This window comes from Cognataquiflexum nitidum (assembly GCF_022538055.1).
Lineage (GTDB): Bacteria > Bacteroidota > Bacteroidia > Cytophagales > Cyclobacteriaceae > Cognataquiflexum > Cognataquiflexum nitidum.
This window is the reverse complement of record NZ_JAKZAM010000033.1, coordinates 1-57,671: the sequence shown is the minus strand read 5'-3', so window position 1 is coordinate 57,671 and position 57,671 is coordinate 1. Positions and strand designations below refer to the sequence as shown.

At 40.3% G+C, this 57,671-nt stretch carries 32 protein-coding genes (1 of these 32 running past the window's edge); 8 read left to right on the top strand and 24 right to left on the bottom strand.

Annotation, left to right across the window (positions count from 1 at the left end; all coding sequences use genetic code 11):
* Positions 1 to 417 carry the start of a M14 family zinc carboxypeptidase gene (locus MMU07_RS18465; RefSeq protein WP_241128084.1) on the bottom strand. 2,340 nt of this gene lie to the left of the window's left edge, so only the first 417 of its 2,757 coding nucleotides appear in the window; it begins with the start codon at positions 415 to 417; its stop codon lies beyond the left edge, outside the window.
* 290 nt (positions 418 to 707) lie between these two features.
* Here MMU07_RS18465 and MMU07_RS18460 point away from each other — a divergent pair, with 290 nt between their 5' ends.
* Positions 708 to 4,544, top strand: a complete 3,837-nt coding sequence (locus MMU07_RS18460) for a PVC-type heme-binding CxxCH protein (protein WP_241128083.1) — start codon at positions 708 to 710, stop codon at positions 4,542 to 4,544.
* Between the two features lie 192 nt (positions 4,545 to 4,736).
* Here the strand turns inward: MMU07_RS18460 and MMU07_RS18455 are convergent, their stop codons facing one another.
* From MMU07_RS18455 to MMU07_RS18370, 18 genes are all read right to left on the bottom strand, one after another.
* Positions 4,737 to 5,378 carry a hypothetical protein gene (locus MMU07_RS18455; protein WP_241128082.1) on the bottom strand — a complete coding sequence of 214 codons (642 nt, stop codon included), beginning with the start codon at positions 5,376 to 5,378 and terminating at the stop codon, positions 4,737 to 4,739.
* 111 nt (positions 5,379 to 5,489) lie between these two features.
* A complete protein-coding gene (locus MMU07_RS18450) occupies positions 5,490 to 5,900 on the bottom strand; it encodes a rhodanese-like domain-containing protein (protein WP_241128081.1) in 411 nt (136 codons plus the stop codon).
* 114 nt (positions 5,901 to 6,014) lie between these two features.
* Positions 6,015 to 7,160, bottom strand: a complete 1,146-nt coding sequence (locus tag MMU07_RS18445) for an aminotransferase class V-fold PLP-dependent enzyme (protein ID WP_241128080.1) — start codon at positions 7,158 to 7,160, stop codon at positions 6,015 to 6,017.
* Positions 7,161 to 7,483: 323 nt separating this feature from the next.
* On the bottom strand, positions 7,484 to 8,677 hold the full coding sequence (locus MMU07_RS18440; protein ID WP_241128079.1) for an alpha/beta hydrolase family protein: 1,194 nt from the start codon (positions 8,675 to 8,677) through the stop codon (positions 7,484 to 7,486).
* A gap of 6 nt (positions 8,678 to 8,683) precedes the next feature.
* Positions 8,684 to 10,330: a sulfatase-like hydrolase/transferase gene (locus tag MMU07_RS18435; RefSeq protein ID WP_241128078.1), complete on the bottom strand. Its 1,647-nt coding sequence runs from the start codon at positions 10,328 to 10,330 to the stop codon at positions 8,684 to 8,686.
* Between the two features lie 425 nt (positions 10,331 to 10,755).
* The gene (bglX, locus tag MMU07_RS18430) at positions 10,756 to 13,056 is read right to left on the bottom strand and encodes a beta-glucosidase BglX (RefSeq protein WP_241128077.1); all 2,301 of its coding nucleotides are present in this window, start codon (positions 13,054 to 13,056) and stop codon (positions 10,756 to 10,758) included.
* A gap of 113 nt (positions 13,057 to 13,169) precedes the next feature.
* Entirely contained in the window at positions 13,170 to 15,140 is a 1,971-nt protein-coding gene (locus MMU07_RS18425; RefSeq protein WP_241128076.1) for a glucoamylase family protein, read from the bottom strand.
* Positions 15,141 to 15,176: 36 nt separating this feature from the next.
* Positions 15,177 to 16,844: an FAD-dependent oxidoreductase gene (locus MMU07_RS18420; protein ID WP_241128075.1), complete on the bottom strand. Its 1,668-nt coding sequence runs from the start codon at positions 16,842 to 16,844 to the stop codon at positions 15,177 to 15,179.
* Positions 16,845 to 16,960: 116 nt separating this feature from the next.
* Positions 16,961 to 17,764: a 3-keto-disaccharide hydrolase gene (locus MMU07_RS18415; RefSeq protein ID WP_241128074.1), complete on the bottom strand. Its 804-nt coding sequence runs from the start codon at positions 17,762 to 17,764 to the stop codon at positions 16,961 to 16,963.
* A gap of 609 nt (positions 17,765 to 18,373) precedes the next feature.
* Entirely contained in the window at positions 18,374 to 20,407 is a 2,034-nt protein-coding gene (locus tag MMU07_RS18410) for an FAD-dependent oxidoreductase (protein ID WP_241128073.1), read from the bottom strand.
* Between the two features lie 495 nt (positions 20,408 to 20,902).
* On the bottom strand, positions 20,903 to 22,948 hold the full coding sequence (locus tag MMU07_RS18405) for an FAD-dependent oxidoreductase (protein WP_241128072.1): 2,046 nt from the start codon (positions 22,946 to 22,948) through the stop codon (positions 20,903 to 20,905).
* 130 nt (positions 22,949 to 23,078) lie between these two features.
* Positions 23,079 to 24,788 (bottom strand): FAD-dependent oxidoreductase, encoded by a 1,710-nt coding sequence (locus MMU07_RS18400; protein ID WP_241128071.1) that lies wholly within the window; start codon positions 24,786 to 24,788, stop codon positions 23,079 to 23,081.
* 135 nt (positions 24,789 to 24,923) lie between these two features.
* Positions 24,924 to 26,387 (bottom strand): RagB/SusD family nutrient uptake outer membrane protein, encoded by a 1,464-nt coding sequence (locus MMU07_RS18395; RefSeq protein ID WP_241128070.1) that lies wholly within the window; start codon positions 26,385 to 26,387, stop codon positions 24,924 to 24,926.
* A 19-nt stretch (positions 26,388 to 26,406) separates the two neighbouring features.
* Entirely contained in the window at positions 26,407 to 29,715 is a 3,309-nt protein-coding gene (locus MMU07_RS18390; RefSeq protein WP_241128069.1) for a SusC/RagA family TonB-linked outer membrane protein, read from the bottom strand.
* A 155-nt stretch (positions 29,716 to 29,870) separates the two neighbouring features.
* A complete protein-coding gene (locus MMU07_RS18385; RefSeq protein ID WP_241128068.1) occupies positions 29,871 to 30,905 on the bottom strand; it encodes a FecR family protein in 1,035 nt (344 codons plus the stop codon).
* Positions 30,906 to 30,950: 45 nt separating this feature from the next.
* Positions 30,951 to 31,577, bottom strand: coding sequence for an RNA polymerase sigma factor (locus MMU07_RS18380; RefSeq protein WP_241128067.1), 627 nt, complete (start codon positions 31,575 to 31,577; stop codon positions 30,951 to 30,953).
* A gap of 528 nt (positions 31,578 to 32,105) precedes the next feature.
* Positions 32,106 to 33,716, bottom strand: a complete 1,611-nt coding sequence (locus MMU07_RS18375; protein WP_241128086.1) for a sulfatase family protein — start codon at positions 33,714 to 33,716, stop codon at positions 32,106 to 32,108.
* Between the two features lie 81 nt (positions 33,717 to 33,797).
* Positions 33,798 to 35,531: an arylsulfatase gene (locus MMU07_RS18370; protein ID WP_241128066.1), complete on the bottom strand. Its 1,734-nt coding sequence runs from the start codon at positions 35,529 to 35,531 to the stop codon at positions 33,798 to 33,800.
* Positions 35,532 to 35,638: 107 nt separating this feature from the next.
* Here MMU07_RS18370 and MMU07_RS18365 point away from each other — a divergent pair, with 107 nt between their 5' ends.
* The gene (locus MMU07_RS18365; protein WP_241128065.1) at positions 35,639 to 36,733 is read left to right on the top strand and encodes a glycoside hydrolase family 43 protein; all 1,095 of its coding nucleotides are present in this window, start codon (positions 35,639 to 35,641) and stop codon (positions 36,731 to 36,733) included.
* A 1,319-nt stretch (positions 36,734 to 38,052) separates the two neighbouring features.
* On the opposite strand, the gene xylA is transcribed toward MMU07_RS18365, so the two are convergent.
* From xylA to MMU07_RS18350, 3 genes are all read right to left on the bottom strand, one after another.
* The gene (xylA, locus tag MMU07_RS18360; RefSeq protein WP_241128064.1) at positions 38,053 to 39,366 is read right to left on the bottom strand and encodes a xylose isomerase; all 1,314 of its coding nucleotides are present in this window, start codon (positions 39,364 to 39,366) and stop codon (positions 38,053 to 38,055) included.
* 135 nt (positions 39,367 to 39,501) lie between these two features.
* Positions 39,502 to 40,992, bottom strand: coding sequence for a xylulokinase (locus MMU07_RS18355; protein WP_241128063.1), 1,491 nt, complete (start codon positions 40,990 to 40,992; stop codon positions 39,502 to 39,504).
* A 12-nt stretch (positions 40,993 to 41,004) separates the two neighbouring features.
* Complete coding sequence (locus MMU07_RS18350) at positions 41,005 to 42,648, bottom strand: sodium/sugar symporter (protein WP_241128062.1); 1,644 nt, start codon at positions 42,646 to 42,648, stop codon at positions 41,005 to 41,007.
* A 690-nt stretch (positions 42,649 to 43,338) separates the two neighbouring features.
* Between MMU07_RS18350 and MMU07_RS18345 the strand changes: the two genes are divergently transcribed.
* From MMU07_RS18345 to MMU07_RS18320, 6 genes are all read left to right on the top strand, one after another.
* A complete protein-coding gene (locus MMU07_RS18345) occupies positions 43,339 to 48,477 on the top strand; it encodes a PAS domain S-box protein (RefSeq protein WP_241128061.1) in 5,139 nt (1,712 codons plus the stop codon).
* A 28-nt stretch (positions 48,478 to 48,505) separates the two neighbouring features.
* Positions 48,506 to 48,937 carry a response regulator gene (locus MMU07_RS18340; protein ID WP_241128060.1) on the top strand — a complete coding sequence of 144 codons (432 nt, stop codon included), beginning with the start codon at positions 48,506 to 48,508 and terminating at the stop codon, positions 48,935 to 48,937.
* Positions 48,938 to 48,944: 7 nt separating this feature from the next.
* On the top strand, positions 48,945 to 49,973 hold the full coding sequence (locus MMU07_RS18335; RefSeq protein WP_241128059.1) for a PAS domain S-box protein: 1,029 nt from the start codon (positions 48,945 to 48,947) through the stop codon (positions 49,971 to 49,973).
* 354 nt (positions 49,974 to 50,327) lie between these two features.
* A complete protein-coding gene (locus tag MMU07_RS18330; RefSeq protein WP_241128058.1) occupies positions 50,328 to 51,842 on the top strand; it encodes a phytoene desaturase family protein in 1,515 nt (504 codons plus the stop codon).
* A gap of 118 nt (positions 51,843 to 51,960) precedes the next feature.
* The gene (locus MMU07_RS18325; protein ID WP_241128057.1) at positions 51,961 to 54,108 is read left to right on the top strand and encodes an alpha-glucuronidase family glycosyl hydrolase; all 2,148 of its coding nucleotides are present in this window, start codon (positions 51,961 to 51,963) and stop codon (positions 54,106 to 54,108) included.
* A gap of 11 nt (positions 54,109 to 54,119) precedes the next feature.
* A complete protein-coding gene (locus MMU07_RS18320) occupies positions 54,120 to 55,244 on the top strand; it encodes an endo-1,4-beta-xylanase (RefSeq protein WP_241128056.1) in 1,125 nt (374 codons plus the stop codon).
* A gap of 43 nt (positions 55,245 to 55,287) precedes the next feature.
* Here MMU07_RS18320 and MMU07_RS18315 read toward each other — a convergent pair whose 3' ends face one another.
* Together MMU07_RS18315 and MMU07_RS18310 are read right to left on the bottom strand one after the other, a co-directional pair.
* Entirely contained in the window at positions 55,288 to 56,976 is a 1,689-nt protein-coding gene (locus MMU07_RS18315; RefSeq protein ID WP_241128055.1) for a M56 family metallopeptidase, read from the bottom strand.
* Positions 56,973 to 57,344 (bottom strand): BlaI/MecI/CopY family transcriptional regulator, encoded by a 372-nt coding sequence (locus MMU07_RS18310; protein ID WP_241128054.1) that lies wholly within the window; start codon positions 57,342 to 57,344, stop codon positions 56,973 to 56,975. Before MMU07_RS18310 ends, MMU07_RS18315 begins: the two co-directional genes overlap by 4 nt.
* Positions 57,345 to 57,671: the final 327 nt, after the last annotated feature.

Sequence of the window (57,671 nt, the reverse complement as noted above, 5' to 3'; positions counted from 1 at the left end):
TTCAGGACTTGTTTTTCGGGAATCCGCTAATTTTGCCAACTGGCTTTTGTAATGGTCAAGGCGCTTGATTGCATCCTCATTGCCGATGACGATAAGGAAAAAAGGCCTACCCTCTTCGGTTTTCCCCATCTCCTGCATATGCACCAAAGGAGAAGTGTCCGCGAGTTTTTGGTAATACCCATAAATCTCAGAAGAGCGGTGAACCTGTCCTTCCGCACCGATGATATGTCCAAAATGTTTGAGCGGGGAAGGAATCGTAGGATGATCGACTACGTCCAAAAGGAATTCAGGAAGAAAGCGCTTGTCTGTGGTAAATTCCCGGATTTTTTGGTTGTAAACTTCATCGGTTTTTTGTGCCTGCAATGGCTGAATCAGCATTGCAAAAAGCAACACCAAAAGGCAGTAAATTCTATTCATTGTAGATGGTTTTAAATGGAATTTCAAGCTACAAAAAATAAGGATAAACTAAGACCGGAATTTATTTCAGTGGCTGAAACAGGAATTTCCTTATAGATTTTGATTTAATTCTAAAAAATGAAAATCGAAATACAACTTTGAGTTTGAATATTATGCTGATTGTCACCCATGCCATCCCTTCTTCAATTTTAAGATAAGGTTTTTCGGTAACAATCCTTATATTAAAGACTTGAAATTCATCCTATTGCAAATGCAGGATTTTCCTTCGAAATCAATAAAAATTACCCAACATGAAAACCCAATCCATCCAAAATCTGCTTGCTATTATTGTTTTACTTCTTTTCATTAGCTGCAAAAAAAATGCTACTGAAACATTCAATCTATCAGAATCTACCGAACCAACGACATTGAGGTTGGAGGAAGATCTTGAAAAAGGAACCATTTCTATTTTTCGACAAGGAGAAAACGAACCGATTTTGGTCCAAAATGCGAAGGATGATTTCAGACCATATATACATCCGATAGTTGCACCTGACAACAAAGGCCTCTTAACAGAATACAGCCCCGGACACCACAAACATCAAACAGGATTGTATTGGGGATTTACAAGAGTCAACGACCGGGATTATTTCCACAATCCGCAGGGGGATTATTGGAAGAAAGTCGCTTCCAACATTGTCGAAAAGGAAGGTACCGAAGTAAAATGGCAGACCGTTTACCACCTATTGGATGAAGCTGGAGAAACAGTTATGGAAGAAACCCAAAACTGGAGTATGAGAGAAGAGGGCGGAAAATACTTTTTGGATCTGGAATGGAAAGGAGAAGCGATCAAAGATATCGTGATCGGCAAATATGATTACGGGAGTTTATTTCTAAGAATGCCATGGAAGGAAGGCATCAAAGGTGAAATAGTGAATGCTGCACGCCAGAAAAATGAAAGTGCTGAAGGCCAACCTTCGATGTGGGTCAATGTGGCCATGCAGGTCGAAGGACGGGAGGACATGGCCAATGTTGCGATTTTTGACCATCCCGAAAACAGAGGATATCCAAACAAATGGCGGGTGGATGGTCAGTTGGGATTGGGTCCTGCATTTACCCGGGATGGAGATTGGGCTATTCCCAAGGGGAAAATTGAAACGCTCAAGCACCAGCTCGTCGTCTATACCGGCGAACTCAATGATGTGAAAATGACTGAAACTTGGGGACAATTCTCAGGAAAAGAAGGCATGTACAATACCACTGAGCTTTGGGCCTTGGCACAAAGGGAAGGAAGAGAGGCAAAGTTTCTCAGCCCTCAGGAGGCAGTGGAAGCGATGACTGTCAAAGCCGGATTTAAGGTGAATGTATGGGCATCCGAACCGATGATGACCCAACCCATGGCATTTTGCTGGGATGATCGGGGCAGGCTTTGGATTGCAGAAAACAAAGATTATGAATCCCGGGGATATGGTTTTTCCAGTTCGGGAGACAGCCGCATTCTGATTTTGGAGGATACTGACGGCGATGGTGTCGCGGACAGCAAAAAGGTTTTTATTGAAGGATTGGCCTTTCCTGCAGCCATTGCTGTGGGATTTGACGGCGTTTATGTAGGTGCTCCGCCCAACTTGCTATTTATCCCTGACAAAAATGGAGATGACAAAGCCGATACGGACAAAATTGAAATCCTGCTCACAGGTTGGGGAATACTCGATAGACACGAAACACTCAACAGTTTACATTGGGGACCGGATGGTTGGCTGTATGGCTTGCAGGGGTTTGCCACTCCTTCCAAAATCCGCAAACCTAACGGTGATGCAAAACTCTACTACCACAATGATGCCTTTCCTGAGGACCTACTGGAAAAAGAAGGCGTTGATATCAACGGTGGCGTGTGGCGTTACCATCCTGTCAAAGACCGATTCGAGGTTGTGGCACATGGATTTAGCAATCCTTGGGGCATAGACTACGATGCCAAAGGGCAGCTTTTGATGACCGCCTGCGTGATTCCTCACCTGTGGCACGTGATTCCCGGCGGGATTTACCACCGACAAGGAGGACAGCATTTCAATCCTTATGTCTATGAAGACATCAAAACCATCGCTGACCACAGCCACCGTTCAGCACATGGCGGAGCGCGGGTTTACCAGTCTGATGCCTTCCCAAAAGAAGAGCAGGGAAAGATTTTTATGGCCAATATCCATGAACATGCGGTACTTTCTGACATTTTGGTTCCCAAAGGATCAGGCTATCAGGGAAAGCACGGTGATGAATTTATGGTAGCTAACAATGCCCAATGGGTTGGATTCAGCATGGAAATCGGACCGGACGGAGCACTTTATGCCTTGGATTGGCACGATGCGGACATTTGCGGAAAGGAAGTTTTGAATGAAGAGACGGGCAGGATATTCAGGATTGCACCTGAAAAATCCCTAGCAAAAGACTTTGAAGGCAGGTATTCTGATTTGAATAAAATGAGCGATAAGCAATTGGTCAGCCTCCAAACCAATCCAAGTGACTGGCATGCGAGACGCGCCAGGGGAATCCTTCACAAAAGGAAAGTAAACGGAAAGCTCCAAGCCACTACCAATGCGGAATTGAAAGCCATTTTCGAAAAAGACAAAAACCCCGATTGGAGATTACGGGCAATGTGGTCTCTGCACCTGACAGGGGGATTTACCGAACAGCAACTGGTCCAAGCGCTCTCTGACAAAGACCCACATGTACGGGCTTGGGCCATCCAATTACTCTGCGAGAACATGAAGCCGTCTGCTGCGGCGGTTTCCAAGTTTAGGGTAATGGCAAAAGATGACCCCTCCCCTGTTGTCCGTTTGTATCTCGCATCTGCTATCCAAAGGATGTCAACAGCGGATAAATGGGAAATCGCTGGTAATCTTGTCCTACATGGGGAAGACGCCAATGACCACAACCTGCCTAAACTCATCTGGTATAGCATTGAACCCCTAATGGCGGAAAATCCTGACAGATTTTTGGCACTTTCCAATTTCTCAAAAATCCCATTGGTCACCCAATACATTGCCCGAAGGGCTGTGGATGAGGACGAATTGGAAAAATTGGTAGCACTGATCGGAAAAGGAGGATCAAACACAGAGCATCTTTTGACAGGCATGTTGGCGGGAATGGAAGGACGTACAGACTTGAAAATCCCACAAAACTGGAAAACCGTATCGGACAAACTCCAACAATCCAGTGGAAAATCGAAGATACTAGCTCAGGAAATATCCGGTCTATTTGGGGATACGGAGGCCACACAAAGGGCTTTTGCTTTGCTCAAAAACAAAAATGCTCCCATCGATCAAAGGAAAAAAGCCCTTCAAACGCTGACCGCGCAACAACAAAAAGAACTTCAGGCCGAGTTGCCAAAACTATTGCAGGAACCAGCAATGAAACTTGATGCAATCAAATCCATTGCAGCTTTTGACAATGAAGCATTGGGTAAATTACTGATCGACAATTTCTCCAAATTCAATCCCGAGGAAAAACTCGCAGCCATGCAGACGCTTTCTTCCAGGCAACGGTATGGCGGCATGTTGACCAAAGAAATCAAGGAAAAAAGGATTGCCAAAAGTGAAGTTCCGGCAGGTGTCGCGAGGCAATTACTCCGTGTAGTGGGAAGTGGTTTTATTGAAGTTTGGGGTCCAATCGAGCAGGTTGCAAGTGATGAAGCAGCTTATAAAAAATATAGGGCGATGATTAATCCATCCTCTCTTTCTTCTGCTGATTTGAAAGCCGGAAAGAAAATTTTCCAAAATACCTGTGGAAGTTGCCACAAGATGTTTGGTGAAGGAAGTGTGATTGGGCCGGATTTGACAGGTTCAAACCGCGCCGATACAGAATATATCCTACTGAATGTTTTGGAACCAAGTGCCGAGATCCAGGATGATTACAAAATGGTCGTGATCAATACCCGTGATGGTAGAACCTATTCAGGCAATGTGATCAATGAAACACAAAGGCAATTGACGCTGCGGGTGGTCGGTCAGGAACCTGTCATCATCAACAAATCCAGTATCCTATCCAAAGAAGTGACTCCTGTTTCCCTGATGCCTCCGGGCTTATTTTCCAACTTGACCGAAAAAGAAATCGTGGACCTGATGGCGTACCTGAAGACGAGTAAGAGGGTGGATTGAGGGTTGGTTATTGGTTATTGGGTTAGAGGTTATTTGGTTATTGGAAAAAAGTCAAAAGTTAGAGTTTTGCAAAACTAAAATCTATCCTATGATGATTATATTATTTTGAAAAAATAAATATATCAAATTACATTTTAAATAAATTCATGATTAAAAAATACACCTATTAATCAAATAGGTTTTGAAAAGCTATTATTTAAATTTCAATCCCTTTTCTATTTCCTCTTTTTCAATTGAATTGTAACTGTAAGATTCAATCTCAAATTCGTTAGAAACAGGAAACTTTCCATTGTATTTGGCTATAGACTTTGAATAATATTCAACTGTCTGATAAGTTTTTTGATTTACTTTAATTTCTTGTAATGTTTCTTTTATTCCTTCTATTGTCCATCCATTTTTCAAATAGAATGATGTATCTATTTGAAATTCAATTTGAGAGGCTAAAATTTGCTTCTGATCTTTACTTAAATAATATGTCACTTTTGAAGGTGATTCACATTCAAAATTACTTTCCGTTTCTCCGTAACCATTAAGGTTATATTGAATTATAGTAGAATCGTCAGGATACTCAAATTTTATCCAAGAAACCAAATAGCAAAGCCTATTAAAAACAGTGGAATTTTTCTCATAAAATTTAATTTCAATTACCCTACCATATCTATCTATCTCCTCACTTAAATGATGATTTGGCAGGTTATCTTTTGAAATATTCCATCTTACAATATCAAAATCTGATGCTGTCTGTTCATACTCATGATATACTCTCTTTGTCTGACCGAAACAACTTGTTACAAAAAGAAATAAACAGGCTATAAGTGTTGCATCTTTTTTCATATTGGATATTTACTGATTATTAGGAAAGTTTGTATTTCGATATTTCAGATTTTAAAAATTTTAAAAGTATTTCTGAAAGTAGTAAATTTTTAGCTTTCGTTTCACAACTTTCTAATCTGCCTTTACCGCTTCAAACCCATTTTTCTTCCAATCCACAATCCCGCCACTGAGGTTATAGACTTTCGTAAATCCATTGTTCAAAAGAATATCTGCGGCTTGACGGCTTCTGCCTCCCACTGCGCAATAGACATATACTTCCTTGTCTTTGGGTAAGCTTTGGAGTTTTTCTTCAAATCCACTTTGGTAGATATCGATCACGTAAGCATCAGGAATGATTCCCTGTGCCACTTCCTCAGGAGTTCTCACATCCAAAACAATCCCATTTCCAGAAGCCAAGAGGTTTTTGAAAGTAACCGCATCTACTTCTTCCACTTTACCTGAAACCTCGGAGTTCTCAGAAGTTTTTGAATTGCAGCTGCCCAAAAAAGTAAGGGCGAAAAGGAAAATGGCAAAGTATTTCATGGTGCTTGGGGTTTTGGGAAACAAAGATACTTCAAAAGCTATTTTTACTTTGCGGACAAAAGTCACAAAGACAGTTTCTCTTTAATCAAAACAAGGAATTTATTTTAACCAAACCTAAACCTCCCCCAAAGTCCTTATTAGCATGGCAATATCCTCTTCTGTATTGTACAAATGGGTAGAAAGGCGGATAGCTTTGCCGCGGACTGAGACATAGATTTTCTTTTCCTGCAGCTTTTGAAGCAGTGTCTCCTGAGAAATTGATTGTGGCAACAAAAACCCAAACAGGTGCTTTGCCCTGAACTTATCCTCTTCAACCCAATATCCATTTTCACTCAGGTAGGCTATCAAAGGCTGGGTAAGTTCATGGCAATAAGATTGGATATTGTCTGTTTTCCATTCCAAAATCTGCTCGATCGCTGCATTCATCATCGGCAGCAGGATAAAGTTGCCGTATTCGCCGACATTGTATCGCCCTGAACCTGGTGCATAATCATCCACATAATTGGTCAAGCCGGAGAAGTTTTGGGCATTGCTTCTGTTGACCCAAGTTTCCTCCAATGGAATCCCATTATTAAAATACTCCGAATAATACGCCAACCCGATCGAATAAGGGCCCATCAGCCATTTGTACCCCGCGCAGATCAGCGCATCAATCTGACATGCTTCCACATCGATCGGTAAAGCGCCAACAGACTGAGTTCCGTCCAGGATGAAGAAGGTGTCGTTTTCTTTGCACTTCCGGCCTATTTCGGCTAGGTCAAAAAGTGTCCCATCTGTCCAATGGATTGTCGACATGAGGACGACAGCCGTGTCTTCATTGATGTCTTCGAGGATTGCCTGATTCCATTTTTCACCTCTTTTCTCCAAAGTTTCCGGCGCTTTAATGGTTTGGAGAGATTTATGGTTGTCTCTGCACCATTTCTCTATCGCATAATAACCACTTGGAAATTCCTCAGACACCACCAATGCGGTGTTTCCGTTGTCTTTTGGAAGGTTGTTGACCGCTGTACTCAATCCATAGGAGGCAGCGGGGATGATGGCGACTTGCTTTGCCGGACAGTTTACCAACTTCCCAAAATTGCTTTTGAGGATCTCGGCATTCTCAAAAAAATCCTTGGGTTGGATGGAAGTGGGGTTTCTTTTTCGGATCAAGGCTTCTATGCCGATTTCTTCCACTGATCTGAGCAAAGGCGACATGTAAGCGCTGTTTAGGTAATGGATGTCCTCAGGGAACTGGAAAAGGTGTTTTTGATTTTTCATATTTTAAAGATCACGCAAAGACGCAGCGACGCAAAGTAAGAAAGTATATAAATCCCACAAAGACACTGAGGCACAAAGGAAAAAAAATTATTTCACGCTAAGGCGCAATGGCGCAAAAGGTAAAAAGCCCGCAAAGGTACGGAGCCACAAAGCAAAATATATTTCCCGCTAAGACCCTAAGTCGCAAAAGGAAAATCCAAGAAAAATTACTAAGGAAGGTTTCTCGCCATCCTGCTGCTCCAGAAGCTGGATTTGTCTCACGCTAAAGTGCAAAGACCCTGACGAACTATGGTCTATCGACTATGGTCTATGATCTATAAAACTCACTTTTCCCCCAAATTCAATTCCACAAAATCCATATAGCTTTTCCAGTCTTCCAGAGTGAGATCATGTTCGCCTTCTCGGATATGGTAACCTGCGAATGGTTGAATAACCGGCTCTTTCAACTCCTCAAAGTCTAAAGGAAAACCTACCTTTTTTCCATAAATCAAAGGAAATACCCTGCTACCCAATTTCATCGAAAGGTACTCTCCTTTGGGGTCTGCCCACCTGTCTTCCCTTGCACTGGAAAAATAAACCGCCCGTGGCGCGATCAGTGAAACCAACATGTGTTGGTCGAGCGGCAACAATTCTTCTTTCCCATTGAATGCTTTGAAATTATCATTGAACCAATGGGGAAATGCCGTATTGATGACTTGGACTGTTTCTCCAAATTTTCTCTTAGACAAAGCTGCACCGCCGCACCCTGATTCGTTGGGGATCGTCACCGCCCATCGGGGATCATTGGCACTTGCCCAAAGCGCTGCCTTTCCAGATCTTGAATGCCCCACCAATACCGCGCGGTTTGCATCGATCAACGATTCTTTTTCGAAGTAATCCATCGCCCGCATCGCTCCCCAACCCCAAGCTCCCAATGCCCGCATACCGTCTTTTTGGCCCAATTGTTCCGGATACAGGCTTTCAATTACCCCTTTTGAAAATCTATTTTTGTCATCGGGTGCCACCGTCTCCACGTGAAAGGAAGCAGTCGCATATCCCTTTTCTACCAATTCCTTTACCGCCCAAAACCCTTCCTCGACCAATTTTCCATCTGCGTATGGGGGTTGGTAATTGATCAGCAAAAAAACAGGAAAAGGTCCTTTGCCATTTTTGGGAATAAACACATTCAAGCGCATGGTGTGGGTTTTTCCTTCACGGGAAACCTTTAAATCAATCTCCTTTAGAATAGCAATACTTGGATAAGGATTTTGACTTTTTGTCACTTCTGAAAATGAAATATCATCAAAATCTTTTGGGATCTGTCCATATACATTTTCTTCAAAAAGCATCAAAATCTCAGGTCTGCGGATATTTTCCCAATCCTCAACAGTCAGTATCGGATTTCCTTTAAGGCTGACGAATGGATCGGGTAAGATCAGGTCAGGAACTTTGCTTTCGTCATAATTAGCCGGGATCTGTGCCATAAGGTTCATTGTTAAAGAGAGAAGCAAAAAGAGAAAAGTGATTTTTGATTTCATGTTGATTTATTTAAAATAGCTGATTTCCGAGGTTTTGTATCCGATTCTAACTGCCCTTGCGGCAATGTTTTTGGCTTCAGGAATAGGCTCGTGGTACAACCTCCACCGCTTCCCTCCTATTTCATTATCTACCTGATAGGCGATACTTGCTCCTTCGGTGACAGAAGATAAGGTCATTTTTCCTCCTGAACTTTCAAATTCAACCTTTGCTGTCTCAGGTTGCACCATGCCCGGCCACATCATATTGACCAAGTCAGATTCCGGAACAAATCCCAAATCCTTTACCTCCAATTGCCATTTGCTTAACGCAGTCCTCATTTCCATCAACTTTTCCTTGTATTCAGGCAATTGGGCAAGGTTATGGATTTCATAGGGATCATTGGCCAAATCATACAATTCTTCTTGAGGCTTGGTTTTCATGAAAATATAAGCCGCCCCTCCTGTCAACTTTCCGTCTTGGTCCATTTCTATCAACGCCTTGGTCATGTCAATCTGTTCCCGGTAGGCGTTTCGGTAAATCAGCGGCAATTCCGGCCGGAAGTTCCTGATATAAACAAATCTCCCGTCTATCGCTGACCGGCTCATGTCCACTGCTTCATCAAAACGGTCAGCAGAACCAAAGGCATATTGGTGTGAGTTTTTGCTTTTGTATTTTCCCAAAAAAGCCTTCCCATGCATGTACTCCGGCGGTTCAATTCCTGCCAATGACATTACGGTTGGACCCAAGTCCATCAATGAAACGATGTCTTCTACTTTTGTACCGGCCATTTGCCCATTTGGCAGGCGGACGATTAACGGGACATGCAGTCCTGAATTACCGACTGCCCGCTTTTGCCTCAGCAAAGGACCGCCATGATCCGACCAAAAAAAGATGATGGTCCTTTCCAACAATCCTGCATCCTCGAGTTCCTTCAGCAATGTCCCGACCTGCTGATCCAATTCCATGATATTGGAATAAACGCGCCCTACATCCTGTCTCACCACAGGCAAATCCGGGAAATAGGCAGGTATTTTGATATTCTGAATATCTGAAAGCATGGGATCGGCTTTCTTACCAAAAACCCGCGACTCATGTGTGATTTCATGGTTGAAAACTGCGAAGAATGGCTGACCGGGAGCCCGGTTTTTGTAATGTGCCTCCCTTCCGATTTCATCCCAAGCAGTCATCGGAGCGTTGAATTGGTAATCGGTCTTGGCGGCATTGGTGGTGAAATAACCTGCAGCCCGGAGGTATTCTGTAAAGACTTTGACAAATGGCGGGGGAACAGCCGCGTATTCAGGGACATTTTTACCGTTGATATCTTTCTGTTTGTAGTAGGTCTGGTATACCTCAGCCTCAGGTTCTCGATAAGCATAGTGTGGTCCAGTGCGCATATTATGCGTTCCGATGCTCACAGGGTACATCGCCGTAATGATGCTGCTCCGACTTGGTGCACAGACCCCTGCTGTAGCGAATGCATCGGTAAACACAATCCCTTCCTTGGCCAATCGGCTGATATTTGGTGTTTTGATGCTGTTGTCACCATACACATCCAACAGCGGACTGATATCCTCCACCGAAATCCAAAGGATATTGGGCTTTTCGGGAGATTGGGCAAATGATGTTATTGAAAAATGAAGAAAAAAGAAAAATAAAAACAGACGGATTTTCATGGTTTATTGGGTTTGTAAAGCAATAATATCCGCCTAAATCGCAATAAAAACAAGCTGTTTTTTAAATATCAATGTTCAACTATATACGATTTGATACTAATTGATATTGGATATTCATAGATATTGTTTAGAAAATTAGCTTTAATTATTGTTTCAGATCATTTTGAAGAAACACACCATCATCAAACATTAAAAATCCTGCCCAATATCCAAATGGATAAAAAGGCAGGATTCTAAATTCAATTTTTCTTTGGAACAGGGATTCAGTTTGTTCCTCTCGCTGAGACTCCTAACCCACCGCTAAGACTGTTTATTGAGAGTGACTTCATTCTTCCTAAATACCTTCGAGGTTCAAAAAAACCTCAAAGGTAATTGTTCTGCAAACTGCGACTGATCACTGAATACTGACCACTGAATACTGACCACTACTCCTTCCAATCCACTTTAGCCTTCTTCACATCCCGTGAGTTTCCTCCCACCATGATTTCAAATTCACCAGGCTCCCAGACAAAGTTCAGGTCAGAATTATAGAATTTGAGGTCTTCAGGTGTGATTTCGAAAGTTATGGTTTTGGTTTCTCCTGCTTTCAATAGCACTTTTTGAAAACCTTTCAATTCCTTGACAGGTCTGGTCACTGAACCCACGACATCCCTGATGTACAATTGGACTACTTCCTTACCATCATATTTGCCCGAGTTAGTGAGTTCTATACTTGCTTTTAAAGTCTGATTTCCTTTAAGCGAAGTCCCACTCAACTTCAGATCACCATATTTGAAATCAGTATAACTCAATCCAAATCCAAAAGGATAAAGCGGATCATTGGATACATCGAGGTAATTGGATCGGAATTTTTGGAACCACTGTCCTTCAGGAAGTGGTCGGCCGGTATTTTTATGGTTGTAATATATCGGTACCTGTCCTACATTTTGTGGGAAAGTTGCACTGAGTTTACCGGATGGATTGACATCTCCAAACAACACATCGGCGATGGCATCTCCAGCTTCACTTCCTGCAAACCATACATTCAGGATCGCAGGCACATTTTCTTCTTCCCAAGTCAAAGCCAATGGCCTTCCTGTAAATAAGACCATGACGACAGGCTTGCCTGTTTTGAGCAAAGCTTTTAGCAAATCCCTTTGGTTTTCCGGTAATTCGATATCGCTCATACTTGAAGCTTCACCTGTCATTTCAGCGGATTCACCCAATGCAGCTACGATGACATCAGCATTTTTTGCCGCTGCCAAAGCCTCTTGAATGAGCACATCCGCAGGACGGTTGTCACGGTAAGTTGGCTTTCCAAATATACTCACCCGAGATTCCAATAAGGAATCAGCAACCACATTTGCCCCTTTGGCATAGATGATATTGGCATTGTCTCCGACAGCTTTTTTCAATCCTTCAGAAAGAGAGATGGCTTGGTCAAATCTTCCTGCCACACTCCAGGTCCCTGCCATATTCTCCTTGTTGTCGGCAAGCGGCCCAATCAGGGCAATGGTTCCTTTCTTTTGGATAGGTAAAATATTGTCTTTGTTTTTGAGCAAAACGAAGGATTGGGCAGCAATTTCTCTTGCAACTTGACGGTTTTCCGCATTAAACACTTCCTTTTTCGCGCGCTCAGGATCGGCATATCTGTAGGGATCATCGAATAAACCCAACTTGAATTTTGCGATCAAGATCCTTCGGCAGGCGTCATCAATCTGCTTTTCTGTGATTTTACCTTCATCCAAGGATTTCTTTAAAGTGGTCAAAAAGCCCTCCCCGACCATGTCCATGTCTACTCCTGCTTTGAGAGAAAGTTCAGATACTTTTTGTAAATCCCCAATACCATGGTCAATCATTTCATTGATTGCGGTATAATCAGTCACCACAAAACCTTCGAAACCCCATTGAGTTCTCAATACATCAGTCATCAGCCATTTATTGGCAGAAGCCGGTATTCCCTCCACCTCATTAAATGATGTCATCACCGATCCAACCCCGGCATCGACCGCGGCTTTGTAAGGCAAAAAATACTCATTGTACATCCTGATGCGGCTCATATCGACAGTGTTGTAATCCCTACCGCCTTCCGGTGCGCCGTACAAGGCAAAGTGCTTGACACAAGCCATAATCGTATTATTGAGTTTCAAATCATCCCCTTGATAACCATTGACCATTGCTTTGGCAATCTGAGCCCCAAGGTATGGATCTTCACCGCTTCCTTCAGAAACCCTGCCCCATCTTGGGTCACGGGAAATATCCGTCATGGGCGAAAAAGTCCAGTTGATCCCATCTGCACTTGCTTCGATGGCAGCGATACGTGCCGATTTCTCTACCAATTCCATATCCCAAATACTGGACATGCCGATTGGAATCGGGAAAAGGGTTTCGTATCCGTGGATAACATCCATCCCAAAAATCAATGGGATTTTCAGCCGGCTTTCTTCGACCGCAATTTTCTGAACAGCCCTTATTTTTTCAGCAGTTTTGATATTGAACAATCCACCTACACTTCCTGCTTTGATCTTTTCTGCGATGTTAGAACTTGAAGCCAAACCGGTGGTAAAATCTCCGGAAGCAGGTAGATTCAGCTGCCCGATTTTTTCCTCAAAAGTCATGATGGAAATGATGGAATCTGCTTTGTAAGTATACAATTCTTCCAAGGACATATTTTCTTTGGAAGGGTTACAAGCCAAAACAAATGAAAGCAATACCACATAAACTAAAAACCAGTGTAATCTTTTCATATTGATATTTTTTGGGGTAGTCTTTGAATATTCCAGGTTTGAGAATAGCAAACTAATTTCGGAAATTATCCACAGTTTTTAGATGATTTGAAGAAATAAAAGATGGTTTGACTTTAGTATGTAAATCCTAACCTATCCAAACCTGCCTGAACTTCCCGGTCCTTTATAAATAAATTCCATAGCAATCCGGTTCTGTGATTTTCTATCATGACGATAATCGGACCTTGGTCTATGGCCAAATACGAATCGGCGTACCACTGTTCGGTGATGTTGAATGCATCATAAAATCCGTATTGTCCCCAAAGCTTTTCTCCCATCTTGTAATAGAAAAATTGGAGCGCCTTCATGGACTCGACCGGGGTGTAAGGAAAAGAGGACAAAGCTGCCGTGGGCGAAATCACCCCCAAATCATTGGTCGGAGAATGGGCGTTATATCCGAGATGGTTATCACTTGCCGTCAATCCCCAACTGGATTCTGAATACCCCGCAAACCCAAGTGGATTGCTGATGGCATGGGCTTGGTTGATTCGGGAATGGTTTATATTCTGGGTCCAATAATTGGCATATTGGTCAGAAAGGTTTCTCGGATCCAATCCGAGTAACGAATAATGGGCAAAAAAGAGAGGCCCGCCAAAATCATATCCCAATGGCAAAGGAATCTGATAAAACATTTTTCCATTTCTCATGGCCCCGTTGTTTGCCCAGCCTTTTTCATACACCGGAAGGTCAATGGGATGGGTCAGTGAAGCTGCTCCCAAAACATAGACAATAAGTGATTCATTGTATCCACGGATGGGTAGGTTCATGTCCCAACCAAATTCCGGTGACCAATGCCAATACAAAATATCCTGACCCCCACGGGTGTACCAATTCCATTCGACTCCACGCCATAGCACATCTATTTTTTCGGCCAAAGAATTTTCCGAAGGAATTCCAGGATTCAAATAGGCCTTGACAGTCAATAATCCCTGTACCAACAATCCGGTCTCCACCAAATCCCCTCCGTCGTCTTTGGCACTGAAAGGGATTACTTTTCCGGTATTCCCATCCATCCAATGCGCCCAAGCTCCATGAAAGCGGTCTGCCTGTCCTAGGAGGTCTATGATTTTGACAAACCTTTCAATGCCCTGTTGGCGGGTGATGAATCCTCTTTCAATGCCTACCAAAATAGCCATCAAACCAAATCCCGTGCCGCCGGAAGTCACCAAATTTCCGGAGGTGTTCCTTTCCCTTGCCATGCCGCTGTTGGGATGTCCAAAATCCCAAAAGTACTTGAATGTCTGTTCCTGAACTTTGGTGAGCAATTCCTCCTCCGAAATCACGGGAAAAGCATTGTCTGAGCGATGACTTGTGAAGAATTCTTTTTTTACTTCGGCAAATCCTTGACCTTCGGCACCTTTCAATGCATTGGATATTTCGTAAGTGAACTTGGTCAAATCATTCAATGGCGCTGAACTTGTAATAGAAATTTTTTTGTCATTATCGGAAAAAGCAAATTGAAGATTCGGTACAGAAGCACCAGTAATTTTGGTAGCTGAAATTAGAGATTGCCGATTAACCGGACTGGAAAAATCTATAATCAAAGAAAAATCCAAGGGAACATTGACTGTCCTACCTTTTTTGGTTTGTTCAGAATTCTCAAAAGTTAAAGAAAGTACTTGTAGCCCCGCATCAACAGTTTTGAATTTGATCTCTTTTGCAGAAAAAGTATTTTCATCGGCTCCTTTAAGACTATTTAAAATGGAAATTGTATAAATTGTATTTGGCTTCAATACACCTAAAGGAGAAATCAGAATGCTTTTATAATCGGAATTTAAGCTCAGAGAAATAGGGATTTCTAGGTCATTTTCCTTTAATAAAATCGAATTTGCGATTGTCGCCCTATTAATTGGCAAAGAAAACCCTAGGGTGATCTGGCTATAAAGAGGTAGGTTTTCAGAAATTTTGCCGTTGAGATTGATTTCAATATTTCCAACATCTATTTTTTCAAGGATCAATGAAGGCCATACAAACTCACTTTCCCTACATCCAAAAACTAATCCAATAAATAAAACGAAATGAGAAATTCTTGCTTTAACTCTCATTTCAAGAAAAGTTCAAGTTTGTATATCTCATCATTTTCATTCTTTTTTTAGTTCAGCAACATTCCCAAGTATTTGGCCATCCTGTTTCAACCTTTCGCTCAACCTGCCATATTTCAAATCCTGCACAGAGATATTCTCTTCTATTGCCATTACAGCAGCAGTGGCAGCTGATTGGCCCAAGATCATAAATACAGGCTCCATTCTGATCGATCCAAAGGCTGTATGGGAACTTGACACACAGACAGGAACCAAGAGATTTTCGCATTCCTGCTTTTTGGGTAAAATGGTTCCATAAGATATGCTGTAGGGATTTTCCGGATGCACACCGATATCTCCTTCATTTTGGACATACCCCTCTTCTGTCACAAACCGCTGCACATTGTGCGAATCCAAAGAATACGAGCCCATCCCAATGGATTGTGGCACTTCCCTTTTGCCCAAAACCTCATGTTCTGTCATCACATAATCCCCGATCATGCGTCGTGCCTCGCGGACATAGATCTGATGCGGCCAATTGCCATTGTCGGTAAATTCATCCTTGGCCAATCCCCATTTTGCCATTTCCATTCTGATAGAGTCTGGTACTCTTGAATCATTTGCCAAGAAATACATCAGCCCTTTTTGGTAATCCTCGTGTTCGCGGATCATAGTTTTCCGCTCTTCATAGCTAGCTTCAGGATAGGAATAATTCTTACCTATATAATCTGTGCTGAAAGGTCCGTGGTTATTCGTGTCCGTTTTGAGATTGGGGATGTCATCAAACTTGTCAAAAGTCTCATTCCAACCTGTTTCAAGAACCCTTGCAAGAAGTTCATACCTGTTGGGATCATAATTATCAGGTTTTGGAAATGGAACCCTGTTATCGGGATGCTGACTGAGTGCCATCCTGAAATTATAGGCCTGAAGTCTTTGATCTCCTTCCCCATTTTTGCCCGGAGGCAAATCAGAAATTTCCGGAAGAAGTCCGCCTGTCGAATCATCCGGAATAACGTATGGACTTATTGGTTCATAGAAATAATGCCTGTGCTGAAAAACCCCTACTTGAACACCATTCCAAGTTTCACCATAAGTGGCATTGGATTCTCTGCCGATATGATAGCTGACACCTGCTGAAGCTAACAAATCCCCTTCGTAAGTCGCGTCAATAAAAACTTTCCCTTTGAAGATTTTTCCTGAAAGGGTTTTGAGGGAGATGATTTTGCCGTTTTCTTTTTGAACTCCTGATTCCCTATCAAGCCACTCATCACGCAAAACCTGAATTTCGTTTTCCCTTACAAAATCCTCAAAAATCATTTCAGCTACATGAGGTTCAAAAATCCACATTGTCCGCGCATTACCATCAATCGCGGGAGTTCCCTGTCCCTTGTTTCCATATTCCTCCCTTTTCTGCCATTTCCAGGCGGAGTCATTTTGGTAATGCATGTACACACGGTGGTAAAATTCCCTTGCCAAACCTCCAATCACGGATTTGTCCCCGGTATCTGTGAAACCCAAACCACCCGAAGATAGTCCTCCCAAATGGATGTCAGGGGAAACGACAATCACTGATTTGCCCATCTTCTTAGCCTGAACTGCCGCGGTAATGCCAGCAGAAGTGCCTCCATAGATGATGATGTCGGCTTCGAAATCGGATTTATTTTCTGTTTTACAGCCAAAGCTTAGTGTAAGAAGTACGGCTACGAGGAAATTGAGGGATTTGGACATTGGATATTTGGTAATTGGTTATTTGGTTATTTGGTTATTTGGTTATTTGGTTGTGGGTTATTGGTTATTGGGTTATTGGGTTATTGGTTATTGGTTATTGGATATTGGATATTGGGTTAATCAAGTTTTTTGATTTTGATTTCCTTAAACTCAACTCCTTGACCTTCTGCCTGTAATCCAATATAACCGGATTTCAGTGGCCTATCCTCTTCGAATAAGTCCTTGGGAAATCTATTGACAACACCTCCCGAAAAATTTACATGTGGCTTTGTGTACCTGAGAACTGTATCCCCATTGACGAGATGCATGACCAAAGAATCTTCATACACAATGAGTTCCGCCCTGACCCACTCATCCCAAGGAAAGGTTTCCGAGGTAGAATTGATGCAATGTCTTGGATCGGACACTCCTTCGAAGTACACTTGGGTTCCCGGAGAGCACATATTGCCTGTAGGTCGTGGATTTCCGTCTCCAGCATCTGCCAACATCTGATACTCTACCGACACTGGCCAATCTTGTTCTTTGAGAATAGTATTAGGGTCTTGGGAATGAAACATTACTCCGCTGTTTCGGAAAGTAAAGTCAGGGGCATCTGACATCCATTGGTCTGTAAACCGGTATTCCCATTTGAGGTGAAAAGAAGAAAATGGCTCTTTGTAGAATAAATGACCGTACTTTTCTTCAAAAACTTCATATTGATCATAGTTGACCTGAATGGCACCATCTACCACCCTGAAGGTATTTCCAAAATTCTCCCCTACCTCATGTTTATGGATTTTAGGAATCCATCCATCTAGGCTTTTGCCATCAAATAGAGTCTGCCATGATTCAAACTCACTTACATTATTTTGGCTTTTCCCACATGAAGAAACTATCAAAACTATGAGGGAATAAGCTAAGGCTTTTATTGGTCGGATCATTTTTTTGGGTTTTGGAAGAAATATAAAAATTTAATTTTGAAGGATCTTAGGTTGATAAATTAAATCCAACAAAGACATTCAAAAATCAATCAAACCTACTTCTCATGATCCAAAAAATATAAACCCACACGAATAAGGATCAGGAATTTAATTTATTGCATTGCAGCCCATATATAAACCGGTGATTATAGTGTTGTTTAGATTAGGTACCTCCCTAATTGGAGAATCTCGATTACCGAAATCAAAAGAGAAATCTCCCAATTTTATATATCAAGAAATTATCAATAAATGAGACTATTACCGATTGAATAACAAATTCTCTTGAAAAAGAAGGTGGGATTAACCCTTGTACACCTATATCCGACGGGTTATTAGCTTACTCATGATATAGGAGACTTACCCATTCTACGCCTAGACGTGACCCCGCTTGCACATAAATCAAAAAACCACCGCCTCAAAGAAACGGTGGTTAAATTATACCAATCAATCTTGTGTTTTTTTATTATTTATATTCTAACCAGGCCGTCGCAATACAATTTTCATTGGATTTAAACCTGATCCATCGTGCCTGAAAATTATCATGTCTGAGAGAGAGATTTAAGAAAGCTATTATTTCACAAATTCAAACTTAACGGCATCAGCAATCACGTATTTACTCTCTTCGCCATGAATGGTTAAAGCTTGCTGAAATCCTTTTTCGAAAGAATAAGTCCCAATTTTAACCCATTTACCTCCATTCGTTTTTTGATTAACTGTTAGGTTTTCATCGCCTTTGGAATGGTGAACTGTAAGACGGACATTAGCTTCATACTCTTTGGATGAAGGGTACCATGTAAATACCTTGTATTGTCCTGATTTGAAAAAGTAAGGCTGATAAATAAATTCTCCACTCTTTCCTTTTGGATTGTATCGGAAATTCATTTCAAAACGACCCGCATGAACCGTTTCCTGTTCCTGCCAATCTCCTGTAAAAAAAGTATACCCCTTCATATTATTGTCTATCACAATTTCATCTTCGGAATTCCAATTTCCGTATGGATTGTCTTTCAATGAAAGGATTTGTTTATACCCTTTTAATTTTTCCCGCAAAGCATAAACATCAATCTGTTGGACCGGCCGCTTTGATTTAAATGCCATTGCTGCAGCCACTCCGGCAGATTCCCCCATAATCATATATTGGGGTTCCATTCTTATCGAGGCAATAGCGATGGCACTGCCAGAAATGCAGACCGGAACAATGAGATTTTCACATTCCTCAAATTTGGGAACCAATGCCCTATAAGGAAGCTCATATTGTGCTACAGGGATGGACAAATACCCCTCATTGTACGTTTCTGATTTCATGTCAGGAAACCGGCTTATCTCCATATAACTGCGTTGCATTTCGCGAACATCAATATTATATGATCCCATTCCAATGGCGTCATATTTGACCGTATCCTGCATCAAATCATGTTGGGTCAAAAAATATTCCCCCTTCATCCTTCTTCCCACCCTGACATATAGTTGATGTGGAAAGTGGTTATTTTCAACATACTCATCCTTACATAGACCAAATTTTTTCATGGCATCCCTGACATGAGTAGGGACACTTGGATCCTGGGAGAGAAACCATGCCAATCCGAGGGTATAGTCTTTATGCCATTGCCAAATGCTGTCTCTTTTTTCATAATCAGCATCTGGATACAACCAACTTGAGCCATCGAGAAGATTGGTGGAGATTCCAACTGACGAGTTTATATCAGATTTGCCATTGGGCAATGTTGGCCAAAAACCGATCAATGGACCCGCTGAAGGTTTTTCCTTATAATACCTTCTTACCAGTTCATAGTTTTTAGGATCGTAATTGTCAGGTTTGGGCCATGGGACCATGTTTTCAGGTCGATCTGTGGCAATTAACCGAAAACAATACGACTGAACACCCTCATCTCCCTCTCCAATTCCTACCATGGGCTTTTGATGAATCAGCGGTAAGATCTTCTTTTCCTTTTCGTCCCAAAAGGGATTTATCCTCGCATCAATTTGGTGGCTGGTAAAAGTGATGGGCTGTCTTCCCGCCCAAGATTCATTGTAATCTTTGATCCCTTCCCTGCCAACTACATAAGAAATACCCGCCTTGGCCATTAAATCTCCTTCGTAACTGGCATCAATAAATACAGAACCACTCACATGATGATTATCCGAAAGGATGATTTTTGAAATTCTATTATTTCCCTTTTCAACAGCTATTACCCTTTTTTCATACATCACTTCAACCCCATATTCATCCAGCCAGTCTTTAAGGATTTTTTCGCCAACGTGGGGTTCCGGACCTCTCCAATTGAAGACATGTGTGTTGTAATGTTGAGCAATCCTACGGTAGAATTCTGTGGTCAACCCTCCAATTACTGTCCTGTCACCATAGTCAGTATGTGAAAGGCCACCTGTGACCATACCCCCCACATTTCTTCCAGGTTCTATCAACAAAACTGATGCACCTTCGCGGGCAGCTGCGATAGCGGCTGTAACCCCGCTGGCAGTTGCTCCATATATGATGATATCTTTTTGGACAATAGACTGCCCAAATGTGATATTCCAAAAGAAAATATATAAGAATATTGTATTGGATGTTTTTAACATCAATGACTTTAATTTTTTCATCATGATTCAGGGATTTGTTTAATAGCCAGAGTTTTAGACCAAAGCAAATGTCCAGTCTAGGCATTGTCAAACGGCCGATTGGGATTTCTGTCATTTTCTTTTATTTCCAATATCGTATTATTGAAGTCTGCCATAAATGTCTGTCTTTACACCCATATTTTCAAAAATGCAAAATAAACTACCAGATTACTAAGGTGTAATTTGGGATTACACCCTTTTATCCTTTTCATCTACGATAGCAGTCTAGACTCAATTGAATTTAGGACTATAACCCTCAAACGAGGGAAAATCTAACCTATCTTCTCAAAACAACAAAAAACCACCGCCTCATAGAAACAGTGGTTTTATAAATCACACAATCAATCTATTGTTATTTTTTACTTGTACTCTAAAAAAGCAGTAGCAATACAATTTTCATTGGATTTAAACCGGATCCACCTTGCCTGAAAACCATCAGGAAAACAATGTTTGGTGACTCCATTTAAGTCATTGCTGATTTCAAGGGGTCTTATGTTCAACAGGGGTTACTTTTTTTGGAATAAATAGTACGGCATCAGCCACAACGATTCCATCTGCATCTTTATTGGAAACTTCAACAAAAGCTGCATTCCCGGCTGATAAAACATATTGACCTAAATAAAACCATTCTCCGGAAGTCTGCCCTTCAACTCTAATATCTTCTTCTTTGACTATTATTTCTTTTTTGGAGGCCCCATCATTAATCATGACTTTGGTTAGACTGGTGGCCTCATTAGTTCGGGAAAAATAAATATAGGCATCATAATCACCTGCCTCCATGATAGTTGGAATAAACCGAACCGAATTTTCTTCGGTTCCTTTAGACATAGCTTTTAGAAAACTAGGGCCATATCCTCCATTAGACTGCCTATCCCAGTTTCCTTTGATTTGTACACTTTCATAATCATCATTGTCAACCAAGACTTCAGCAGTACTTCCATCAGACAATGGGTCTTCTTTCAAGATTTTCTGCAATTCTCTTACATTTACCTCATGGGATGGGATATTTTTATCAATTGCCATACAAGCAGCTACTGCTGAAGATTGTGCCAAAACCATAAAAACCGGTTCCATTCGGATGGAACCAAAAGCAATATGGCTGGCAGATAGTGCGGCAGGAACAAATAGATTTTTAATTTCCCCTTTTTTTGGAATCAGGGACCTGTATGCGATGGGGTAAGGGCCGAAACCTCCGATTTCAACATTCCCTTCATTCTTCACCATTTTTTTACCATCCTTTTCGATCACAACTCTTTGGATATTGTGGGAATCCATGGTATAGGCAGCCATTCCAATACCATCTTCCACCACTTCTGTCCCAACACAATTGGCCTCTGTCATTACATATTCCCCCACCATTCTCCTAACTTCCCTTACATACAATTGAGGAGACCAATGGCCATTTTCAACATACTCATCTCTTGGATATCCCCAATCCTGAATGAAATCCTGAACTTCTTTGGGAACTCTTGGATCTGTTTTGTAGAAATAAAGGAGTGATTTGGTATAAAACTCATGGTTTTTGACTATTTCGTGCCTCGTTTGATAGTCTGCTTCAGGATATTCATAATTCATCCCGATCATATCAGTAGAAAAACCTCCCCGGTTATTAATGTCCGTTTTTTGATTGGGCATTTTACTCCAAATAAAATAGTCATTAATTTTATTCTTGCCAGGTTGAGCTTCAAAAAGCCTGACCAACAATTCAAACATACTCGCATCGTACCCCTCAGGCTCAGTGATTTCAATTCTGTTTGCAGGATCATTGGTAAGACAAATTCTAAAATTGTAAGCCTGCACTTTACTGTCGCCCGTTCCATCGGGTTTTAAATCATTATCGCTTATTCCCCAGAGTAGCCCACTATTTGGGTCCTCTTTTGAGATGAAGGGATCCAGACCGTCTGGAAGTTGATGTCCATTCATCAACTGTACGCCATTATAAGTCTCACCGTATTGTGAATTGGGTTCTCTTCCAACAGTATAGGTCACTCCAGCCAGAGCCATTAAATCACCTTCATAGGTGGCATCTATAAACATTTTACCTTTAACCTTCAAGTTGGATGATGGTGTGTCTGCTATGTTTTGTAGTTCTATTTCAATGATGTATCCGTTTTCTTTTTCTACTTTGATCAATTGATGTCCAAAATGAACTTTTATACCTGCCTTATCCAGATAACCCTGAAAAACTGACTTTGCCACGCTCGGTTCAAATATCCATTGTTCCAATTTGCCATAATGTTTACCCAAGTTTCTGTAAAAATCCCTGGAAAGACCTGTTACGGCATATTTGTTACCAATATCTGTATATCCAAGTCCACCGGTGGTCAGCCCTCCTAAATGGTTGCTAGGTTCAATTAAGATCACTGATTTGCCAAGGTTCTTGGCAGTGTAAGCAGCAATAATACCTGCAGAATTAGCCCCATATATGACCACATCGTAGCTATCTGATTCCAACAAAGGACCACGGGAATAGCCATTCAATATGGACAGCCATAGAACCGAGAAAACAAGAAAATACTTTTTCATAAATTTCATGCTGAATATTGTTAAACACATTTATAAAACAATCCATATCTTAAAATTGGATTTGTTTAATTTTTAAAGTGGCTCTATTGCTTAATCGTCTCAAGTAGTACTTCAAACATGATGATGTCTTTTATTTAAGTCGTTCCTCAAGCACCATCACCTGTCCATCGGACTGAAGTTTTTTCTGAAGTTTCGCGTAGGGCAAATCTTGAACAGAAACATTATCATCAATCGCCAATGCAGCTGCAGTAGCGGCTGACTGTCCCAAAATCATAAACACCGGCTCCATCCTTATGGATCCAAAAGCAGTATGAGAGCTTGAGACACAAACAGCTACCAACAGGTTTTCGCATTCCTCCTTTTTCGGAATAATGGTTCCATAGGAAATGCTATAAGGTTCCTTTGGTTTTACACCAATATCCCCTTCATTTTGTACATATCCCTCAGCTGTAACAATGCGCTGAATATTGTGGGAATCCAAGGCATAGGAACCCATTCCAATTGGCTGTGGAACATCTTTTGCACCCAACACATCATGTTCCGTCATGACATAATCTCCTATCAAGCGCCTGGCTTCTCTAACATAAATCTGATGAGGCCAATTTCCATTGTCTATAAATTCATCTTTAGCCAAACCCCATTTATTCATTTCTTCCCTGACATTTTCAGGCACTTTTGGATCATTGGCTATAAAATACATTAGACCCTTTTGATAGTCCTCATGTTCTTTTATAATGGATTTGCGTTCCTCATAACTGGCTTCAGGATAGGCATAATTTTTCCCGATGTAATCCGTGCTAAAAGGGCCATGGTTGTTGGTGTCGGTTTTTAGGTTAGGTATCGGATCATATTTATCAAACGTCTCGGTCCATCCTTTTTCATAAACCCTTGCCAACAATTCATATCGGGAAGGATCATATCCAACGGGTTTTGGAAAAGGAATACTATTATCAGGATTTTGACTGAGGCACATTCTAAAATTATATGCTTGGACCTTATTGTCCCCAGTACCATTTTCTGCCAATTGCGAATCAGAAATCTCGGGCAAAAGGCCACTTGAAGGATCTCCTGAAATTATGTATGGACTTATTGGCTCTTTAAAATAGTGCCTGTGTTGGAACACCCCAAATTGTATCCCATTCCAAGTTTCACCATAAGTCTCATTAGATTCACGACCCACGTGGTACCCAACTTTGGCTGCGGCCATCAAATCCCCTTCATAGGTAGCATCAATAAACATTTTCCCTTCGAAGGTTTTTCCTGACAGGGTAGTGATAGAAATGATCTTGCCATTTTCTAACTGAACTCCATTTTTTCTATCTAGCCATTCATCCTTGAATACCTGAATATCATTTTCCAAGACAAAATCTTCAAAGACCTTTTCTGCCGCATGTGGCTCAAAAATCCACATTGTCCTAGCATTCCCGTCAATTGCCGGAGTCCCTTGTCCTACATTGCCATACTCGTCTTTTTTCTGCCATTTCCAGGAATCTTCATTTTGATAATGCATAAAAATCCTGTGGTAAAATTCCCTTGCCAAGCCACCTATTACTGACTTGTCCCCTGTATCTGTAAAACCAAGACCTCCTGAAGACAACCCCCCTAAGTGGATATCCGGGGATACGACAACAACTGATTTGCCCATTTTTTTGGCTTGAACGGCAGCAGTGATCGCAGCCGAAGTACCACCGTAGATAATAATTTCCGATTGATATATTGAATCATTTTTCTCAGAACCCCCATTTGAACTACATGAGGAATGCAATCCAAGGGTTAGAAAAAAAAGAGTCGTGAATAACAGTAGTTTTAAATTATAGTATTTAACTATCAAGGTTTTCATAGATTATAGATTTTTTTTAAGATGTTTTAAAAAAAAATAAATATTTGGGATTCATCTACTCATTATAAAATGAACCAAAATTTGGAGAATGAAAAGATAAACGTCTCCCTAGTAGATTTTACTAGGGAGATGCTATCAATATCCAGGATTTTGATCTTCATCAGTCATTGCCGGATTATTGTTAATTTCATCCACCGGAATAGGAAATAATAAGCTTACATCACTCCAGGTTTTTCCCGTTGCTTCAATTACAACTTTTGCTTTCCCCGTTCTTAAAAGATCATTCCATCTCTTCATTTCAAGGATGAATTCATACCCCCTTTCTTGTAAAACCAATTCAATAAATTGATCAAAAGTTAAAGCGGAAGTATAGTCAACTGGTGAGGAAGCTAAAGGATTATATCCATAAGCTCTTCTTCTGACTGCATTTAGGCGATCCAAAGCCAATGGGCTTACTGAGTTAGATGCTCTGGCGCTCGCCTCAGCATAAATCAAATAAGCCTCAGGCAACCTAAAAATTGGTACGTTATTCCTATGTGCTCCTCCTGAGGCAGCAGTCCCATCTTGGTACTTTTTAAAAAGTGGAGATGGTGATGGCAATGGAATAACTTGTCCAGAGGGTGCTGTAGTGAAGGTATAGGTATTATAGTTTTGACGAAAATCGTTTTTATCCCAAGTTCCAAGAAATGATGTCATAACAGGAACCCATGCAAAAAATCCTCCTACACCATAACCACCAGGTTGAGTCCTATGTAAGAATTGTGCAATAGTGTTTCCATTTGTTTCCGAATGTTGAATTGACCAGATATTCTCTGAATGGGTAATTACATCAGGTCCATATATTTTTCGATGAAAATCATCAGGTTCGTTGATAGCTACGAATTCATAGCCACCATTTAATATCACATCTTCAGCAACAGCTGCTGCCATTTGCCAATTTTGGAGATTCAAATAAACATCTGCCAAAAGCATTTTGGCTGACCAAGAGGATGCCCTTCCTGCCTGTCCATTAGGAAAGCTATTAACCATATCAGGTATGGCATCTTCTAAATCATTAAGTATAAAATCCCAAACTTCTTGTCTTGAAGCTCTTGGTGCAGGCAGTTGTGCAAAATCAGTAAATTCTTTTTCTCTTATTGGAACTCCAGACCAGTATTTCACCAAATTACTATAAAAAAAAGCCCTCAAGAATTTGGCTTCAGCTAAGATTTGCTTCTTAGTATTTTCGTTCATCACTATGGCAGGTACATTGTCCAAAACGGCATTTGCACGGTTGATTCCCTGATAAATCTCATTGTAAGAATTCCAAGCCCTTACCTGATTAGAAGCATCAAGTGGTTGAGAATAATTACTGATTGAAACTTGGCTTCCTCTACCATCGGAATAATCTGCACGGCATTCTAGCAAAGCCATAAACCAAATGGTTGGAAATGAACCGCTACCTAAGGTACCATAAGTACCATGTAATGCAGCAAAAGCATCGGATTCATTCCTGTAGAAATTGGTCCTGGAAATGAAACTTTTAGGATCCTCATCTAATATACCAATACAGTTGGTAAAGAGGATACATATAATCGGAAGAATATATAATTTTTTCATATTGATTAAAATTTAATGATTAGAAACCGATTCTTAATCCAAGTGTGTAAGACTTTGCCATAGGATAGCCTGTTTCATCTATCCCTATCCGTAAATCACCGGTTCCTCCTCTTGTATTAACTTCAGGGTCTAGTCCAGGATAGCTGGTGATAGTAATTAAATTTTGCCCACTCACATAGACTTGTGCGTTTGTAATTCCCTTGATATTCCATTTTGAGAAAGGTAAATTGTAGGCTAGCTTAACATTTCTAAGTCTTAAATAGGAAGCATCATGAATAAATCTGTCTGAAGATCTAAATATTGTGCTTGCACTGATTTTTGGATTAGCTGCATTGATGTTTTGATTTTCTTGCGTCCATCTGTCATTGTATACACCCACCAATTGATTCTCTCCTGTATTAAATGAATTGGAAATAGATCCTCCAGTTGCAAAAAATAAATCAGCTCCTTGAACCCCTTCGATAAACACATTCATTTCGAAGTTTTTATACCTAAAATTATTATTTAAGCTATAGATAAAATCAGGATATGGATTTCCAATTATTGTTTGATCTTGGTTATTAATAACACCATCATTATTCAAATCCTGAAATTTGATTGATCCATTTTCATTAAGACCATCTTCTACAAATCCCCAAAACATACCTAAAGGCTGACCTTCTCGGGCAATATTTATGGGTGAACCAAAGGGCAAACTTAAGCCACCTCCAAATACATCACTCCCACCGATATTGATCACTTTATTTTCATTGAAAGAGATCTGGCCGAAAACATCCCATTTGAATTCATTAACTAATATATCACCCCAAATTCCGAGTTCGAAACCTTGATTTCTAATTTCTCCAAGATTTACCAAAACAGAATTGAAACCAGTTGAACCCGGTAGTGTAACCCTTGCTAACAAATCCCGAGTATTTTTCACATAATAATCAGCTGTCAGCCTGAAGCGTTCCTCAATAATTCCAAAGTCTACTCCAATATTAAATTGCTCTGTAGTTTCCCATTTCAAATTATCGTTGGGAACCTCAGCTGGGACAAATCCAATTACATCATTATTGCCAAAAGTTGCTCTTTGAACTCCAAGTCTATTTAGGGATTGAAAAGGCGAAACAGCTGTACTTCCGGTAACCCCATAACTTGTCCGTAATTTGAAGTTGGTTATCCAAGAAATATCCTTCATAAATGCCTCATCTGATATTCTCCATGCTACTGCACCCGATGGGAAATAACCCCATTTATTGTTTGCTCCAAATCTTGAGGAACCATCCGCCCGAAGACTTCCTGTAAATAGAATTTTATCATTCAGGAAAAAATTAGCTCTTCCCAACCAAGATAAAATGGTCCATTCTGAGAAATCCGAAAAATTGGGGTCTGTTAGCTGTGCTGCTCCAAGATTATTATTTAACAAAAGGTCTGTTACAAAACCACTTCCACTTGATCTGTTGATTTTACTTCTGAAATCCTGAAAGGTAAACCCTCCCACCAAATTAAGTTTGTGATTACCAAATGATTTATTATAAGTCAAAATGTTCTCATTAAGATATGACACATTCCTTATGATTGAAGTACTGGCATTTCCTGAAGGAGATGACAACCGAACAATAGAAGGAGAATAAAAATCATTTTCGATAAATGCCTGTTCTATCCCCCCAATTACCTTAAATGACAGATCATCAGTGATTTTAAAATTCATCGAAATGTCTGCAAGCAAATTGGAATTCGTGGATCTGTTAAATATCTCAGCATATAGTAAAGGGTTTTGAAGGGCATTAGGACTGAAAAAATACCTGTTCACATTTGAGAAATTTCCATCCTCATCGAAGGGTGCCACAGTAGGTGGTGAAACAAATGCCGCAGAGAGAATACCGCTGCCTCTATGACCATTATCAGCATTTACAATATCAGTCATTTGTCTTGTAGCCACGATATTTGTACCTATTGATAGATATTTTTTTACCTCTTGGTCTAATCCCATTCTCAAGGAACCTCTCTGAAGCCCAGATCCTAATATAATTCCATCTTGACCAAAATAATTGGCGGAAACTGAATATTTTGTGGATGAATTTCCTCCATCAAATGTCAGGGTATGACTTTGAATTGGAGCAGATTGGAATATCTGATCCTGCCAGTCAGTATTGATATTAGGAAGGTTATTGAGGTCAAAAACCTCAGGTCTGCCATCATTCCTTGCCAATTCATTGGCAATCTCCGCAAATTGGCTTTCATTCATCAAGTCAAATTTCTTTGCAACTTGCTGAACGCCGTAATAACTATCCAACGAAATTCTTTGAACTCCTTCTTTTCCCTTATTTGTAGTAATTATCACAACACCATTTGCACCTCTAGCTCCATAAATTGCTGTGGCGGAAGCATCTTTTAAAATATCTATTGAGGCTATATCTGAAGGATTTAAAAAATCAATTCCTCCTGCTAAAGGAAATCCATCAACAACATACAAGGGCTGATTACTTCCTAAAAACGAATTTCCTCCCCTTATTTGAACCTGAACAGAAGATCCTGGCTGACCTGAGTTCTGGATTACTCTTACCCCAGGAGCTCTACCGCGGAGCGCTTGTTGAACATTTGGAACAGGTAACGCATCAATATCCTTGCTGGAAATCTGAGCTACTGATCCTGTAATATCTGCTCTTTGAACCGCACCATACCCAATTACGACTACTTCTTGCAAAGCCCTTGCATCTTCTTTTAACACTATATCTAAGTTGGACTGGTTATCAATTCTTATTCTTTGCCGCTCAAATCCAATAAAGGAAAATACCAAAACCCCTCCTTCAGGCACTTCAAGTGCGAAATTCCCATCTAAATCAGTGACAGTTCCAATCGAGGTACCTTCGATAATGATGGAAACCCCAGGCAATGGATCATTTTTGACATCTTTTACATTACCGCTCACGGTGACCTCAAAACCTTCAATTATTTGAATACTTCCCTCCTCATTTCGCCTTTTTTTGGCATTCACATGGATGTTATCATTCACTTGCACAAAGCTCATCTGGGTTTGTTTGGAGATTTCTTCCAAAACCTTATAAACAGATTGGTTGGCTTCAGCGATTGTCACAGATTGATTGAAGTCAATCATATTGTCATTGTATGTGAAACGGAAGTCAGTATTGGTTTCAATTAAATCAAAAGCCGCACGGACAGGTTTGTCTTTCAGCGCGATTTTAACTTTTACATTTTCAATGGTTTTCCTTTGGGCATTGCTGTCATTTGCAATCAATACACTGCAGAAAAACAACTGAATGATAAATCCATATAGAAGTCTTTTGGAGAGCATAATAAGTTGTCTCTGTATATTTTTTTTCATAATATTGAATGGTTTAAGTGGTCAAAACTTGAACTCTTGCCTCTCCGTGCTACCAAGTGAAGAGAGGCTTGGAAAGGCAGAAAAACAGTTCCCCCCAGAACTACTTCTGCCTTTTGCTTTTTATCCTGAATCTAACTTCTTGTCTGTCATGGTTTTTATGGTTTGGTTATCTTGACTTTTTTGCCTGTTAATTCATATTTCAATCCCGAGGTATGGCTAATTCCTCTCAATACATTTTCCAGGGTTTCACCTTTGTATTGTCCCGAATACACCCAGTCTTTGCTGATTTTTCCTTTCACTTCGATTTCTACCCCGTACCATTCTTCTATCTTGGATGTGGTCTCTTCAAAGCTGCTCTTGTTAAAAACCAGATACATCTCCTTCCAACCGGCAATCTCCATTTGGTCAAATCCCGATTTATAGAATTTACCATCCTTTCTTATCACGAGCATTTCGTTGGGATCCAGCAAAACTTGGTTTCCCCGTTTGTCATTGACCCTCACTTTTCCTTCAACCAAGGCGACAGCTAAGCCATCTCCATTTTCCTTTACATTAAAAGAGGTTCCAAGCACATTGATCGCATTGTCCCCGACCGATACTATGAATGGCCTGCCATCTTTAGCTACTTCGAAATATGCCTCCCCTTCGAGTTTGACCGATCTGAGGTTGTCATCAAATACCTCCGGGTAGGAGATTTTACTTGCAGCATTCAGATGGATTTTTGTCCCATCAGCCAACAATAAAATGGACTTTTTGCCTGCAGGGTTGGCTTTAGAAACTACCATTGTTTCTAAGGTCTCTGATTCTATCTTTATTCCCTTGATCATGCCTTCATAAGAAATCCACATACAAAATCCGATGACAAAAGTGGCTGCTATTTTTCGGATAGAAAAAATTGAAAACCATGGATTGGATTGATCGGCCTTATAAGTTTGATCTCTGTTCCATTCATTTGCATGGATGATGTTCTCAAACATATCCACATACATCGAATCAGAAATCCCGCTGTTTTGCTCAGCCTGAATGGACCGGATGACAGACGCTGCCTTTTGTACAACCTGTCGTTTTTCAGGATGCTCCGAGATCCATTTTTCCCAAAAATGTTGGTTATTCTCATCAGGATTTTTTACCCATTGGATAAAAAATTCGTCTGTGAGAAAATGCTCTATGTCGTAATCTTTGAATTTCATTGGATAAGATTAATGCTTAAAATATGCAATAGGTATAATAGGTTTTCAATTTTTCAAGAGTTGCTTTAAGCTTTCAATTGCCCTGTAGACCAATTTTCTTGCAGTCTTGACTTGATTGAATTCCAAGACTTCTGCGATTTCCTTGTAACTCATTCCCTCCTCATACAATAAAATCAGCGCTTGCCGCTGTTTTGGAGTCAGTTGGTTTAAGGCCTGTTTCAACTGGGTATTTATTTCATTTTCGGATTCCATCTGGATTACTTTAGTCTCATGAGAAACCTCAATCAGAAATGCATTCTCCGGTAATTCTATGCTTTGGATGGATTGACTGTTTTCTTTCTTCATAGTCCGAAACAGATCCCGCTGCAATGATTTGAGAAGATAAGATTTGATGCTTACCACTTCTGAAAGTGTCCCTCTTTTCCTCCGCAGGTCAATAAAAAGATTTTGGATACCATCCTTGACCAAATCAACGTTGCCAGTAATCTGCATTCCAACACTGAAAAGTATAGGAGTATAGCACCTGTAGATGTAATTGAATGCTGCTTCTTCACCTTTGTTAAAAGAATTCCAAACCTCCAAATCAGATTTTTTCTCAAAAATTTTGGTTGATTCAGAATGAGTGAAAGGAACAACAAAAGAAAGTTTGGTTTTATGGGGTTTATTGACCATAAAGGTTTTGTGGTTATTCGGGTTTCTAATATTAAGAGGTGATTTAATTAAAAATGACCCCATTAAAATTGGAAATATTTTAAAAAAATCTTAAAAAAATAAATCCCTTCTTAATTTTAATAAAAAGAATTCGGATTAGTTTATAAAATTAAAGTTGCTTTCCACTCATTTGCCAATAGTCACCCATTCTACAGCAGATATTAGGAAAGACCAAGCTCTGTTTGATATTTCAGGCTTCAGCCCGGAATTAAATTTAAATACCAATTTATTGTCATCATAACAGAAAGGCGGGTAAGTGCAACTTAGTTTTCCATTCCTCTCTATATATCTATCTTACCTATTAGGCCTATACCTTATGAAAATTACCTACCGATGCGCTGACTTAGATGATGGTTTCGGCAGCAAATTCTTTGGTTTGGTCTGTTTTGGCACAACTGAACAAGGCCACCAACCAAATGATCAGGAAGCAGATACCGGTATTTTTCATCATTGAAATTTAAATAGGGTCAAAGGCAAACAGGAATAAAATTATTCATTCCCAACTTTTTTATAGGATCGGACAAAAGACCCATGGGTATCCTCTACCTCTTTCAGGTATCTTTCGAGTAGTTGTTGGCTGATTTGGGAAGAGTCGCCGTATTTTATTCGAAGGCCTTCCAATTCTCCATGAAGCTTCTTTTTTACAGTTGTATATGCAGGATCGCCGTAGACGTTTTTCATTTCTTTAGGGTCATTTTTTCGGTCATACAATTCCCATTCATCTACATCATAATAAAAATGGATCAACTTGTACTCCTTGGTCACGATGGCATAATGCCTTTTGACCATGTGGACAGAGGGGTACTCGTAATAATGGTAATACACAGCATCTCTGTTCCACTTGTCCGATTGTCCTGTCAGCAAAGGCATAAGGCTTTCTCCCTGCATGTCTGATGGGGCTTCGATGCTGGCTGCTTCCAAAAAAGTCTGTGCAAAATCGAGGTTCTGAACCATCTCATCAGACTTGCTTTCAGGCTGTATTTTTCCCGGCCATGAGATCATCAGTGGGGTCTTGAAGGATTCATCATAAACGAAGCGCTTGTCAAACCAACCATGTTCGCCAAGGTAGAATCCCTGATCGGAGGTATAAACAATGATGGTGTTTTCCATCAAACCATTTTCCTCAAGGTAATCCAAAACCCTTCCGACATTTTCGTCGACAGCGGCAATGGTTCCAAGGTAATCCTGCATGTACCTTTGATACCGCCACTTCATTTGATCTACCTCATTCATAGAGGGATATGATTTGACAAATGAAGCATTCATTGGGGCAAAAACCTTGTCCCAATTGGCTCGCTGCTTCGCATTCATTCTTCCCACCTCTCTTTCAAAAGCCCCTTTGTCCCAACCCGACGCATCAGGAATCCCCAACTGATCCATTACCTCAGGATACAGCTTGGAATCCCCTGACCAATTCATATGGGTCAAAAGATTCATTTCAGCTTCCTTGGCCGCAGCACCTCTTCCCGAATAATCGTCAAATAGGGTGACCGGCTCAGGAAATGTTTTTTTGGAAAATTCCTCTATGTGGCGCTCAGCAGGCAACCACTCCCGATGCGGAGCCTTGTGGAGATACATCAAAAAAAACGGCTCTTCATCCTTCCTTTCATTCTCCAACCAATCCAAGGTAAAGTCTGTAATCAGGTCAGTGACATATCCCTCTACCTCGATAGTACCTTCGTTTTTGGTAATAAATGTCGGATTATAATAAGCCCCCTGACCGGGCAAAATCTTGAACTGATCAAAGCCCTTTGGGTTGTTGCCAAAATGCAGTTTCCCAAACATGGCAGTCTGATATCCATTGGCTTTTAGCAGTTGGGGAAAAGTGACCATGGTCGTATCAAAGGGGAAATGGTTGTCAGTTTTGCCGTTGAGATGGGAATGCTTCCCTGTCAAAATTGTCGCCCGGGAAGGCGCACAGATGGAATTGGTCACGCAGGCATTGGAAAAAAGCATTCCGCTTTTGGCAATCCTGTCGATATTAGGGGTATGGATTAGCCTGTCGTCATAGGCACTAATGGCCTGATAGGCATGGTCATCCGACATGATAAAAATAATGTTTGGTCTTCCTTTTTCCTGATTGGATACTAGGCTATCCATTTCGGCTTTGGCTGTTTCAGTGAAAATCAAGCCTACCAATAACAAGGCAAATATTTTATTCATAGTATCTTTTGGTTTTTCTCAATCAACCTTTTTTAAAATTACTGACTTTATCTCAAGGCCAGAATCCACTGCCCCTTTTGCCCCTAAGGTAAGTTTCAGCGGCCCTTTTTCAAACCTCTTTTTACCCAAATGGACCAACGGCCAATGCTTTTCATACACTTCTCCCCGCAGAACCCGATCCGGACTTGAAATCTCCTCAGCAAAATAAACCTCAGAAATCTCTATAACCCATGCTTCTTCATTCATTTCAAGGAATAACCCAAAAGAAGAAGTATTTGAAAGTTGGAGATAAATCTCATAGTCACTGTCCTGCACCGTCTCAATGTCCCAAGATACCCGATCGGCCTCTGCTAAAAATCCCACAAACCAATCATTGGCCCATCCCATTTTTCCCTTGAAACTGACCCCTCCCGTCATTTTCCCATCAGGTGCCGGAAGTTCTATTCGGGGTACATGCGCATGTCCAACTTGGATCAATGGAGGCTCTACACCATTTTTAGTCACATTTTGAAACCAAGCCAAATATTCCCTCTCCATAATATCGACCAATCGGAGATTTTCAGCGAAAATATTTTGGGTTTGGGAATAATCGTTTTCCAGATCATAGAGCTCTTTTTTGTTGTTTTGCAGGGTCAAAAGATACTTCTGATTCCGGATCGCACCGGGAATCGTATCAAAATCCCGGTTGACATGGTGGGTAAAAAAGTACCTGTCTTCCCATTGCGGATTACTCTTGATCAAAGGCAAAAGGCTTTTGCCATGGACTTCAATTTCTTTAGGAATCTCAATTCCCAAAATATCCATCAAAGTCGGTAGGACATCTATATGTGCTGCCCAAGGTTTGATCACTTGAGTATCTTGACCGGGAATCCGCATAAAAAAAGGAACCCTCACCCCTCCTTCATCCAAATGGGCTTTGGTCCCTTTCATGCCGCCGTTGAACCGGAATCCATTGGGACCATTGTCTGTCATAAAGATGACTATGGTATTGTCAAGTTTCCCGCTTTGCCTGAGAAAAGACATCAGTCTTCCTACATTGTCATCAATGTTTTGGACCATTCCGTAAACCGTCGCGTCCTTGTCGTTAAGTCCTTCGGCTTTGTATTTGTCAAAATATCGGTCAGGAACCTGAAAAGGACTATGGGGAGTATTATAGGAAAGCATCGCGAAAAAAGGAGCTTCTCCTTCCATAAAATCCATCGTTTTGTCAGTCAGGAAATCGGGCAAATAACCTTCGAAAGTAACTTCCTCAAAATTATGCGTGAGTTTGCTGTCAAAGTAATTGTTAAGATGACCTTCTGTAAATCCCAAAAACTCCTCAAAGCCCTGCCCTATAGGATCATGGGGAAACTGTTTTCCCTGATGCCATTTTCCAAACAATCCTGTCCGATAACCCGCAGGCTTGAGTATCTCCGCAATCGTCATTTCGTCCTCCCTCATCACTTCCATCCTGTGTGTCACCCAAGTGGTGCCCGTCGCTGGATGATAACGTCCCGTAAGTAGACTTGCACGGGTGGGGGCGCATACCGGAGAAACATAAAACCTGTCAAAAACTATAGATTGTGAAGCCAAGGAATCAATATTGGGGGTTTTGATCAGCTCATTGCCATGGAATGACAAATCTCCCCAGCCTTGGTCATCCGTGATGATAAGTAATACATTTGATTTCTTAGAGATTCCTTCACCCTCACAGGAACTGATAAAAAACCAGGAAGAAAAAAATATCAAACACAGCGAAAAGGGAATTTTCATAGTCATTCAGGTTTGGGATCGCCTAATCAAGATACCTGAAATAATTTGAAAACATCAAGAAATATCAAGGGTTATCCCTATTTTTAACGAACAAAAACCTAAAACCTATGAAAATCAATTTTGAGAAAACCACTCTCTTTGCAATTTCAATTCCTTTTTTGGTTTTTTCTTGTGGACCAAAAACAGAAGAAAAGGCAGTCGAGGAAACAGAAGTCTCCAATTTTATCAATCCGCCATTGGTCAGCCATATTTATACCGCTGATCCTTCTGCCCATGTATTTGATGGGAAAATCTATATTTATCCCTCGCATGATGTCGAATCCGATGTTAAGGAAGATGATATGGGTGCCCATTTTAATATGATGGACTATCATGTTTTTTCCATGGACAAGCCCGGTGGCCAAATTACCGACCACGGCAAAGCATTGGATGTGGCAGATGTGCCTTGGGCCAAAAGACAAATGTGGGCACCTGATGCGGCTGAAAAGGACGGTAAATATTACCTCTACTTTCCCGCAAAGGATAAGGATGATATTTTCAGAATTGGGGTTGCGGTAGCGGATAATCCTGCCGGACCATTTAAAGCCGAACCCGAAGCAATCAAAGGAAGCTACAGTATGGATCCTGCTGTATTCAATGATGAAGATGGCAGCTATTACTTATACTTTGGAGGAATTTGGGGAGGACAGTTGCAACAATATAGAGACAACATATACAAACCTGTTGGTAAAGGCCCTACTGATGGAATTCCTGCAAAAAACGAACCTTCCTTGATGCCGAAAATGGCAAAATTGAGTGCAGATATGTTGCAAATGGCTGAAGCCCCAAAGGATGTAAATATCCTAGATTCATTGGGCAATCCAATCTTGGCAGGAGACAATGAAAGGAGATTTTTTGAAGCTGCCTGGGTTCATAAGTATAATGGAAAATATTACTTTTCTTATTCTACCGGTGATACCCACAATATTGCGTATGCCATCGGGGACAATCCTTATGGACCATTTACCTACCAGGGAGTAGTTCTGAATCCTGTTCAGGGATGGACCAACCACCATTCCATAGTGGAGTTTGAAGGCAAGTGGTACATTTTCTACCACGATACCGAATTGACCAACAAAACCCACCTCCGCAATATCAAAATGACCGAATTGGTTCACAATGAAGATGGAACGATACAGACTATTGAGCCAATGAGGAAGTAATGGAGATTTGAGACGTAGGATTTGAGATTTGAGACAAAAAACACCGTCAAATAGATTTTTGACGGTGTTTTTTTGCTTGCGCTTTTCTACATTCAGATGGGAGGGAAATCTCCTGATTTTGGCTCCTTCGACAAACAGTCCGCCACGGCGGAGCTGAATAATAGCAAGCCCGTGCAAGGTGCTTCTCTGATTTTTATACCCAAACAAATTTCCTGGCACCGCAGCTTGGGGTTTAAGAAAATACGATGTCATTGGTTTTTGGAAGCAAAGATGATAAGCGAGGAATGGGCTTCCCACCAAAAACAGGGAAGGTTGATAGAAAATTATAAAAATAAAGAACTGTCCGAATGGAATTGCAAATTCCAATTATAAGAAGGCGTAATTGCAAATTCCGCCTAGGGGAGCTTCACACCAAAAACAGGTAAGTTGAGAAGTCACTTCATTTGGAAGGTCGCCTTTTTCTTTTTCAATTATTTGACCATATTTTGACGATCTATTCTTGTGTCACTTTTTGTCTTACCACAAAAAGGCAAGTCGGCAGAATCCTATCCACGCTCAGCCCCAACGCCGACCCGGTCCGCCGACCTCCTCCCCACAAGTGTTTCATAAGAGAATTTCCCTGAAGTATAAGATCCCTTATTAGTAAACCATTGAAATTTCTTTTCTCGGGGCTCATTCGACCAATAGCCCCGAAGCGGGCGAAATAATATTAGCCCCGTGCAAGGTGCTTCTCTGATTTTTATACCCAAACAAATTTCCTGGCACCGCAGCTTGGGGTTTAAGAAAATCAGTTGCCTTTGGTTTTGAAAGCAAAGATGATAAGCGAGGAATGGGCTTCCCACCAAAAACAGGGAAGGTTGATAGAAAATTATAAAAATAAAGAACTGTCCGAATGGAATTGCAAATTCCAATTATAAGAAGGCGTAATTGCAAATTCCGCCTAGGGGAGCTTCACACCAAAAACAGGTAAGTTGAGAAGTCACTTCATTTGGAAGGTCGCCTTTTTCTTTTTCAATTATTTGACCATATTTTGACGATCTATTCTTGTGTCACTTTTTGTCTTACCACAAAAAGGCAAGTCGGCAGAATCCTATCCACGCTCAGCCCCAACGCCGACCCGGTCCGCCGACCTCCTCCCCACAAGTGTTTCATAAGAGAATTTCCCTGAAGTATAAGATCCCTTATTAGTAAACCATTGAAATTTCTTTTCTCGGGGCTTAATTGCATCCCGACATTTTTCGCGGATCCTCCTACCACCAAACAAAAAAAACCGTCTAGTTCACACCAGACGGTTTTTATATTTTCACCTTGATTGAATCCTATATAAATTCATTCAGGATATTTTCGTACAATTCCTGCTTGCCGCTTGTTTGTTTTGGTTCACCGTTAGCAACTGCCAGGCTTCTCAAATCCTCCAAAGTCAGCTTGCCTTCTTCAAATTCTTTTCCTTTTCCTGCATCAAAAGAAGCATAACGCTGCTTTCTCAAATCCAGATAGGCTGAATTTTCCAAAATATCATTGGCGATCAACATGCCTCTTGCGAAAGCATCCATGGAGCCAATATGTGCCAAGAACAAATCTTCAAGGTCTGTGGAATTCCTTCTTACTTTAGCATCAAAGTTCACTCCTCCACCTTGTAAGCCTCCACCTTGGAGGATTACCAACATGGCCTCAGTCAGTTCCTGAAGGTTGATGGCAAATTGGTCGGTATCCCATCCGTTCTGCGCATCTCCTCTATTGGCATCTATAGAACCTAACATGCCGGCATCAGCTGCTACCTGCAGTTCATGTTGGAAAGTATGGCCAGCCAATGTCGCATGATTGACTTCGATATTCAATTTGAAATCCTTGTCCAATCCAAAATGTCTCAAGAAACCGATCACTGTCGCCGAATCATAATCATATTGGTGTTTTGTAGGTTCCATCGGTTTTGGCTCGATAAAGAAGGTTCCTTTGAATCCGTTCTTTCTTGCATAATCCCTAGCCATGGTCAAAAATCTGCCGAGGTGTTCGGTTTCGCGTTTCATGTCGGTATTCAAAAGAGACATGTAACCTTCTCTTCCTCCCCAGAATACATAATTTTCTCCGCCTAATTTGATGGTGGCGTCGATGGCATTTTTCACCTGAGTTCCTGCCCAAGTCACGACATTGAAGTCGGGATTGGTAGAAGCACCGTTCATATAGCGTGGATTTGAGAATACGTTGGCTGTTCCCCAAAGCAACTTCACCCCGGTTTCTGCCTGCTTCTGCTTGGCATAATCCGTGATGATCTGCATCCTGCTTTCGTATTCGGAAAGGGAATTTCCTTCATCTATGAGGTCGATGTCATGGAAGCAATAATACGGAGCACCGATTTTGGTGATAAATTCAAAAGCAGCATCCATCTTGTCTTTGGCTCTTTGGACTGCATCTGCATTCGCATCCCAAGGTCTTTCCATGGTTCCCGGTCCAAATGGATCAGCACCCGTGGCGCAGAAGGTATGCCAATAAGCAATTGAAAACTTGAAGTGTTCTTTGAGGGTCTTCCCTCCTACAATTTTATTTTCATCATAATATTTGAAAGCAAATGGATTTTTGGAGCCTTTTCCTTCAAACTTGATTTTGTCGATGTTTGGAAAATAGGTTTTTGACATGATATTCATAGGTTATTTTATGATGTGAGATGTGAGATTTGAGATTTGATATTTGAGATTTTGGAAACGTATTTCTCAACTCCTTGACTTGGCTGACAACTACGACTGAAACAGCCCACTGAGACTAAAAACTGATCACTGCACTTTTTTCAATGCTTCCAACCAATTTTCGTAGACTTCCTTATAGGTACTGACCAAAGAAGGATTTGGATCTATCGAAGCAAGCTTGTCAAGTCCCTGAAATGCTTCTTTTGGAGAGGCATAAATTCCGGCACCGATCCCTGCTCCACGTGCTGCTCCCTGAGAGCCATCAGTGTCATATAATTCAAGAGTGACGCCGTTCATGTTCACAAAAGCCTCTCTGAACAATGGACTCAAAAACATATTGGCTCTTCCTGCTTTGACAGTATTTAGATTTAGGCCCATGTCTTTCATGATGCTAAAACCATAAGTCAGCGAAGCCACTATGCCTTCCTGCCCTGCCCGGAGAACATGTCTCCTGTCATGCTTGAGAAGATTGATGCCTGAAAGATGCGCGTCTACGGATTTGTTTTCCATGATTCTTTCCACACCGTTTCCAAATGGGATAAACTTCAGACCTTCAGAACCTACAGGAACCTGGGCTGCCAAGTCATTCATTTCAGGATAGGAAATGCTTTCACCCCCCAGGAGTTTTTTGAGCCAGGAATTCAAAATCCCCGTCCCGTTGACACAAAGCAAAACACCGTATTTTGGATCTTCCTGCTTGTGGTTTACATGTACAAAGGTATTTACTCTTGATTTCGGGTCATATACCGCTCGTGTACTTACTCCATAAACTGTCCCGCTTGTACCTGCAGTCGTTGCCAATTCACTTTCTTCCAATACATTGAGTGAAAAAGCATTGTTGGGTTGGTCGCCGGCACGATAGGTAATCGGCACGCCTGTTTCTATCCCCAAAATTTCCGCCGCTTCGGAATTGACCATTCCCTGAAAGGAGAAAGAAGGCACTACGTCTGCGATCAGTGATTCATCTATTCCGTAGTAATCCAAAAGCTTTTTTGATAATCCATTGGATTTGAAATCCCAAAATATCCCTTCTGAAAGACCTGTCTCCGAAGTTTTGATTTCACCGGAAAGCTTCATGGCGATGTAATCACCGGGAAGCATGATTTTATGGATGCGGCCATAAAGGTCAGGCTCGTTTTCCTTGACCCACTTCAGCTTGGATGCCGTAAAATTTCCCGGAGAATTCAACAAATGGGGAAGGCAGTATTCCTCACCCAATTCCTGAAAAGCTTTGTTGCCAATAGCCACGGCCCGGCTGTCACACCAAATTATGGAAGGACGGATAACTTGTCCATTTATATCCACGCACACCAAACCATGCATCTGATAGGAAATCCCTATGGCTTTCAGTTCGCCCTTTTTTACTTCGCCACTTTTGACAATGGCGTGGGTGGTATCTATGATGTACTTCCACCACATATCAGGATCCTGCTCTGCCCAGTCATTTTGCGGGGCAGCGATAGTCATTTCGACTTTTGGCAAGCCTTCAGTCGCTACGACTTTTCCGGTATCAGCATCCAAAAGGGTAGCTTTTACCGAAGAACTCCCTATATCATATCCAATCAATAATCTTCTCATGCTTGATAAATTCTACCAGAATATAATATAAAGTGCCGCGGTGATGCCTGAAATAATAATAGCACCGATTTTGAAGGTAGTACTTGTCCTGAATAGCTCTTTGTTGATATCAATGCCGTTTGGATGGTCTTTTCCTTTGCCTTCGTACAAACTAATGGCAATAATCAAAGCAGAAATCACCAAGAATACCACGCCCATCCTATCAAGGAAAGGAAGGTCTGGCATTCCAAACTTCAATGCGGTTGACAAAGGAATAGTCAAAATAGCTGCAGTCAGTGCAGCATTGGAAGTGGTTTTTTTCCAGAATACTCCAAAGAAAAAGATGGCAAACACTCCCGGAGAGACAAAACCTGTGTATTCCTGAATAAACTGAAACGCCTGATCCAAAGAACCCAATGCCGGCGCCACAATCGCAGCGACGACAAAAGCCACCAAAGCTGCCAACCTGCCCACTCTTACCTGTTTGGTCTCAGAGGCATTTTTGTCAATGTATTGCCTATAAATATCCATCGTGAAAATGGTGGAAGTACTGTTGGCCATAGATGCCAATGAGGACACTATCGCTGCTGTCAGGGCTGCAAAAGCCAAACCTTTCAAACCAACCGGCAAAATCTGGAGCAATGTAGGATAAGCCCTGTCTGATTTGATCAAACCGGTGACAGGATCATTCATGGAAGCAATGAAATCAACATCAATTCCATTCTTTACAATTACCCATGCAGCGATTCCAGGAATGACAACTATCAAAGGCATCAACAATTTCAAAAATCCGGCGAAGATCATTCCCTTTTGTGCTTCATCAAGATTCTTAGCAGCAAGTGCCCTTTGGGTAATGTATTGGTTAAATCCCCAATAACTCAAGTTGGTAATCCACATCCCTCCTACCAAAACGCTGATGCCGGGTAGATCCAAATAAGCGTCTCTTGTGCCGCCCTTACCATCAGAAATCATCATTTCTCCTTTGGAAAGAATCATTGAAAAGTGACCCGGAACTTCTTTTCTCAACAAACTCAAGCCATCCCAAGCATCCCCGCTTCCAACTATCTGAAGAGCAATGTAAGTTGTCGCCAAACCACCGGCAATCAGAAAAACTACCTGCACCACATCTGTCCAAGCCACAGCTTTGAGCCCTCCATAGATGGAATAAATCATAGCGAAGAGCGCCAAACCAATAATTCCATAAGTCATGGGGACATTTAGAATGGTATTTAAACTCAATGCGCCAAGATATAATACTGAAGTCAAGTTGACGAACACGTACAACAATAACCAAAATATGGCCATCGTAGTCCTTACCCTGGTATCATACCTGTCGAGCAAAAAACCCGGCATGGTATAAATCCCTTTTTTGATATAAACCGGAAGAAAAAATATCGCAACCACAAGGAGTGTCGCCGCAGCCATCCATTCATAGGTGGATATTGCCAATCCCAAAGCAAATCCGGAGCCTGACATTCCGATAAACTGCTCAGCGGAAATATTGGAAGCAATCAAGGACGCCCCTACCGCCCACCAAGGCAACGCTTTGGAAGCCAGGAAGTAATCTTTTGAGTCTTTGATATGACCTTTCTTTTCCCGCGAAACGAAAAGGCCCATGCCGACAATCAGTAAACAATATCCGATAAAAACGGCGAGGTCTAAGGGTTCTAATAACATAGGTTATGGTTTATTGTATAAGATTTTGATTCGGAATCGATTGCAAAAGATAATTTCTTTTTTTGACCGAATTATTTTCAAATATAATGTTTTCGGCTAATCTCAATACTGTTTTTTAATTTTTATCCCAAAGGTCTGACTATGGCTTTTTTTTGAGTTTTTGAAAAAGCACAATTGGTATAAAAAAAATTTTATTCAGGGAAAGGCGAACATCTCCTTTATTTATGATTGGTAAAAAAAGTTAGGACTGCTTGGCAAAATGTCCTTAAATAACCACTTCCACCATGACGCTAACCCATTCTTTATTTTGAAAAAGATGACTGTAAAAAAATCAGTGCTAAAACTAAACTGAGGTTTCGTATTTACGGGTAATTGATTTTATGAGTATCCGCAATGTTGTGCTTTGGGCTATAGGAGGTAGTATCGAATGAGGATACTCGTCCGCAGACGACAATCCACTGTCCACTTGGTGTTCAAAGGCTCCTCCAACAAATTATTGTTTGGCTACGTGCAAGAAAGAGGATACACATATTGATTTTTTTGGGTGTTTTCAATCCTAAAAAACCAATCAAGAATGGATAACAACTTGCAAAAATTTAGCAATAATTGGCATAAACTTCATCAATCCACTAGTTAGTTTATAGTTTTATATGTAAATTGAGATAGTGGATTTAGCAAAAGAACAATATAATGGGGAAAAAATCAGCAGATCAGATAGGGTTATCCTACAATAACGGTATAAAAAAAGTAACTGATTTTGAATCACTTTTTTTGGACAATCCTGCCCCAATGTATATATGGGAGTTTTCCTCGGGTCAGTTAACGGGATGCAACAATGCTGCCCTCTCTTTATATGGGTACGAAAAAGAGGCCTTTTTAAAAATGAATATCCGGGACATCCGCCCCCCCGAGGAGGTAACTAAGGTTGAATCCCTTATCTCTAATGAAAATAATTACCTCAATTTTGGCAAAAAAGCACACTTTGGGAACTGGATTCATAAAAAAAAATCCGGAGAAAAAATTCTCGTAGAAATAAAATCTAACCTGATTGACTTCAAAGGAAAAAAATCCTGTCTGGTCGTGGTGAATGATATTTCAGAATTGATAAAGACTGAGGAAGCCTTAAAAATATCTGAAAATGAATATAAAAAATTATTTAATTCCGGTCCACTACCTAAGTGGATCTATGATTTGGAATCATTCCGAATCCTTAATGTAAATGATTCTGCCTTGGCCCAATATGGTTACAGCAAAGAAGAGTTCTTAAACATGTCAATTGTCGACCTAAGGCCAAAACAGGACATTCCAAAGCTTTATGAGGCCCATTTAAATATAGATAAAAAAGGCGACCGTTTAAAATTTGGCGTATACACCCACATCAAAAAGGATGGCAAGCTGATGAAAATGGATATCACGGGCCAAAAAATTGACTACCAAGGTAAAAAATGCATTATGGTAACCTGTCAGGATGTTACCAAAAAAGAAATGCAAAGAAACCTTGAATGGCTTGAAATGGAACTTTTGGAAAATTCAATTTCAAACAAATCTGATTTACAATGTTACCTTTCTAACTACCTCTCTGGGTTAGAAAAAGAATTCCCACATATGATGGCTTCCATACTCAAAGTCAAGGATGGCAAAGTATGGAACTTAGCAGGACCATCCCTCCCTAAAGCCTATCTGGACGCCATCCATGGTGCACCCATCGGTCCCAAAGCCGGTTCCTGCGGTACATCAGCCTACATTAAAAAAATAGTGATTGTATCCGACATCAATAAAGATCCACTTTGGGCGGATTACAAAGATTTAGCTTTGTCTTTCGATTTGTTATCCTGTTGGTCTCAGCCTGTTTTCAATTCAGACTATGAAGTTATTGCCACTTTTGCTTGTTATACTTCCAAGGTATGGTCTCCATCTGAAGATGAAATGAAAATATTGGAACGGTCTGCTTCATTGCTTAGCCTTATTCTAGAAAACCACCAAAAAAACCTAGAAATCAAGGCAAGCAATGAAAGGTACAAGTACGTCACACTTGCCTCCAAGCATGCAATCTATGATTGGGATTTTACCACAGGCAATCTCTACTGGGGAAAAGGGTTTGAAACTCTTTTTGGCTACGCGGTCGATTCTTTACCTATCAATGTCACCCAAAAAGAGACCCTCATCCATAATTCAGATCTGCAAAAAGTCAAAAATTCCCTAGGACTATTTCTATCTGACTATAATTCTGAAAATTGGAAAGCCAAATACCGCCTCAAAAAAGCCAACGGAGAATTTGCTTTTGTGGAAGAACGGGCATTTGCCGTGAGAGACACTGATGGAAAAGTCAACAGGATGATTGGTGTCCTGAGTGATATTACCAAAGAAACTGTAGAAGAACAACTGCTTAAACTCACAGAAAGTGTTGTCAAAAACACAAGTGATGCGGTCCTGATTACAGATGCGGGAAAAAATTCAAATAATTCGCTTAAAGTAATTTATACCAATGCTGCATTTAGCAAAATAACAGGTTATTCTGCAGAAGAAATTTTTGGCAAATCTCCTGAAGTCATCATCAGATCAAATTCCAATCCTTCCGAAAATGAAAATTTGAGGGAATTGATGAAAAAGGGAAAGCCATTTGATATAAACATCATCTGTTACAAAAAAAATCAAGAGGAGTTTTGGAACAGTATTTCAGCAAGTCCGGTATTGGATGAAAAAGGGGATATTTCGCAATGGATTTTTATTCAAAGGGATATTTCAGAGTATCAAAACGAACTGATCCAAAAAAGACTGCTGTCAGAAATTGACCTCATTTTTAATAAAAATGAAAACCTGACATCGACGCTTAATTTAGTTTTAAGACATCTTGCCAATTTTGGAGAATTTTGCTATTCAGAATTATGGCTTCTTTCTCCCGACAAACAATCTCTCAATCTTATTTCAAATTATTCAAGGGAAGAGAAAATTGATTTTTTTGTTGAAAATAAAATTCCTGTCAATTCATTTTCATTTGGGAAAGGTTTGCCGGGAATCATCTGGGAGAAAGGAAAATTTGAGATTTGGGAAAATCTTGACCAACATCCGGGATTTATCAGGAAAAATGAAGCTCAAAAAACAGGATTGAACAAAGCATTGGGAATTCCATTAAAATTCAATGGCGAGGTTACCGGGGTTTTGATTTTTCTTGTAAATGAAAACTATCGTAAACTCCATACCTTCACGCTACTGGCTGAAAAATTAGAGACGTTTCTTGGTTCTGAGCTCCACAGAAAGCAGCTTGAACACCAACTCAGCGGTGTATTTAATGCCTCCCCAGACATCATTTGTATTGCAGGTTTGGATGGCTACTTCAAAAAAATCAATCCGGCAGCTATTGATTTGCTTGAATATAGCGAAAATGAATTAATGACTAAACAGTACCACGAGTTTATCCATCCTGAGGATAATATCATTTACAAGGCAGAGCTTGAATCCTTATTACATTCTAAGAAGATAGCATATACCGAAATCAGGTTAATTTCAAAATCCGGGAAATCGATTTGGTTTAGTTGGTCTTCTATATTTTCTCAAGAGGAAGGTTTGATATATGCCATAGCAAAGAACATCTCCAAACAAAAAGAACTTCAGGAATTATTGGAAAACGCCACCAATCTTTCAAAAATTGGTGGCTGGGAGATTGATTTTATCAACGAACAATTGATCTGGTCACCTATGACTATGGAAATCCATGAATTGGATGAAAGGGAAGTGCCTAGTTTTCATGAGGCCAGCAATTTTTATTTAGAGGAAAATCAAGCTGAAATAAGGGCAATTTTCAAAAAATCAATTGAAGACGGTAAATCTTTTCAATTTGACAGGCCCATTATTACCGCCAAAGGGAATGAAAAATGGGTTCGTTGTATTGGAAAACCTGAATACAAAGACGGTATATGCCACCGGATGACGGGAAGTTTTCAGGATATTCATTCCCAAAAAATAGCTGAAATCAACCTGAATAGGTCTATTCAGGCAATCAAGGACTATAAAAAAGCACTAGACCAATCATTCAATTTAACCATTACCGATCTCCAAGGGGTGGCTCTTGAAGTCAATGACCATACATGTGCACTCTCAGGCTATACCCGTGAAGAGCTGATAGGAACCCACACTCGGATCAATAAATCAGGATATCATCCCAAATCTTACTACCAAAATATGTGGCAAAAAATTTCCAAAGGAGAAATCTGGAGGGGAGATTTAAAAAACTTAAACAAGAAGGGGGAAGAATATTGGGTGGACAGTATCATCGCACCACTAAAGGATGAAAAAGGGAAGATCAAACAATACCTTGCAATCCGGATAGACATCACCGAAAAGAAAAAAGCAGAAGAATCTCTTTTGAAATCTTATGCCGAAAAAGAAGACATTCTTGAAAGCATCGGTGACGCATTTTTTAATGTTGACGAGGATTGGAAAATAACCTATTGGAATAAAAAGTCCGAAGAAATTTTCGCCGTAAAAAAAGCTGAAATCATCGGAAAAAGTATTTTGAGCGATTTTCAGAATAAACTTGAATTGGCGATTATCGATAAATTGGAAGGTTCTAAAATCCAACAGAAAACCTGCCATTTTGAACACTATTTCTCTAAATCTGATCAGTGGTTTGAAATCAGTGTATACCCCAACAAAAAAGGGCTCTCGGTCTACTTTAGAGATATTACCAAACAAAAGAAATACCTCGAACAAATTTGGGAGTCAAACAACAGGTTTGAGAAAGTTTCTGAAGCAACCAATGATGCCATTTGGGATTGGGATATCACCAATGATACTATTTATTGGGGAGGTGGATTCAAAGTACTTTTTGGTCATGAAGTCCCGAAGGTCTCCATTTCTACAAAAGATTGGTTAAATCACATTCATCCTGAGGATGCACCTACAATAAAAGAAAGTCTTAAAAAAAGCCTTAAAAACAAAAATGTCACCAATTGGACAGGAGAATATAGGTTTGAAAAGAAAGACGGAAAGTACGCATTTGTCGTTGATAGAGGAGTAATCATGCGAAATTCGGAGGGAAATCCGGTGCGAATGGTAGGTGCCATGGCAGATCTTAGCCGCCAAAAAGAGTATGAAGAATCATTGGAAAATTTAAATATAAACCTTAGGAGACAAGCAAGAGACTTGGAAATTTCAAATTCCGAACTTGAGCAATTTGCCTATATCGCCTCCCATGACCTTCAGGAACCTTTGAGAATGGTGACTAGTTTTCTGACTCAACTTGAAAAAAAATATGCAGGCACACTTGATACCAAAGCCATACAATACATAGGCTTTGCTGTAGACGGAGCTAAGCGGATGAGGCAAATTATTCTTGACCTTCTAGATTATTCAAGAGTCGGTAAAGTAGATACGACACTGCAGAGGTTTGACCTTGATGAAATAGTTAAGGAAGTGCTTTTGCTCCAGAAAAAAATCATCAATGAAACAGGGGCAATCATAGTCACTACAGACCTTCCATCTCTGAATTTCTACCCTTCTCCTTTTATCCAAGTATTTAATAACCTGATCAATAACGCACTAAAATATTCCAGAGAAGGAATCCGCCCTGAAATCCAAATCTCAGGAAAGGAATTTGAAAATGAATGGGTGATTTCTGTCAGGGACAATGGTATTGGAATTGAAAAAGAATATTTCGATAAAATCTTTGTCATATTTCAAAGGCTACACAAACGGGAGGAATTCGTTGGAACCGGAATGGGACTTTCAATTGTCAAAAAAATAATTGAAAACCTAGGTGGGAAAATATGGGTTGAATCAATAGTAGGAGAAGGAAGCACCTTCAATTTCTCCATTCCAAAAACCAATTAATTTTGAATTCTTTAAATAAAAAAATCCAATGAAACCAATTCACATCTTGTTAGTAGAAGACAATGAAGGGGACATATTTCTCATGCTTGAAGCTTTCGAAGACTTTCGCATCAAAAATAAAATCAGCATAGCCCGTGATGGAAAAGAAGCCATTGAGTTTTTATATAAGGAAAATAAATTCAAAGATGCTGAGAATCCTGACCTTATCATCTTAGATATCAACTTACCCAAAAAAAGTGGTCACGAGGTGTTGAAATCAATAAAAAGTAATCCCGGCACCAGTCATATTCCTGTAATCATGCTTTCTACTTCCTCTTCAGAAAAAGACATCACCCTTTCTTACCAAAACAGGGTAAACTGTTTTATAACCAAGCCCATTGAGGCAGATGAGTTTATGAAAGCCATTACTTCTATCGAAGATTTTTGGTTGAGTATCGTTTCTCTTCCTGAAAACAAATAATCTATAAATGATCAAAGATAAAAAGAAATATCAGGTATTGGTAGTGGAGGATAATTTGGGCGATTATGTTCTTGTGGAAGAATATTTGGAAGAAATGATTTTTGAGCCAAAGATCTTTCGATCCGAAAATTTTAAAGAAACCAAGGTTTTATTGACCGAAAACAAATCATATTTTGATGTAATTCTTTTGGATATCAGCCTACCTGATAAAAGTGGCGAACAGCTTATCTCCGAAATGATGGAGGTCGCAGGACATATTCCAATCATCGTCCTTACCGGGTATGTAGATGCTAATTTTGCCATTAAATCCCTGAATATGGGAGTCTCTGATTACCTTCTCAAGGATGAAATGAGCCCCGCGATCCTTCACAAAAGCATTGTCTACAACATCGAAAGAAACAAAAACATTGTAAAGCTTCAAGAATCAGAGCAAAGATATGCAGACTTATTCCAACTCAGCCCTCAACCTATGTGGGTCTTTGACCTGGAATCCCTAGAATTTCTGAATGTAAATCAAGCCGCAGTCCAACATTATGGCTACAGTTTGGAGGAATTTATGCGCATGACTATCAAGGATATCAGACCTAAAGAGGAGATGGAATATACAGATAACCTGCTGATATCTACACGAAAAGATAATCCCAAGCATCTCAAGGTAATCCTTAACCATGTAAAAAAAGACGGTACAAGAATTAGGGTCGAAGCGCATTCCAATGCCATAGAATTTATGGGCAGAAGATGTAGGCTCATTTTAATCAACGACATCACAGCGAAGCTTAAGTACCTGGATGCCATCGAAGAACAAAATGAAAAACTAAGGGACATTGCATGGGTCCAATCACATATCCTGAGAGCGCCACTTTCGAGGATGATGGGAATCATTGCTATGATTCAGAGAGAGGATTTAGAACTAAATGAAATCAAGGATTTTTTAGGTCATATTACCAATTCAGCATATGAATTGGATGAAATCATAAAAGATGTAGTAAAAAAAGCCCAACATGTCATTCTCAAAGATCAACAAAGGCCATCTTAGGTTTTTTAATTGAAAGCAATCTCTCCCAATTTTTACTTTTTTATAGGCATATACGCAATGAAGACAGTAAAATGGAAATTTAATATAATACCTAGCAATAAACTAAAACAGCCTTCACGACTTAATCAGGGCTACTAAGCTGTATGAAATATAATTTTTGGTTACTTGCATAGAGGCGTATATCTCTGTTCTTTCTACCTGTCCATATACATTCCCTTATTTTCTATTGGTCTAAAGGCTCTGATATTCAAGTTTTTTTTAACCTATAAAATTTTTATACAACCCAATACTTATTAACTTTAAGAAAGCTCGCTAGCCACAACTTTTTTTCATTTTGACCAAACCCAAAATAACATGAGAGATTCAAAAAAAATCAACATAATAGGTGGTGGTGTGGCAGGACTTTCTGCGGGCATATATGCAAGACTCAATGGATTTGAAGCCACCGTATTTGAAATGGTCAATCGGACAGGTGGGGCCTGCACTTCATGGGAAAAATCCGGTTACAATGTCAATGGTTCTATCCATTGGCTTGTGGGTTCGGCTCCGGGGATCGATTTTTATGAGATGTGGCGGGACTTGGGTGTATTGGACAAAATTGATTTTTATTATTACAACAGCTTTATCGAATACAAAAACATTGACGGTGTAGATGTGCATTTTTATACTGACCTGAATAAACTACAGCAGCATTTGTTATCAATTTCTCCCGTGGATTCAAGACTTATTGAAGAATTGATCCATTGTATCAAATTAGTAGCAGACGCAAACTTTACCATGGATCGGGCTTTTGGATTGCTTCAGGCATGGGACTGGAGTAAAGTATTTTTGAATGATATCCCTGCAGTGACAGCTTTGGGGAAGTTTAGCCATATGTCAATACATGAATTTGCCAAAAAATTCAAATCGAAAATTCTGAGGAAAGCCTTCCAAAACTTCTGGTCTCCCACTATGTCAATGAGTTTTATGGTGCTACAATTGAGTTATGCTTCCAATAGGATCGCAGGATACCCGATTGGCGGATCCGGAAAATTTATGGAAAAGCTTACCAATCGGTATATTGAATTGGGCGGAAAATTAGAGCTCGGAAAAAAAGTAAATAGAATACTTATCAAAAACCATGAAGTAACCGGAGTCCAAACAGAAGATTCAGCTATCCATCAGTCTGATTTTGTGGTATCTGCATGTGATGGTGCCTACGTATTGTTCAAGCTACTCGGGTCAAATTTTATTGATGAGGTGACTTTGGATGCCTATAGGACTTTGGAAACATTTCCATCTATGGTTTATTTTTCTGCAGGAATTGACCGGACCTTTGATACATCCGAGCCTTCGATAATAGGACATAGTATTCCATTGGCCAAAAAATTGAAGGTGGGTGATTTAGTCCATCACAGGGCTTCATTTCAGATCTACAACTTTGACCAGACCATCGCCCCTGAGGGAAAAACATTGATCACAGCATCCCTTGATACAAATTATGGATTTTGGCAAAAACTACATCAAAAAGGGGAAAAAGCCTACCGGGCGGAAAGGTCACGCATTGGGGAGGAATTGCTCAAAAATCTTGAAAGAGAATTTCCCGGCATTTCGAGTCAGGTTGATTTCATGGATATCGCCACTCCAATTACATTTGAAAACTGGACAGGAAACCACAACGGCTCCTACAGAGGATGGCTACCTTCTCCCAAGTCCACGAAAACCAAAATTTCCAGCCACTTTGCTGGTCTGAAGGGGTTTTATATGGCAGGACATTGGGTGGCCACAGGAGGCGGATTGCCACCGGCCGCATTTTCCGGTCGCGATGTCATCCAACAGATCTGTAAATTGGAAGGGAAAACTTTTGCAACCGACCAGAAAAGCATATAAAATGAGTGTTTTACTTTTGCCATATAAAATGACCTCCGTTTATCAAGATTACCTGACACTTTTTTGTAAAATTACCTAGCTTACTCATTGATCCTAAAATCAAACCTATAAATCCACAATGAAAATCAAAAAATCAGCGATCACGCTTTTACTTATTTCATTAGTAAGCGTTTGCTATGGGAATGACGGTTATAAACTCTGGCTGCAATACCTCCCTTTTGAAAACAAAGCCGTAAGAGATTATTACCGAGACTATTTGGAAAACATCACCATCGCAGGTGAATCCCCTACTCTAGTGGTCCTCCAAAAAGAATTTGAAATAGCATCTGAAGGTTTTTTCGGCCAACACATTTCTCCTGTTTTTTCAAAAACTACCGGATCAAATTTGACTTGGGTGCTCAAAATCGATGACTTACCAGCTGACACCAAAAGCAAACTGGGACCAAAACTCGATGAAATCCAGGAAGAAGGATATTGGCTGAAATCTTTTCAGGGAAAAATCATCATCACCGCCAAAACGGATATCGGATTATTGTACGGTTCTTTTGCTTTTTTGAAAGCCATACAGACAAGGGAAAAACTCGAAAACCTAGACCTTCTTGAAAATCCAAAAATCCAAAAAAGACTTCTCAACCATTGGGATAATCTCAACAGGACAGTAGAGCGAGGATATGCCGGCTTCAGTATTTGGAATTGGCACCGGCTTCCGATGCATATCGATCAGCAATACATCGACTATGCCCGGGCCAATGCTTCTATCGGCATCAATGGAACCTCGATTACCAATGTCAATGCCAATGCCTTGGTACTGACTCCTGAATATCTGGAAAAATCAGCCGCCATCGCTGATGCCTTCAGACCATATGGCATCAAAATTTACCTCACTGCAAGGTTCAATGCGCCGATGATCTTGGATAGTCTGCCCACCGCCGACCCTTTGGATCCGGCTGTTCAAGCTTGGTGGAAAAAGAAAACCGAAGAGATATATTACTACATACCTGATTTTGGAGGATTTTTGGTCAAGGCCGATTCCGAAGGACAGCCCGGTCCGCACAATTATGGAAGAACACAAGCCGACGGGGCGAATATGCTTGCGGATGCTGTCAAGCCTTTTGGCGGGATAGTGATGTGGCGGGCATTTGTCTACAATGAAAAAACACCAACCGACAGGATTCGGCAGGCATTTGATGAATTCAAACCTTTGGATGGGAAGTTCCGAGACAATGTCATTGTACAGGTAAAAAACGGACCGCTTGACTTTCAGCCACGGGAACCATTTCATCCGCTTTTTGGCGCCATGCCCCAAACTCCACTGATGATGGAATTCCAGATTACAAAGGAATACCTTGGGCAAGAAACACATTGGGTAAATCTCGCGACCATGTGGCAAGAAGTGCTACAATCAGATACCTATGCCAAAGGAAAAGGAAGTACTGTCAGCAAAGTTATAGATGGAAGCCTTCATGACTACTCTCTCACCGGTATTGCAGGAGTTGCCAATATTGGAACAGACAGAAACTGGACCGGGCACCCGACAGCCCAAGCTGATTGGTATGCATTTGGAAAATTAGCTTGGAATCCGGATAGCAATATTGACGATATCGCCGGGGATTGGCTGAAAATGACGTTTACCAACGATGCCGAATTTGTGAAAACCTCCTCAGAGATCATGCTCCAATCCCATGAAATTTTGGTCAATTATATGACTCCCTTGGGATTGCACCATATCATGGCTAGAAGCCATCATTGGGGACCCGGGCCCTGGGTGACAGGCGGCGGCAGGGAAGATTGGACAGCTACTTACTATCACAAAGCATCGGGAGAGGGCATTGGGTTTGACCGCACGGATAAAGGAAGCAATGCCTTGGCGCAATACCATCCTGAATGGAAAAAGATTTGGGGAAATTCAGACAAAATCCCATTGGAGCATTTGCTTTGGTTTCATAGAGTCCCTTGGGACAAAAAACTGAATACAGGAAATACCTTATGGACAGAGATGGCCTTACGCTACCAAAAAGGAGTCGAAGGTGCCAGATGGATGCAAAGCCAATGGTCCGCCCTGGAGGGAAAAATTGACGGAGAAAGATTTGAGCACATCAGTTCCTTTTTTAGAATCCAGGTAGCTGAAGCCGAATGGTGGCGGGACTCCTGCCTGCTTTACTTTCAGCAATACTCCAAAATGCCACTTCCCACCGGTGTCGAAAAACCCAAACACGACCTGAATTACTATTTAAACTTCAAAAGAAATTTTGTTCCAGGCATTTAACCAATATACCCATGAAACCTATACACCTATTTTCGATCTGTCTATTCCTCCTGCCTTTTTCTTCCCATGCCCAAGTAGGTATGAAAGATGTTTTTGAAGATGCTTTCACAATCGGTGCAGCTCTCAATTACCGACAAATAACCGGTCAGGAACCAAAAGCCACTGCTGTCTTAGAAAAACATTTTAACAGCATCACAGGGGAAAATCTGATGAAATGGGGACCGATTCATCCCGAGCCCGATAAGTATAATTTTGACCCGGTTGACAAGTTTGTGGCATTGGGAGAAAAACTCAATGCACAGATCATTGGACACACCTTGGTATGGCATAATCAAACCCCTAATTGGGTTTTTGAAGATGCTGATAAAAATCTCCTAGGAAAAGATGCATTGCTAAAAAGAATGGAAGACCATATTGAAGCGGTGGTGGGCAGGTACAAAGGCCAAGTGCATGGTTGGGATGTAGTCAATGAGGCCATTTTTGATGATGGCAAAATGAGAACTTCCAAATGGTACAATGCAGCAGGTAAGGACTTTATCAAAAGGGCTTTTATTAAGGCAAACCAAATGGATCCTGAAGCAGAATTGTATTACAATGACTACAACATGTGGAAACCTGAAAAAAGGAACACTGCTATATTATTGGCAAAAGAACTCCGCGCCGAAGGAATCAGAATAGACGGCATAGGCATGCAGGGACACTATGGACTTGAGTCTCCTTCTATCGAACAGATTGAAGCTTCCATCGTGGCCATTTCTGAAGCAGGATTATCTGTGATGTTTACCGAATTGGATATCGACGTACTTCCAAACCCTGTCAACAGACACGGGGCGGACATAGATGCCACTTTTGAGTCTGATGAAAAATACAATCCTTACAAAGACGGACTACCTGTAGAAATCCAGGCAAAGTTAGCAAAGCGCTATGGGGAATTGTTTGCGCTATTTTTCAAGCACCGAGACAAAATTACAAGGATTACGTTTTGGGGAATACATGATGGGGGAAGTTGGTTGAACAATTGGCCGATGAGGGGAAGAACTGCCTATCCAATGCCATTTGATAGGAATTATGATGAAAAATCTGATGTGATCAAGGAAATCCTGAAAGTGGCTGAAGTTAACAGTAACAACCCTTAACTTCAATAGTTCTTTTTTAAATTAAAGATAAAAGAAATGGTGCTTATTCATTTGAAATGACCACCATTTCTTTTTGACCATTCCTAGTCACATTGATGCCAAAACTTTTTCGGATGTCCACAATGGCATTCTTTTTTGGATAGTTTTCAAATTCATAGGTTAACATGGATTCTAATGCTCTATTGAGAAAATTCTCATGGTAATATTGATCAAATTCACCGCTTGGAAGAAGAAGGATATGTTTGATACGATACAAAACTTCAGCTTCATTTCCATCAGGATATCCAGCAATAATGGTATGGAGCTTTTTTCTCGCAAAAATATATTTCTCCTGATAATGGTCGTGGGTTGTTAATGTCAACCTGAATTTTTCTTTTTTCAAAAATTTCTTTTTTTCAATTCCCCTTACCTCAAATAAAGCGAAGTCGCCGGGAGAAAATTTTTCTAGTAAAGGTCTTTCTATTTGGTTTCCATCAACAGTTACTTCCAGATTTTTAGTGTTTAGCCAATTTTGCCAAGTATCTAATTTTATTTGCTTCTTTTCTGGAGGAGAAGAAAAATTAATTCTAATTAAGACACTGTCTTTGGCTTTTTGAAGTTTATAAAAAGTTTCTATCACATCATCTTCCAAAAAAGGAAATTCGGTAAGCTCCTCTTTTTCTTCTTGACTCAATTGATCATATGCTGCTTTTGCACCTTTAATGTCCAATTTTTCAAGTTCAAGGATATACTTAGACTCCTCACTTAAAGCCTCATTGATGTAGCTTTCAAAATCCTTCCCCATGAAATCGGGCAAAAATGAAGTCTTGTTTTGGTTGGCCTCGGATTGGCTTAATCCAGCCCCAAACAACAATATTATTGGAACCAATACTATTTTGAGCAACATGGATCGACGTTTGGAGGTGGTTTTTTTCATCATGATCAGCCTGTTTTTTGTTACCGAATAATTGATCGGGCTACTGAGATTAAACACAAATTCATTTCCTATGACCTTCGAAATCAATAATTTCTGGTATTGAATTATATCATTCGAACCTTCAATAACTACTCGGTCTGCCAAAAACTCATGGTTGAGCTGTATGGCCCTTTTATAAAATAGGAATATCGGATTAAACCAAAAGACAGATTTCAAAAGCTCTATTAAAAGAATATCTATGCTGTGCTTTTCTTTAATATGGGTCAATTCATGTTGAAGAATCCCAGGTTCAAGTCCTGGTCCACAATAGGTTTTTTGATTTACAAAAAGATAATTCAGAAAAGTGAAAGGCATAATTTCCTGATCAAGGAGAACCAATTTATACTTCTCCTTTTGAATAACCACACCGCTTTTGATCAGTTTGGCCATGCCAAGGATTTGAAATATGAACTTTACCAAAAAAAATAGTAGACCAAGCGTGTAAACCAAAATCAAAACCCCATACCAGTCCATAGTATTGAATCCCGAAATCGGTTGAGAAATTACTGGATCCGCTACAAGGAATTTGTCATTTGATGGCTGAATATCATGGTTAATAAAGATTTCTCGAATTTCAATCGTTGCGTTTTGCCCTGAAGAAATGATAGGAGGAAAAAAAGAGGGCAAAGAAATAAATGGGACAAGCAGAGAAAAAGCCAAACTTACCAAGAGAAAATACCTGTTGAAGGCAAACATATTCTCCTTTCTAAGAACAAAATGATAGAAAAGAAACAACACAGAAAGGCAAATACCGGAATTAAGAAGATAAGTAATCATTTCAATTTGGTTTTAATTTGATCCTCAATGATTTTTTTCAAAGACTCCAACTCCTTTTGAGACATATCAGTCTCCTTTGTAAAAAAGGATGCAAACTGGGAAGGTGAGTCGTTAAAAAAATTCTTCACCAACTCATTTACTTTTGATGAAAAATAGGTTTTCTTTTGAATCAGGGGGAAATATTCTCTGGAATTACCATAAACAGTATAACCTATAGCTCCTTTTTCTGATAGTCTTTTGAGAAGAGTAGCCACAGTAGTTACGGCAGGTTTTGGCTCAGGGAAGCCTTCTAAAAGGTCCTTCATAAATACTTTTCCCTTTAGCCAAATTATATTCATCAATTGTTCTTCACCATTGGATAAGTTCATATTCTATATATATAGAGTTTACTCTACAAATATAGAATAAAAAAGTAAAATTTTTAATTATTTTACAAATACAGCTACAATTTTATTTTGTCTTTGCTTGAATTCTGATTCGAATTCACATTTACCACAATTTTTAAAGGCTTTATGGAGAAAAATAAAATAATCAATAAAAATCATTGTTCATCAGTAAAATCAGGAGATCAAAAAAAACAAAACACTTGAATTATATATTTTTATACCTTTAATTTTATATGACTCCCCCTAACTTCACACGTAAGTCTGAACTGCCGCAATAATAAGTCTGTCAAATAATTTTTCTCCGAAATA

Coding starts and splice junctions, on each gene's coding strand:
- MMU07_RS18460 (WP_241128083.1), top strand. CDS start 708: ATGAAAACCCAATCCATCCAAAATCTGCTTGCTATTATTGTTTTACTT.
- MMU07_RS18455 (WP_241128082.1), bottom strand. CDS start 5,378: ATGAAAAAAGATGCAACACTTATAGCCTGTTTATTTCTTTTTGTAACA.
- MMU07_RS18450 (WP_241128081.1), bottom strand. CDS start 5,900: ATGAAATACTTTGCCATTTTCCTTTTCGCCCTTACTTTTTTGGGCAGC.
- MMU07_RS18445 (WP_241128080.1), bottom strand. CDS start 7,160: ATGAAAAATCAAAAACACCTTTTCCAGTTCCCTGAGGACATCCATTAC.
- MMU07_RS18440 (WP_241128079.1), bottom strand. CDS start 8,677: ATGAAATCAAAAATCACTTTTCTCTTTTTGCTTCTCTCTTTAACAATG.
- MMU07_RS18435 (WP_241128078.1), bottom strand. CDS start 10,330: ATGAAAATCCGTCTGTTTTTATTTTTCTTTTTTCTTCATTTTTCAATA.
- bglX (WP_241128077.1), bottom strand. CDS start 13,056: ATGAAAAGATTACACTGGTTTTTAGTTTATGTGGTATTGCTTTCATTT.
- MMU07_RS18425 (WP_241128076.1), bottom strand. CDS start 15,140: ATGAGAGTTAAAGCAAGAATTTCTCATTTCGTTTTATTTATTGGATTA.
- MMU07_RS18420 (WP_241128075.1), bottom strand. CDS start 16,844: ATGTCCAAATCCCTCAATTTCCTCGTAGCCGTACTTCTTACACTAAGC.
- MMU07_RS18415 (WP_241128074.1), bottom strand. CDS start 17,764: ATGATCCGACCAATAAAAGCCTTAGCTTATTCCCTCATAGTTTTGATA.
- MMU07_RS18410 (WP_241128073.1), bottom strand. CDS start 20,407: ATGATGAAAAAATTAAAGTCATTGATGTTAAAAACATCCAATACAATA.
- MMU07_RS18405 (WP_241128072.1), bottom strand. CDS start 22,948: ATGAAAAAGTATTTTCTTGTTTTCTCGGTTCTATGGCTGTCCATATTG.
- MMU07_RS18400 (WP_241128071.1), bottom strand. CDS start 24,788: ATGAAAACCTTGATAGTTAAATACTATAATTTAAAACTACTGTTATTC.
- MMU07_RS18395 (WP_241128070.1), bottom strand. CDS start 26,387: ATGAAAAAATTATATATTCTTCCGATTATATGTATCCTCTTTACCAAC.
- MMU07_RS18390 (WP_241128069.1), bottom strand. CDS start 29,715: ATGAAAAAAAATATACAGAGACAACTTATTATGCTCTCCAAAAGACTT.
- MMU07_RS18385 (WP_241128068.1), bottom strand. CDS start 30,905: ATGAAATTCAAAGATTACGACATAGAGCATTTTCTCACAGACGAATTT.
- MMU07_RS18380 (WP_241128067.1), bottom strand. CDS start 31,577: ATGGTCAATAAACCCCATAAAACCAAACTTTCTTTTGTTGTTCCTTTC.
- MMU07_RS18375 (WP_241128086.1), bottom strand. CDS start 33,716: ATGGATAGCCTAGTATCCAATCAGGAAAAAGGAAGACCAAACATTATT.
- MMU07_RS18370 (WP_241128066.1), bottom strand. CDS start 35,531: ATGAAAATTCCCTTTTCGCTGTGTTTGATATTTTTTTCTTCCTGGTTT.
- MMU07_RS18365 (WP_241128065.1), top strand. CDS start 35,639: ATGAAAATCAATTTTGAGAAAACCACTCTCTTTGCAATTTCAATTCCT.
- xylA (WP_241128064.1), bottom strand. CDS start 39,366: ATGTCAAAAACCTATTTTCCAAACATCGACAAAATCAAGTTTGAAGGA.
- MMU07_RS18355 (WP_241128063.1), bottom strand. CDS start 40,992: ATGAGAAGATTATTGATTGGATATGATATAGGGAGTTCTTCGGTAAAA.
- MMU07_RS18350 (WP_241128062.1), bottom strand. CDS start 42,648: ATGTTATTAGAACCCTTAGACCTCGCCGTTTTTATCGGATATTGTTTA.
- MMU07_RS18345 (WP_241128061.1), top strand. CDS start 43,339: ATGGGGAAAAAATCAGCAGATCAGATAGGGTTATCCTACAATAACGGT.
- MMU07_RS18340 (WP_241128060.1), top strand. CDS start 48,506: ATGAAACCAATTCACATCTTGTTAGTAGAAGACAATGAAGGGGACATA.
- MMU07_RS18335 (WP_241128059.1), top strand. CDS start 48,945: ATGATCAAAGATAAAAAGAAATATCAGGTATTGGTAGTGGAGGATAAT.
- MMU07_RS18330 (WP_241128058.1), top strand. CDS start 50,328: ATGAGAGATTCAAAAAAAATCAACATAATAGGTGGTGGTGTGGCAGGA.
- MMU07_RS18325 (WP_241128057.1), top strand. CDS start 51,961: ATGAAAATCAAAAAATCAGCGATCACGCTTTTACTTATTTCATTAGTA.
- MMU07_RS18320 (WP_241128056.1), top strand. CDS start 54,120: ATGAAACCTATACACCTATTTTCGATCTGTCTATTCCTCCTGCCTTTT.
- MMU07_RS18315 (WP_241128055.1), bottom strand. CDS start 56,976: ATGATTACTTATCTTCTTAATTCCGGTATTTGCCTTTCTGTGTTGTTT.
- MMU07_RS18310 (WP_241128054.1), bottom strand. CDS start 57,344: ATGAACTTATCCAATGGTGAAGAACAATTGATGAATATAATTTGGCTA.